Origin of the sequence: Streptomyces sp. NPDC059679 (assembly GCF_042734105.1) — a bacterium.
In the GTDB taxonomy this organism is placed as follows: domain Bacteria; phylum Actinomycetota; class Actinomycetes; order Streptomycetales; family Streptomycetaceae; genus Streptomyces.
Genome location: NZ_JBHWES010000070.1, coordinates 1 through 57,671 on the forward strand (window position 1 = coordinate 1; position 57,671 = coordinate 57,671).

Annotated in this window: 43 protein-coding genes and 1 pseudogene (1 of these 44 running past the window's edge); 26 read left to right on the plus strand and 18 right to left on the minus strand. The window is 68.7% G+C overall.

Going from position 1 to position 57,671, the window contains the following annotated elements; all coding sequences use genetic code 11:
* The 4 genes and pseudogenes from ACFV2X_RS44970 to ACFV2X_RS44985 form a co-directional block, all read right to left on the minus strand.
* Positions 1 to 654: pseudogene (locus tag ACFV2X_RS44970) on the minus strand (hypothetical protein); the annotation flags it as partial.
* A gap of 17 nt (positions 655 to 671) precedes the next feature.
* Entirely contained in the window at positions 672 to 1,679 is a 1,008-nt protein-coding gene (locus tag ACFV2X_RS44975) for a glycosyl hydrolase 53 family protein (RefSeq protein WP_385627633.1), read from the minus strand.
* A gap of 152 nt (positions 1,680 to 1,831) precedes the next feature.
* Positions 1,832 to 2,968 (minus strand): LacI family DNA-binding transcriptional regulator, encoded by a 1,137-nt coding sequence (locus ACFV2X_RS44980; protein WP_385627635.1) that lies wholly within the window; start codon positions 2,966 to 2,968, stop codon positions 1,832 to 1,834.
* Positions 2,969 to 3,006: 38 nt separating this feature from the next.
* Positions 3,007 to 3,666 carry a TetR/AcrR family transcriptional regulator gene (locus ACFV2X_RS44985; RefSeq protein ID WP_385627638.1) on the minus strand — a complete coding sequence of 220 codons (660 nt, stop codon included), beginning with the start codon at positions 3,664 to 3,666 and terminating at the stop codon, positions 3,007 to 3,009.
* A gap of 90 nt (positions 3,667 to 3,756) precedes the next feature.
* On the opposite strand from ACFV2X_RS44985, the gene ACFV2X_RS44990 reads away from it, so the two are divergent.
* The 17 genes from ACFV2X_RS44990 to ACFV2X_RS45070 all read left to right on the plus strand — a co-directional run bounded on the left by ACFV2X_RS44990 (position 3,757) and on the right by ACFV2X_RS45070 (position 25,052).
* A complete protein-coding gene (locus tag ACFV2X_RS44990; protein ID WP_385627640.1) occupies positions 3,757 to 4,170 on the plus strand; it encodes a DUF4345 domain-containing protein in 414 nt (137 codons plus the stop codon).
* 160 nt (positions 4,171 to 4,330) lie between these two features.
* Positions 4,331 to 4,939 (plus strand): hypothetical protein, encoded by a 609-nt coding sequence (locus ACFV2X_RS44995; RefSeq protein WP_385627642.1) that lies wholly within the window; start codon positions 4,331 to 4,333, stop codon positions 4,937 to 4,939.
* 109 nt (positions 4,940 to 5,048) lie between these two features.
* Complete coding sequence (locus tag ACFV2X_RS45000) at positions 5,049 to 8,432, plus strand: CHAT domain-containing protein (protein WP_385627643.1); 3,384 nt, start codon at positions 5,049 to 5,051, stop codon at positions 8,430 to 8,432.
* Complete coding sequence (locus ACFV2X_RS45005; RefSeq protein WP_385627645.1) at positions 8,429 to 9,151, plus strand: hypothetical protein; 723 nt, start codon at positions 8,429 to 8,431, stop codon at positions 9,149 to 9,151. Before ACFV2X_RS45000 ends, ACFV2X_RS45005 begins: the two co-directional genes overlap by 4 nt.
* Positions 9,151 to 9,828, plus strand: coding sequence for an RES family NAD+ phosphorylase (locus ACFV2X_RS45010; RefSeq protein WP_385627648.1), 678 nt, complete (start codon positions 9,151 to 9,153; stop codon positions 9,826 to 9,828). The genes ACFV2X_RS45005 and ACFV2X_RS45010 overlap by 1 nt, the downstream gene beginning before the upstream one ends.
* Positions 9,829 to 9,902: 74 nt before the next feature.
* Positions 9,903 to 11,015 (plus strand): macro domain-containing protein, encoded by a 1,113-nt coding sequence (locus ACFV2X_RS45015; RefSeq protein WP_385627651.1) that lies wholly within the window; start codon positions 9,903 to 9,905, stop codon positions 11,013 to 11,015.
* A 154-nt stretch (positions 11,016 to 11,169) separates the two neighbouring features.
* Positions 11,170 to 11,397: a hypothetical protein gene (locus ACFV2X_RS45020; protein WP_385627653.1), complete on the plus strand. Its 228-nt coding sequence runs from the start codon at positions 11,170 to 11,172 to the stop codon at positions 11,395 to 11,397.
* Positions 11,394 to 12,164, plus strand: a complete 771-nt coding sequence (locus ACFV2X_RS45025) for a hypothetical protein (RefSeq protein ID WP_385627655.1) — start codon at positions 11,394 to 11,396, stop codon at positions 12,162 to 12,164. Before ACFV2X_RS45020 ends, ACFV2X_RS45025 begins: the two co-directional genes overlap by 4 nt.
* Complete coding sequence (locus tag ACFV2X_RS45030) at positions 12,161 to 12,967, plus strand: protein phosphatase 2C domain-containing protein (protein ID WP_385627657.1); 807 nt, start codon at positions 12,161 to 12,163, stop codon at positions 12,965 to 12,967. The genes ACFV2X_RS45025 and ACFV2X_RS45030 overlap by 4 nt, the downstream gene beginning before the upstream one ends.
* A gap of 2 nt (positions 12,968 to 12,969) precedes the next feature.
* Positions 12,970 to 14,094 (plus strand): hypothetical protein, encoded by a 1,125-nt coding sequence (locus ACFV2X_RS45035; RefSeq protein ID WP_385627659.1) that lies wholly within the window; start codon positions 12,970 to 12,972, stop codon positions 14,092 to 14,094.
* Complete coding sequence (locus tag ACFV2X_RS45040; RefSeq protein WP_385627661.1) at positions 14,091 to 14,735, plus strand: 4Fe-4S single cluster domain-containing protein; 645 nt, start codon at positions 14,091 to 14,093, stop codon at positions 14,733 to 14,735. Before ACFV2X_RS45035 ends, ACFV2X_RS45040 begins: the two co-directional genes overlap by 4 nt.
* On the plus strand, positions 14,732 to 16,198 hold the full coding sequence (locus ACFV2X_RS45045) for a hypothetical protein (protein WP_385627664.1): 1,467 nt from the start codon (positions 14,732 to 14,734) through the stop codon (positions 16,196 to 16,198). Before ACFV2X_RS45040 ends, ACFV2X_RS45045 begins: the two co-directional genes overlap by 4 nt.
* Positions 16,195 to 18,195 carry an AAA family ATPase gene (locus ACFV2X_RS45050; RefSeq protein ID WP_385627666.1) on the plus strand — a complete coding sequence of 667 codons (2,001 nt, stop codon included), beginning with the start codon at positions 16,195 to 16,197 and terminating at the stop codon, positions 18,193 to 18,195. The genes ACFV2X_RS45045 and ACFV2X_RS45050 overlap by 4 nt, the downstream gene beginning before the upstream one ends.
* 4 nt (positions 18,196 to 18,199) lie before the next feature.
* Positions 18,200 to 19,858, plus strand: coding sequence for an Hsp70 family protein (locus ACFV2X_RS45055; RefSeq protein ID WP_385627668.1), 1,659 nt, complete (start codon positions 18,200 to 18,202; stop codon positions 19,856 to 19,858).
* Positions 19,859 to 21,049: a hypothetical protein gene (locus tag ACFV2X_RS45060; RefSeq protein ID WP_385627670.1), complete on the plus strand. Its 1,191-nt coding sequence runs from the start codon at positions 19,859 to 19,861 to the stop codon at positions 21,047 to 21,049.
* A complete protein-coding gene (locus ACFV2X_RS45065; RefSeq protein WP_385627672.1) occupies positions 21,046 to 23,499 on the plus strand; it encodes a GTPase-associated protein 1-related protein in 2,454 nt (817 codons plus the stop codon). Before ACFV2X_RS45060 ends, ACFV2X_RS45065 begins: the two co-directional genes overlap by 4 nt.
* An 8-nt stretch (positions 23,500 to 23,507) precedes the next feature.
* Positions 23,508 to 25,052, plus strand: coding sequence for a hypothetical protein (locus tag ACFV2X_RS45070; RefSeq protein ID WP_385627675.1), 1,545 nt, complete (start codon positions 23,508 to 23,510; stop codon positions 25,050 to 25,052).
* A 26-nt stretch (positions 25,053 to 25,078) separates the two neighbouring features.
* Here ACFV2X_RS45070 and ACFV2X_RS45075 read toward each other — a convergent pair whose 3' ends face one another.
* The 10 genes from ACFV2X_RS45075 to ACFV2X_RS45120 all read right to left on the minus strand — a co-directional run bounded on the left by ACFV2X_RS45075 (position 25,079) and on the right by ACFV2X_RS45120 (position 39,164).
* Positions 25,079 to 25,843: an acetoacetate decarboxylase gene (locus ACFV2X_RS45075; RefSeq protein ID WP_385627677.1), complete on the minus strand. Its 765-nt coding sequence runs from the start codon at positions 25,841 to 25,843 to the stop codon at positions 25,079 to 25,081.
* A 67-nt stretch (positions 25,844 to 25,910) separates the two neighbouring features.
* Positions 25,911 to 27,182, minus strand: coding sequence for a cytochrome P450 (locus ACFV2X_RS45080; protein ID WP_385627679.1), 1,272 nt, complete (start codon positions 27,180 to 27,182; stop codon positions 25,911 to 25,913).
* A gap of 29 nt (positions 27,183 to 27,211) precedes the next feature.
* Positions 27,212 to 28,792, minus strand: coding sequence for a long-chain-fatty-acid--CoA ligase (locus ACFV2X_RS45085; protein WP_385627681.1), 1,581 nt, complete (start codon positions 28,790 to 28,792; stop codon positions 27,212 to 27,214).
* A gap of 47 nt (positions 28,793 to 28,839) precedes the next feature.
* The gene (locus ACFV2X_RS45090; protein ID WP_385627682.1) at positions 28,840 to 30,309 is read right to left on the minus strand and encodes a polyketide synthase; all 1,470 of its coding nucleotides are present in this window, start codon (positions 30,307 to 30,309) and stop codon (positions 28,840 to 28,842) included.
* On the minus strand, positions 30,306 to 35,741 hold the full coding sequence (locus ACFV2X_RS45095) for a type I polyketide synthase (protein ID WP_385627684.1): 5,436 nt from the start codon (positions 35,739 to 35,741) through the stop codon (positions 30,306 to 30,308). Before ACFV2X_RS45095 ends, ACFV2X_RS45090 begins: the two co-directional genes overlap by 4 nt.
* Positions 35,742 to 35,780: 39 nt before the next feature.
* The gene (locus tag ACFV2X_RS45100; protein ID WP_385627686.1) at positions 35,781 to 36,188 is read right to left on the minus strand and encodes an acyl carrier protein; all 408 of its coding nucleotides are present in this window, start codon (positions 36,186 to 36,188) and stop codon (positions 35,781 to 35,783) included.
* Positions 36,185 to 36,751, minus strand: coding sequence for an FcoT family thioesterase (locus ACFV2X_RS45105; protein ID WP_385627688.1), 567 nt, complete (start codon positions 36,749 to 36,751; stop codon positions 36,185 to 36,187). The genes ACFV2X_RS45100 and ACFV2X_RS45105 overlap by 4 nt, the downstream gene beginning before the upstream one ends.
* The gene (locus tag ACFV2X_RS45110; RefSeq protein WP_385627690.1) at positions 36,748 to 37,632 is read right to left on the minus strand and encodes a TauD/TfdA dioxygenase family protein; all 885 of its coding nucleotides are present in this window, start codon (positions 37,630 to 37,632) and stop codon (positions 36,748 to 36,750) included. The genes ACFV2X_RS45105 and ACFV2X_RS45110 overlap by 4 nt, the downstream gene beginning before the upstream one ends.
* A 315-nt stretch (positions 37,633 to 37,947) precedes the next feature.
* Positions 37,948 to 38,808 carry a hypothetical protein gene (locus tag ACFV2X_RS45115; RefSeq protein ID WP_385627693.1) on the minus strand — a complete coding sequence of 287 codons (861 nt, stop codon included), beginning with the start codon at positions 38,806 to 38,808 and terminating at the stop codon, positions 37,948 to 37,950.
* A complete protein-coding gene (locus tag ACFV2X_RS45120) occupies positions 38,805 to 39,164 on the minus strand; it encodes a hypothetical protein (protein WP_385627695.1) in 360 nt (119 codons plus the stop codon). Before ACFV2X_RS45120 ends, ACFV2X_RS45115 begins: the two co-directional genes overlap by 4 nt.
* A 94-nt stretch (positions 39,165 to 39,258) precedes the next feature.
* On the opposite strand from ACFV2X_RS45120, the gene ACFV2X_RS45125 reads away from it, so the two are divergent.
* Complete coding sequence (locus ACFV2X_RS45125; RefSeq protein ID WP_385627698.1) at positions 39,259 to 43,560, plus strand: CHAT domain-containing protein; 4,302 nt, start codon at positions 39,259 to 39,261, stop codon at positions 43,558 to 43,560.
* Between the two features lie 49 nt (positions 43,561 to 43,609).
* Here the strand turns inward: ACFV2X_RS45125 and ACFV2X_RS45130 are convergent, their stop codons facing one another.
* The 3 genes from ACFV2X_RS45130 to ACFV2X_RS45140 all read right to left on the minus strand — a co-directional run bounded on the left by ACFV2X_RS45130 (position 43,610) and on the right by ACFV2X_RS45140 (position 48,279).
* The gene (locus ACFV2X_RS45130; protein ID WP_385627699.1) at positions 43,610 to 45,880 is read right to left on the minus strand and encodes an ATP-binding protein; all 2,271 of its coding nucleotides are present in this window, start codon (positions 45,878 to 45,880) and stop codon (positions 43,610 to 43,612) included.
* A gap of 503 nt (positions 45,881 to 46,383) precedes the next feature.
* The gene (locus tag ACFV2X_RS45135; RefSeq protein WP_385627700.1) at positions 46,384 to 46,545 is read right to left on the minus strand and encodes a hypothetical protein; all 162 of its coding nucleotides are present in this window, start codon (positions 46,543 to 46,545) and stop codon (positions 46,384 to 46,386) included.
* A 153-nt stretch (positions 46,546 to 46,698) separates the two neighbouring features.
* The gene (locus ACFV2X_RS45140) at positions 46,699 to 48,279 is read right to left on the minus strand and encodes a class I adenylate-forming enzyme family protein (RefSeq protein WP_385627703.1); all 1,581 of its coding nucleotides are present in this window, start codon (positions 48,277 to 48,279) and stop codon (positions 46,699 to 46,701) included.
* A gap of 352 nt (positions 48,280 to 48,631) precedes the next feature.
* On the opposite strand from ACFV2X_RS45140, the gene ACFV2X_RS45145 reads away from it, so the two are divergent.
* The 4 genes from ACFV2X_RS45145 to ACFV2X_RS45160 are packed head-to-tail and all read left to right on the plus strand — an operon-like array spanning position 48,632 to position 52,828.
* Positions 48,632 to 49,969 (plus strand): SRPBCC family protein, encoded by a 1,338-nt coding sequence (locus ACFV2X_RS45145; RefSeq protein WP_385627705.1) that lies wholly within the window; start codon positions 48,632 to 48,634, stop codon positions 49,967 to 49,969.
* The gene (locus ACFV2X_RS45150) at positions 49,966 to 50,556 is read left to right on the plus strand and encodes a 3-phenylpropionate/cinnamic acid dioxygenase subunit beta (protein WP_385627708.1); all 591 of its coding nucleotides are present in this window, start codon (positions 49,966 to 49,968) and stop codon (positions 50,554 to 50,556) included. Before ACFV2X_RS45145 ends, ACFV2X_RS45150 begins: the two co-directional genes overlap by 4 nt.
* 17 nt (positions 50,557 to 50,573) lie before the next feature.
* Positions 50,574 to 51,602 (plus strand): LLM class F420-dependent oxidoreductase, encoded by a 1,029-nt coding sequence (locus tag ACFV2X_RS45155; protein WP_385627710.1) that lies wholly within the window; start codon positions 50,574 to 50,576, stop codon positions 51,600 to 51,602.
* Complete coding sequence (locus tag ACFV2X_RS45160; RefSeq protein WP_385627712.1) at positions 51,599 to 52,828, plus strand: TetR/AcrR family transcriptional regulator; 1,230 nt, start codon at positions 51,599 to 51,601, stop codon at positions 52,826 to 52,828. Before ACFV2X_RS45155 ends, ACFV2X_RS45160 begins: the two co-directional genes overlap by 4 nt.
* A 529-nt stretch (positions 52,829 to 53,357) precedes the next feature.
* Here ACFV2X_RS45160 and ACFV2X_RS45165 read toward each other — a convergent pair.
* Positions 53,358 to 54,422 (minus strand): pyridoxal-phosphate dependent enzyme, encoded by a 1,065-nt coding sequence (locus tag ACFV2X_RS45165; RefSeq protein WP_385627715.1) that lies wholly within the window; start codon positions 54,420 to 54,422, stop codon positions 53,358 to 53,360.
* A 136-nt stretch (positions 54,423 to 54,558) separates the two neighbouring features.
* Here ACFV2X_RS45165 and ACFV2X_RS45170 point away from each other — a divergent pair, with 136 nt between their 5' ends.
* The 4 genes from ACFV2X_RS45170 to ACFV2X_RS45185 all read left to right on the plus strand — a co-directional run.
* Positions 54,559 to 55,527 carry an ATP-binding cassette domain-containing protein gene (locus ACFV2X_RS45170; RefSeq protein ID WP_385627718.1) on the plus strand — a complete coding sequence of 323 codons (969 nt, stop codon included), beginning with the start codon at positions 54,559 to 54,561 and terminating at the stop codon, positions 55,525 to 55,527.
* On the plus strand, positions 55,524 to 56,297 hold the full coding sequence (locus tag ACFV2X_RS45175) for an ABC transporter permease (protein ID WP_385627721.1): 774 nt from the start codon (positions 55,524 to 55,526) through the stop codon (positions 56,295 to 56,297). Before ACFV2X_RS45170 ends, ACFV2X_RS45175 begins: the two co-directional genes overlap by 4 nt.
* A gap of 61 nt (positions 56,298 to 56,358) precedes the next feature.
* Positions 56,359 to 57,360: an ornithine carbamoyltransferase gene (locus ACFV2X_RS45180; protein WP_385627728.1), complete on the plus strand. Its 1,002-nt coding sequence runs from the start codon at positions 56,359 to 56,361 to the stop codon at positions 57,358 to 57,360.
* Positions 57,357 to 57,671: the beginning of an SDR family NAD(P)-dependent oxidoreductase gene (locus ACFV2X_RS45185; RefSeq protein WP_385627724.1), read on the plus strand. 5,268 nt of this gene lie beyond the right edge of the window; 315 of the gene's 5,583 nt are visible here — the first part of the coding sequence; the start codon lies at positions 57,357 to 57,359; the stop codon falls past the right edge of the window. The genes ACFV2X_RS45180 and ACFV2X_RS45185 overlap by 4 nt, the downstream gene beginning before the upstream one ends.

Below are 57,671 nucleotides of genomic sequence, written 5' to 3' on the forward strand. Positions count from 1 at the left end.
TTCCTCAGGCCGTCCCGCGGCCGGCGCGCGGGCCCCGGGCGCCGGGGGCCCGGGCTCGACGAGGTGATGGGTGTTGATCTGTTCAAAGGTGTTGTTGCTTCCGGAGATCCAGAGCCCCCAGGACTCGTGGTTCAGATTGTTGTTCTGCGGGACGCCGGTGACTTCCAGCCCCTTGATGTGGATCCAACTGCCGGTGACATCGAAGCCCTTGATCCGGCAGTCGTCCGTCATACGCGAGAAATTGAAGACCGGTTTTTCCCCGGGGTAGGCCAAGTAGTGGATCTGATTGCCTGAACTGCCGCTCTTGTTCAGGGTGATCGCATCGACCCGGTCCGTCTGGCTCTTGCAGCTGTTGATCCCATGCGTATAGGAGTACGTGCCGCCCCGGAAATACACCGTGTCGCCCGCCCCGACGACGGACTGCGCATGGGCGATCGAGGCCCAGGGGCCCCCTGAGTTCCCGCGGCGCTGTCGCTGCCATTCGGGGCGACGTAATAGACATTTCCGGCCGCTGCGCTGCTTGTGGCTGCCGAGCTGGGGGCGATGGTGAGGGGGGTCAGGAGAAATGTGACGGCCGAGACCAGGAGGGCAGGCGTCACGCGGGAGGCGGATTTCATCGCTCGCTCCAGATGGTTGAGGAAAATCCTGGCGCAACCAGAACCTTCCACGTGTCAGAGGAAGCCGTCCATGGCCGCCGTCGGGCGTCGGCTGCTGTCGTCCCAGGCCGAGCTGTTGTAGCTGTTGAACGAGGGGTAGCCCTCGGGTTCCCAGAAGAAGGTGCCGAGGCCACCGAAGCCCTGCAGCCCGCTGATGAACGCCCGCAGCGAATCGCGCACCTGGGTGGGTTTGCCCACCGGCCCGCCGTACTCCACCTGCATGACCGGCTTGCCGTAGCCGGACTGGATGGTCTGCATGTTGGCCAGTACGCCGGGCACGTTGCCGCCCTGCGCATACGAGGACAGGCCGGTGATGTCCCATTTCCCGCCGTTGTCCCGGTAGGCGTTCAGAAAGTTCTGGACGCCGCTCAGGTTCTGCGGCTGGGCCAGATGCACCAGCACGGGGGTGCTCGGGAAGACCTTTTTGGACATGTCGTACGCGGCGTTCAGCAGGCCCGTCATCTGAGCCGGGCGGCTGAGACTGCCGACCGGTTTGCAGATTCCGGAGTTGGTTTCGTTGCCGATCTTCACCCAGGCGGGGGTGACGCCGTAGTACTTGATGACGTTGCACGAGTGGTAGACGTAGTCGTACATGGCGTCGAGCATCTGGCTGTAGTCCATGGCCGCCCAGGCGGCCGGCGGATTCTGCACACCGGCCGAGTTCCAGGTGTCGCCGAAGTGGAATCCGATGAGGACCTGCATACCGGCGTTCTCGGCCCGCTGGGCCAGCTGCGCGGTCTCCTCGATGCTGCAGTGCCCGTTGGCCGGATCGCTGGAGGGGTTGACCCAGGTCCGCAGGGAGACCGCGGTGATGCCGTACCCCTTGAGGATGGTGAACAGATCCTGTCGCACTCCGGCGCTGTTGTTCCAGTAGTAGCCGTGTGCCTCCATCTGTGGCATCCAGCTGATGTCAGCGCCCCGGACGAACGCTGCGGCCTGCGCCTGCGCGGGGGCGGCGGCGGCTCCGAGCGCCACCGTTCCGGCGCCGGCCGCGGCGCCCAGCAGTACGGTTCGGCGGCGCACACCACCTGGCCGTCGCTCACGTTCCTGTCCCTTTTCCATCTTCCACGCCCCATCTATCGGCAGGTTCATGACAATTCTCGGGACCGTGAATCACTGTGACGCATTCGAATCACTGAGCTACAGATTGCTGCATAATGCTGCGCTCGGCGGCATCAAGTGTCAAGAGACGGGGGCGGGACAGCGGCCCCGCAGGAGGATCTGACGATCAGGCGGGGCTGGATGAGCAACTGGCGGACGGGTACGGCTGACGGGTCGGGCGCGTCGAGGCGTTCCAGGAGCAGCCGCGCGGCCTGGGCGCCGATCTCGTGTTTGGGCGGCGCCACCGCGGTCAGGGGCACGTCGGCCAGGGAGGCGATCTCGTCGTCGTAGGCGATCAGCGCGATGTCGTCCGGCGTACGCAGGCCCTGGGAGCGCATCCGCCGGATCAGCTCGATCGCGTCGTGATCGGAGTGCACCAGCGCGGCCCGGGCGCCGTTGGCCAGGCACTCCTTGATGAACCGGTCATAGAGGCGGGTGGCCTCCGTGGGGCCCAAAGTGGGGCGTCCGCTGTCCAGGACCGGTGCGCCGGAGGCGAGGCCCAGGTGCCGGACGGCCGCTTCGTACCCCTCGCGGAGCAGGGGTGCGGTGGGACTGCCGTTGGTGAACAGGCCCACCCGCTCGTGCCCCAGGTTCATGAGGTGCCCGACCGCGCCGAACGCGCCCTGCTGGTGATCTGTGGCGACGAACTCGCCCGGCACATAGCGGTCGTACGGCCGTCGTTCCATCAGCACGAATGGCAGCCCGCCGGCCCGAAGCCGTTCGAACGGTTCCTGGGGCAGGACGTGGCCCGTGGCCGAGGCCACCAGCAGCCCGGTGGCGCCGGACGCGATCAGCTCCTCGATCTGCTGGGTGTCATTCGGGTACGTGTAGTTGCTCAGGCCGATGACCACGCGGACGCCGCGCTCGGCGGCCACGGCCTGCACGCCGGCGACGACTCGGGGGTAGTAGTAGTGCGCCGACGGGACCAGCAATCCGAGCGTATGGGCCGAGGCCGGCTTGGCATCGGCGCGAAGAGGGCCGGACGGCGCGCTCGCCGGCCGCGGGTCGGAGGGCTGCCCGGCGGTGTGGGATGTCGCGAGCACGGCACCTCCGCGGACCCGGGTCACCCGCCCTTCGGCCTCCAGTTCGAGCAGATCCCGCCGGACGGTGGCGCGCGACACGTTCAGGCGCGCGGCGAGTTCGGTGACCTTCAGTCCCTCGGCTGCTTCCAGCTCCCTGACCAGTAGCTCATGCCGCTGTGCAACGAGCATGTCGGACACGGCCCCCCTGTGAACAGATTTGAACGATTCTAGCCCGCGGACTTCGTATGCCGTCCAGTGCTGATCTTCGACCCGTCGGCTGGTGGCGGCCAGCCGGGGGCGGGGTCCTCGGTGAGCAGCGGCCGGAGGGCGCCGAGGACGGCGCCGATGCAGACGTCGCGCAGCTGGGTGCGGGTGCAGGTCTCGTGGGTGAGCCAGTCGACGCAGAGGACCTGGACGAAGACCAGCCAGCTCTTCAGGACGCCGGACACGGCCTCACGGGCGCTCGCGTCCGCGAGTGGGAGTACGGCCAGCAGCCGGGCACGGAGCGCGTCCAGCTCGTTCGTCATGATCGTCTGGATCACCGGATCGCCCGCCAGGACCCGGTTCGCGGCGAGGACGGCGTTGCGGTTCGCCACGAAGTAGTCGAGGTGGACTTCCATGCCCTGGATGAGCTGTTCCACCAGGGGGTCGGCAGGGTCGAGCCGCGTCTCGGCGAGCAGTTGGTCGGCCGCCTGCTGGTAGACGGCTGCGAAGAGGGCGTGCTTGCTGGGGAAGTGACGGTAGAGCAGCGCCCGGGACACGCCGGCCTGTTCGGCGACCTCCTCCATCAGCACCTCGGCGTAGGGGTGTGCGGCGAAGAGCCGTGCGCCGACGGCGAGGAGTTGGGCGCGGCGGTCGGCGGGGCTGAGTCGCTGGCGAGGAGGCACGAGCGCAGCTTAGTTGACATGGGTCTACTAGCGCACCCAATCTAGTAGATGTATGTCAACTAAGCTCCGCCAGGACGGCTTGGAGGGAATATGGCCAGGGGTCTGCGCGTACTCGTGCAGCTGATGGGCTGGGCCTGCGTGGCGATCGGCCTGTTCCACGTGGCACTCGGCAACGCGGCGATCCCCGGCGCCGGTTCCGCCGGCGCGACAGTCGACAGCTGGGGCCGGTTCATGGGAGCCGGCTTCGCCGGCTACGGGCTGGCCTGGCTCTGGGTCGCGCGACAGCGTCCGATCCCGGCTCGGGCGGTGCGGTGGCTGGCCGGCGTCTTTCTGCTGGGCGGCGTGGGCCGGCTGCTCTCGCTCGCCGTACACGGCTGGCCGCAGTGGTTCCAGATCGCACTGACGGCGATCGAGCTCGGCCTGCCGCCGGTCTTCTTCTGGCTGGCCGACGCGGAGGAGCGAACCCTGCGCGGCGATGTGGAGGCCGTGCCCGCCGGGCGGTGAAGGTGCCCGAGCTCGCCCGGATCTGTGCCGCGATCCGGGCCCTTGGCCGTTCCTCTGGGCGCGGCCCGGGCGAAGGTCGGGCGGTCCTCGGTCGTGGAGTTCCCCGGAGGCGTCCGGTGCCGGTTCGATGGAGGCACACGGCGATACGGGGGTGAGAGCGTTGGACGTCACGGGTGCGGGTGCGCCGATCGTGGCGGTGGTCGGGGTGGTCGGGACCTTGCTGTCGGCCCTGCTGACCCAGTGCGCGGCCGAGCGGAGCCGGCAGCGCGAGCAGGAGCGGACCGAGCGAGTGCGCGCGCGGGCGCGGGAAGCCGAGGCGCGGCGTACCTGTTACGTCGCACTCAACACCTCTCTCCGGCAGTATCTGGCAGCCCTCACCGACCAGTTGCACGCCCTGATCCGCGCGGAGGATCCGCGCGCGGCACGGCAACGCCTCAGCGAGGCCCGGGACCTGCACCGGGACGTGTACGCGGAGGCGCAGATGCGGCTGCCAGACCCCGTACTCGCCCTGGCCGGCGAGGTCACCCACGCGCTCGGCACCGTCTACGGCCGGCTCCGGCGCCTGGACGACGGCGTCCCCCGCCCGGGCGACTCGCTCGACACCGCCCAGGGGGAGATCGACGCACTGTGGGAACGGCTGCGGGAGCTGCGGCGCGGGATGCGTGCGGATCTGGGAGCTTCGGGAGTGTCCCGCCCGAGCCCGCCCGAGCCCGACACGTACCGTCCCCGAACCGATCCGGATGCGTTCCGGGCGCGTTCGGGGTGTTGACCGGGCGTTGGACGGAAAGGCTCGGTGATCGGGCATCGTTGTGACGGACATCTCGTCATCGTGAAGACCGTGACGGTCTGTTGATGTCCTCGAGAGGTGAGGAGTGCCGGTGGGGGACGAGGGGGAGAGCGGTGGCGTTCAGGCGTTGCGGGCCTGGGCCGGCGAGGCCATCGGGCGGGCGAAGGCGTTGCTGCCGGCGCCGGGCACGGTCGCCAAGACATCGCGCGCCCATGACGACTCGGTCACCGAACTCGACGCGCTCACCCGCCTGTTGGACCACGACCCGGAGCTGCGCAGCTCGGTGACCCTATGGCTCGGCGGTGCCCTCACCCTGCGCCACGGCGTCGGGGGCGGGGCGCCCGAGGACCGGGACCGGGCGCACGGTCTGCTGCGGGACGTACGGGACCCGGCGGCGAGTATCGGGGCCGCGGCCTCCACCGAGGACCGGCGGTGGGCCGCGTTGTTCCTGCTGACGCACGCGATGCCGCTGCAGGAGATGCTGGGCGGGCTCTCGCCGGAGCCGGACGCTACCGCCATGTTCGACATGATCATGCGGGAGGGGCCGAACGGGATCGCCGCCTTCGCGGCCGAGCTGCAGGAGCTGGTGACCGACGCGGCCGAGCTCCCGCTGCCGCCGGAGACCTTGGGGCAGCTGCGGCAGGTGCGCGACCTCTATGCCAGTCCGTCGGCCGACGGGATCGCCGACCTGTTCACGAGTCTCATGCCCGAGGATGGTTCTCCGGGGAACGCTCACCTGCGGCAGATGATGACGGACTTGCTGACGACGATGACTGGGGGCGCGGGCCCGAAGAGCGGTACGGCCCCGGGCCCCGGCCCGGACAACACGGGTGACACGCGCGCCACCCGAAACCCCTCTCACAAGACCGACGCCGACGCCCCGGACCCCTCTGCCGAGGCCGCCGCCCCCGCCTCGGCCATGCCCCGTACCCCCGACGATATCCGTCGGCTCATCGCCGCGTGGCAGGCCGTCAACACCACGTCCGTGGACTTCGTGAACCACGTCGGCGGCGGCGACCCCGCTGCCCTCAATCAGCAGCTCGGGCGGTTGCGCGACGCGCTGGACGGGCTGCCGGACGGCATGGCGGACAAGGACGCTCTCGGCGGGCTGATGGCCCTGCTGCTCAACGTGAGCGACGGCGCCGGCGGCACTCTTCAGGACCAGGCGCTCGGTCTCGCGCACATCCGGACGGTCACCGACTACCTGCGGCGCAAGTCGGAAACCTCGATCCCCATGGCCGACGGCCTCGCGATCATGGCGGATGTGATGGGCCTGATCACCGACGTCCGTACCGCCGCGCAGGCCGAGGACGTGAAGGGGCTCCGCGACCTTCTGCCCAAGGCCGAGGCCCTGGCCGACACCGTCCCCGAGGACCACGACCTCCGCTTCATAGTCCTCATCGCCCGCGCCATGGCCCGCCTCATGCTCGGCAGGCACACCATGGACAGGGATCTGCTGCTGCGCGGCCTCGCGGACTTCGAGGAGGGTAGGACCGCCGCGCGGAACAGCAGCCTCCCGATCGGGTACGAGGAGCTGGAAGCCCTGGTTCCCGACCTCGCGACCCTGCGTTCGTACCTCACCGACGACACGACGACGATCATCCCGGACCGGGACGTACCACCACCGGACGCCCCCGCCGACCAGCTGCACACCGCCGCGAACCGCCTCGGCATGCGCTACGGCCTCACCAAGGACCCGGCGGACCTCAAGGCCACCATCACCACGCTGGAACGGCTCCGCGAGCACGTCCGGCAAGGCCGGGCCCCGCGTGTCGCGGCCGAGTCCCTGTGGTCGCTCGCCGAGTCCTACCGCGCCCGCTGGCACCGGGAGCAGAACGCCTCCGACGCGGACGCCGCCACCGACGCGGCGAACGAGGCCCTGACCGCCCTCGCCGCCGATGTCCTTCTCCAGCACGGCGCCGAACACCGCCTGACGACCGCCCGCAACGGCGCCTCGCTCGGCGTACGGGCCGCCCTGTGGGCCGCCGCGCACGGAAGGGCGGCCGACGCGGTCGCCGCCCTGGAGCTGGGCAGGGCGCTGGTGCTGCAGTCGGCGGCCACCTCCCGGGCCGTACCGGACCTGCTGGAGGAGAGGGGTCATCCGGAACTCGCCGCCGGCTGGCGGGGGTCCGGCGCCGCCGACAGCACGGAGCTGCCCGCTGAGCTCCCCAGCACCCTGCGTCGGCAGGCCCTGGAAGCCCTGGGCTACCGGGAGCGGGGAGGACTGCTCGACACCCCCACCCCGCGCGAGCTGGCGGACGGAGTGGGCGCGGCCGGTGCGGACGCGCTGATCTATCTGGTCCCCGGCAGCGAGGGCGACGGCGAGGCCCCGGGCATGTTGCTGGCCATAGGCCCCGAGATCGGCATCGGCGTGGGCGCGCTGCCCATGCTGTCGGAAGCGGGCAGCGCCCCTCTGGAGCGATACCTGGACGCGGCCGCCGCCCGCTCCCTGGAACACGACGCTGAGACGGAACGGGCCTGGGAGGAGGCCCTGTCCGAGCTGTGCGACTGGGCGTACGAGGTCTTCGTCCATGTCCTCGCCGGGCTGGAGGAACATCTCCCGGGCGGCGCGACCGACGCGGCCGACCGCCGTACGCCCCGGGTCGTCCTGGTCCCCTGCGGCCGTCTCGGGATCGTCCCCTGGCACGCGGCCCGTTTTCCCGCCGACTCCCCGTACGACTATCTCTGCCAGGCGCTGGTGATCAGCTACGCGGCCTCCGGCAGCCAGTTCCTGCGTACGGTGAAACGCGCGCCACGCGATCCGATCGCGGCCCCGGCCATGGTGGCCGACCCGAGCATCACGCTGACGTATGCCGAGCAGGAGGTCCTGGAGCTGCGTAACGCCTTCTATCCGGGGGCGCGGCTGTACGGCGACTTCGGCACCCTCCCGCCCGACTCCGTGCCGACCGGCACCCCCGACCAGTTGCTGGCTCTGCTCGCCCAGGACCACTCGATGGTCCATCTGGCCACACACGGGCTGGCGGGGGTACGGCCGACGGAGTCGGCCCTGCACCTCGCCCCCACCGACCCCGGCGAGGAGATCGGCCGGCTCACCGTGACCCGCCTCCTCGACCGGCCACAGCCCGCCGAAGAGGCGGCGCCGGACGGCCCGCTGATCGTCCTGAGCGCCTGCCAGACCGATCTGAGCACCCGCGACCACGACGAGGCCCTGACCCTCACCACGGCGTTCGTCTCGGGCGGCGCTCGTGATGTGGTGGGGTCGCGGTGGACCGCCCAGGACAGCGCGACGATCCTGCTGATGGCGGTGTTCCACCACGGTCTGCGGGCCGGGCTCAGTCCGGTTGACGCGCTGCGGGCCGCGCAGCTGTGGATGCTCGACCAGGGCCGGAAGGACCCGGGCTGTCTGAGCGACACGTTACGGCACGACATCCGCCGCCCCGACCTCCAGCGGCCCGCCCTCTGGGCCGCGTTCATCCATCAAGGCCACCCCGGCCAGGGAAAGGAGACCGTATGACGCCGGGTGAGGACAGCGGGACGAGGCTGCTCGGCCTCATCGGCGAACACCTCGACAGCATCCGCGCCCAGCTGACCGATGAGCAGTACCAACTCCTGCTCACCCGGCTGCGCGCGCTCGCCGAGACCCCGCCGGACGACTCCAGGGCCGTACGCCGGGCCTTCCAGGCCGTACGCCTCTGCCTGCTGCCGTTGCCGTTCGACCATCCGGTCCGCGAGGCAGTGGACTCCGTCCGGCTCGTCGCCACGGCACCCGTCAGCCTCCCGGTCGTCCTGCGGACGCGGGAACTGCTGGCCCGGCTCACGGCCGGCCTGGCATCGACCCCCGCGCTCCCCGCCGAGCCCCCCGCGCCGCCCGACACCACGGCCATCATCGCCGCCGTCGAGCGCAGACTGCTCCGCACGCCCGCCCTCTCGGCTGCCGAGGTCCGCGGCCGGTACCTCGGTTCGGCGCCGCCACCGGAGCTGATCCGGCTGGCCGACCCCGACCTCGGCGACCGTTACCCGGAGTTCCAGTTCGAGCCCGGGGGCGGAGCACCGTACGAGGTGGTCCTGGAGGTCAACCGGGTGCTGCTCGCCGACGCGGACCCGTGGGGAGCCGCCGACTGGTGGCTGAGCGGCAACGCGTGGCTGGGCGGTGGGCCGCCCGTCGCCCTGCTCGGCATCCGGCCGGACCGTGACCTGGTGGGCGCAGCCGTCGCGTTGGTGGAGGGGGACTGATGCACGAGGAGTCCGTGTCGCCCTCCGCGTACCGCTTCCGGCCGCACTGGAAGGTGCTGCCCGCCGGTACCCAGCTGTGGCGGCTGCACAAGTCCCGGTTTGCGGCCGAGGAGTTCAAGCCGTTCGACCCGAAGGACCGCTCGCCCGGCCGCTTCCACGGCACGCCGGAGGACCCGTACCCCTGTCTGTACGCGGCGACGGACGCGGAAACCGCGCTCGCCGAGACCTTGCTGCGCTCGGTGGACTACGACCCGGAGACCGGTATGCGGCTCATCCTCTGGGCCCAGGTCCGGGGCAGGTCGCTGAACGTGGTGCGGACCCGGTGCGAGCTGAAACTGGTCTCGCTGTGTTCCGGAGCGGCCCTCGCCGCCGTCTGCCAGGACAACCGTCTGCTGGAGAACGAGGGGGACGAGCACTACGAGCTCACGCGCCGCTGGGCGCGGGAGATCCGGGCCCAGGCGCCCGAAGCCATGGGGATGATCTGGGGTTCGAAGCGCAACCCGTCACAGCAGGCCCTCGTGCTCTTCGGGGACCGTTTCACGGACTGCGCGGGCGGGCCGCTCGATCCACTCCCGTACCGCAGCATCCCCGACCTCGGCTCACCGGACGGCATCAAGGAGGCCAACCAGCTGCTGGAACCCCTCCGTTCGGCGATCAGGGAGCCGCTGCACCGCTGAGCCCGGCACCCTGCCCGGCCCCCTGACCTCCACTCGCTTGTCCCCGTGTGACACGTGGTGCCATCGTTGACGGCATGGCACCACCGTCTCTCGACCATGCGTCAATTCTCGGCGAACTACAGGAGGTCCGGCGGGCGGGGCTGCTCAGGCTGCGCGGTCGGGACCTGCCCGCCCTGGAGTCGGCCGCGGTCTCTTTGGCGACCGCGCGCACCCGCGAGGTCGCCGTGGAGGCGCTGCTCCGCCGCGCGGTGGAGCGGCTTGACGCGGGCACGCTGCGGACCGCCGCCGAGTACACGCTGGGCCTGGCCCAGGGCACCCGGGACTGGCCGGCGTCCTCCCGCCGGGCCCGCGCCGCCGAGGTGTACCGGGTGAGCGAGGAGCGCTTCCGCAAGCACCACGAGGTGATGGTGCTCGGGCAGGTGGCCGAGCACATCGTGGAACTGGTGGAATCGCTGAAGGACGGCGGCGACGAGCCGGGCGAGGGCGACTGGGAGGGTGACACCCACCGGTTCGTGGACGTCCTGGCGGGCGATCGGACCGTACGCCTCACCCTCCATATCCACCCCGTCGACCTGCTGCGGGACGTGGACGTGGTGGTCTCCCCGGTCAACACCTACTTCGCGCTGCCCGAGCCGTACAAGTCCTCGGTCTCCGCCTCGTTGCGCCGGGCCGCCTCCGTGCGCGGGGTGACCGGCGACCTGCTGGACGACCCGGTCCACGACGAGCTGCGCACCTGGGCGGCGCGGCACGGCACTTCGGGGCGGCCGGTGGTTCCGGGCACGGTGGCGGCGACCGGTTCGGGGGCCATGGCCGAGTACGGCGTACGGCGGATCTACCACGCGGCGGTGGCCGTACCCCGGGCCGGCACCAACGACTACGACGTGCTGCCCGCCGACGTCACCCGCGCCACCTCGCGCGCGATCGCGCTGCTGGCCGAGGAGCGCGACCGGCACGCCCCGCCGCTGCGCTCGGTGTGCTTCCCGCTGCTCGGCTCGGGGCGCGGCGGGCTTCCGTACCGGGTGAGCGCGGCGGCCGTGTGGAGCGCCGTCGAGGCGGAGCTGGCGCGCGGGGCGCGCTGGGAGGTGCACTTCGTGGTCCGCACGCCGGAGGCGGCCCGCGTGGTGGAGCGCATCCCGGCCAGGACCCGCCCGGGGCGCGACCAGTCGGCGCCCGGCCGATCCGTTTGACTGGAAGGGCGGGTCGCCCCGGTGGGGTGCCACGGGGGAGCCTCCCACCGGGGCGGCCCGCGCCACCGAAGCCACCGAAGCCGTTGATCTCGACGCGGTGTCAATTCACGTAAGGATCACGCATGTGGGTGCCGACGTCACATACCGTGGCCGTATGACCAGGGGGATGGTTGAGTGGGCGCACGGCTGCGCAGGTCGCACGGTGACCTGGCCCGCCCCGGATACGTATGTACTCGTCGACGGTGTCCTGCTGCGCATGGTGCCCGAGCCGCCCGGCCTGCCGCCGGGTACGGCCGTCAGCGTGTGCCACGATCCCGAACGGCAGCGGCTGGTGGCACATGCCGACGGTGCCGCCGACGGCACCGAGGCGGCGGTCGTATGAGCGTCCACAGCATGGAGTTCGGGGCCGGGTTCGAGGAACGGCAGCCCGTCGTCCTGCTCCTCGACACCTCCGCGTCCATGGGCCGCCCCGAGGAGCACCCGCGGATCGACGAGCTGAACGGCGCGCTGACCCGCTGGTTCGACGGGGTCCGCGGGCAGGAGCGGTTGCGCACCCGGGTCGAGGTCTGCCTCATCACCTTCGACTCGGCGGTGCGTGTCCACGACCCCGGCCCGGGCCGCCTGGTCCCGGTCGAGGAAGCCGACGCCGACCGGCTCTTCGTCCCGGTGGACAGCATGCACCCGCCCACGCTGCGCGCCGAGGGCCTGACCCGGCTGACGGAAGCCGTGGAAACGGCCCTCGAACTGGCCCGCGCCCGCTACCGCACCCTGCAACGGCAACGGGTGCCGGTCCGGCGCCCCTTCCTGTGGGTCCTGACGGACGGCGCACCGAGCGACGCCCAGGGCCGCCCCCTGGACGCGACGGCTCTGGCGGGCACGGCGGGGCGGGTGCGCCAGGGCGAGGAGCAAGGGGAGTGGATCTTCCAGGTGATCGGGGTACGCGGCGCCGACCTGCCGATGCTCCGGGTGCTGGCGCCGAAGGCCACGTCCCCGTTGGAGAACCTGGACTTCGGCCGGATCCTCGACCTGCTCTTCCAGAGCACGGACGACAGCAGCCCGGACCAGGCCGCGGATCTCATCCACCAGGACTTCGACGACCGCGCCGCCCGGCTCGCGCGCATGGAGAGGCTGGAGAGGGACCTCCGGTGATCGTCGCGGGCGCCTCCGTCCAGGGCACCGCTCATCTCGCCGCCGGGCAGGGCTGCCAGGACGCGTTCAAGGCGATCGACCTGGGCGATACGGCGGTCCTGGCGGTGTCCGACGGCGCGAGCAGCCGCGACCGCAGCGCCCTGGGCGCCCATATAGCCGTCGACGCGGCCTGCCGCCTGCTGACGGAGGACGTCCCGGACGCGGGGGAGCCGCCGGAGGCGTGGACCCGGTGGATCGCGGGGCGCGGGCAGAGGGTGGTCGAGGAGTATCTGCGGGCGGTGTCCGGGGTGTTGGGCACGGAGCCGGGTGTGTTGGGCGCGGAGCAGGGTTCAGCGGACTCCGGCGCAGCAGAGCCCGGCGCTCTGGCGGCCACCCTCACCGCGGCGGTCGTGGCCCCGCCCTGGGTGGCCTTCGTCTCGATCGGCGACGGCTTCGGCACCCTTCTGACCCGCGACGACCGCTGTCACCTGGTCCTCCCCCCGCCATCTGGTCCACCCGTCTTCCTCTCCTCGCCCGGTGCGGCCCTCCGTATCCGCACCTTCGTCGCGTGGGAGCCGGAACTCGGCGGAGTGGTCCTGGCCACCGACGGCTGCGCCGCCCTCACCCTCGACCACCCCTCCGTCCGCCAACTCGGCCCAGAAGCAGGACCCTTACCGGCCGAGCGCTTCTTCCTCGGCCTCGCCGCCACGCTCCGCCAGAACCACGGAGACGCCGAGCCCCTTCGGCATCGGCTCTCCGGGCCGGAGGCCGGCCGGACCGGTGACGATCTGACCGTCCTGTGCGCTCTCGTCGAAGGGGGGTGACGGTGGGACTGACAGTGGTGTCCGGCAGCGGACACACATGGCGGCTCACCGAGCAGATCGGCAGCGGCGCTGAAGGGTTCGTGTACGGCGTCGACGACGGCCGCCCCCTCGTCGCGAAACTCGTCCCGGACCCGCCCGACCCCGAGGTCTACCGGCGCCGCGTCGCCCGCCTGGTGCGCCAGCGCCGCGAACCCCGCACCGTCGGCCTGCTCTCCGGCACACCCGTCCGGCTGGCCTGGCCACTGGTCCCGGTACGCACGGGCGGCGGCACCGGGTCTGATCGCGTCGACGGTTATGTGATGACCGATATGCGCCACGCCTACCAGCCGTTCAGCCACCTCCTCACCGCCTCCACCCGCACTGCCTTCCTGCCCCGGGCGACCTGGGCGACCGCCCTCCACGCCGCCCTCGCCCTCGCCCGGCTGTTGGGCGAACTGCACGCCGAGGGCTATGTGGTGGGCGACCTCAAGCCCGACAACCTCTGGGTCGACGAGACCGGCCGGGTCGGTATGGCGGACGTCGACTCCTGGCAGTTCACGGACGGCGGCGAGCTCTTCCCAGGCCGCATGCGTACCCCCGGCTACACCGCTCCCGAGCGGATCGGCGCCCCGGCCGGTACGCCACCGGACACCGCGTCCGACGAATTCGCCCTGGCCGTCCTGGTCCACCAGCTCCTCATGGCCGGCCTGCACCCCTTCGCCGGGCACCCGGCGGACGGCGGCGACTATCTGTCGTACGACGACAACGTGGCGCGCGGCCGCTGCCGGATCGTCGACCGTACGTCGGTACTGCTGCCCCGCTCCGTGCCGCCCGCCGATCTGCTGCCGAGACGGCTCGCGGAGCTGTTCCGGACGGCGTTCGGACATGCGCGCCGACGCCCGACGGCGGCCGAGTGGGCCCAGGCGCTCGCGGCCGAGCTGGCCCCCGGCCGGCTGAAGGCGTGCGCGGTGAACGCCCGCCACCTCCACACCGTGGAACGGCCGTGGTGCCCGTGGTGCGACCAGGCCGAGCGGGGCGCCGACAGCTACCCCGGCCGGGTTGCCGACAACTGCCCCGAGCGCGGCGCCGACAGCTACCCCGGCCGGGTTGCCGACAGCTGCCCCGGCCCGTCGCAGGAGGAAGCATGACGACCCACCTCTCCGTCGCCCGGACGCTGGACCGCTGCACGGTCCTCGGCCCCGGCACCCGTGCGGTCATCTGGGTACAGGGCTGCCCGCTGCGCTGCCAGGGCTGTGTCGCCGCGGAGACCCTGCCCTTCGAGGGCGGCACCAGCCGCTCGGTCGCCGAACTCGCCGACTGGCTGAGTCGGCTGGACGGCGTCGAGGGCGTCACGTTCTCCGGCGGTGAGCCGTTCAGCCAGGCCGGGGCGCTGGCCGAACTGCTCGACGCGGTACGGGAGCGGCGCCCGGACTTCGGTGCCATGGCGTACTCCGGCTTCCGCCACGAGGCACTGCGGCGCGGCGACCCGGACCGGATCGCCCTGCTGGACCGGCTGGACCTGCTGGTCGACGGGCCGTACCGGGCGCCGCTCCACGGCAGCCTGCGCTGGCGCGGCTCGGAGAACCAGCGGCTGATCCCGCTCACCGACCGCTACACACGGGCCCTGGCCGAGCCGGACACGACCGCCGGGATCGAACTGTCGGTGGACGCCGACGGATCGCTCTCCTGGGCCGGGGTTCCGCCGACCCCCGGATTCCGGGAAGGGCTTGAGAAGCAGCTCGCGGCGCGGGGGTTCGTGCTGCACACCGAGGCACGGAGGGAACGATGAGCGGATCACCCAAGTACAGCAGCGTGCGCGTCGGCGCGGTGTACGCCCAGCGGGAGGCGGCGGAGCGCCGGCGCCGGGCCGAGCAGCGCCGGGCCAGGGAACGCAGGCGGGCGGCCGAGCGGGCCCGGCTGGCCCAGGAGGCGGCCGTCCGCCGGGAGCGAGCCCGCGCCGAGGCGGAGCGGCGCCGGGCCGAAGTCGCCCGTAAGGAAGCCGAGGTGGCGGCTCGCCGGACAGCCGAGCGCGACGCCCGGCTGGCCCAGGCGCGGGCGGAGCAGTCCCGGGCCGACGAACGCGGTCTCGACGAGGTGCGAGAGCTGATCGCCGAGGCCCAGCGGTCCGGGGCCCGGGCCGAGATCGGTTCCCTGGAACGGGAGTTGGCCGAGCTGCGGGGGCGGGCCGCCCGTGGGGAACAGCTCGGGGACGCGGTGGAGGAACTGCGCGGCCGGGTCGTGAACCTGCGCCCGACCGCGGCCGGGGACCGTACGGATGACAGCGCCGATGTCCTGGCCGGCCTGGAGCGCCGACTCTCCGCCACCGGCCCGGACGGCGCCGCCCTCGACGCGGATGGTCATCGGCGCTGCACCGACCTGCTCGACCAGCTGCGCGCGGCTGCCGGCCCGGAGCGGCAGGTCCGTTTCGAAGCGCTGCTCGGCACGGTCGAACACGCCCTTGCCCGGCATGCGGCGACGGTCTCGGAGGCGCGGGAGGCCACCGTGCGGCAGGCCCGCGAGGCACAGGAGCGCGAGGCGGCCGAGACGGCGCGGCGCGAGCGGGCCGAGGCAGCCGAGGCCGCGGAGCGCGAGCGCGCCGAGGCGGCGGAGGCGGCCCTGGAGCTGGCCCTCGGGGAGGCCGCCGAGCGGTTCGACGTCGTACGCCCGGCGGCCGAGGGCGTGCTGGACACCGCCGCCGAGCTCGGCGACCCCGGCCTCGCCGACGAGATCGAGGACGCCCTGCGCGCCGTCACCGAGGCGCTGACCGCGCGCTCGGCGACCGAGGCCCTGGCGGCGGTCGCCGATCTGGAAGGCCGGCTCCCCGACGCCGAGGACCGGCTGGACGAGCTGGAGCTGGCCTACCAGCGGCGCCGGGACCTGGTGGAGGCGCTGCGGGACGCCATGACCGGCGAGGGGTTCGCCTTCGAGGGCGGTGAGGACCAAGGCGGCTCCTTCCGGCTGCACTTCACGCGGCCGACCGGGGCGACGTACGAGACCACGGTCGCCACCGAGGACGACGGCACCCCCGTCCTCGTCTACCACGTGGACGGCGAGCCGGACGTGAAGCTGTACGCCCCACAGGACGAGGCGGTGTGCGACACCACCGAGGCGCTGCTGGAGCGGGTGCACGAGGCGCTGGGCGGCGACGACGGCTTCGTACCGGGCGAGCTGACCTGGGACGGCAAGCCGCCGCCGGACCAGCGCGGCAAACCGCTGCCCGGCGGCACCTCCTGGACGTGGACGACCCCATGAGCACGGTCGACTTCACCAAGGACGAGGACGGTACGGGGCCTGTCACCGCCGACGGCATGATGCCCCTGTGGGCGGTGTCGCTCGGCTGGGAGCTGCGGCGCGGCCGCCAGGTGATCCTCAACGGGCAGATCCGGGACCGCTGGTGGTTCGATGACCGGCCCGCCACCTTCCGGGAGCTGGTCGCCGGGGTGCTGGAAGTGCGCGGTGCCGATGTGGTGGGCTGGTGGGACCCGGTGGCCGGGCTCACCTTCCCACTGCCGGGCCACGCGGAGCGCTTCGCCCAGCTGGAGGCGGGCCGGCCGCACACGGCCACCAGGAGCGGTGGCCGGGACACCCCCGCGGGCGACCGGCCGGCAGGCGACCGGTCGGCAGGTGACCGACAAGGAGACGCAGGGCAGCAGGACAACCCGCGCAGCCGACGCGGCAGCGAACGCGAGCGGGACCGGTCGAGCCTGCTCTCCCCTCGCCGGGCCGGCCCCCCGCGCGCCTTCGACGACGTCCTCGCCACCGTGCACCGAATCGCCGCCTCCCCCGACGCGGCCACGGCCTTCGTCTTCCAGGACGTCGACCACCACCTCCCGCCCGGCCAGCCGGAATCGAACCCCGGCTACCTCCGGCTGCGCGCCGCGATGACGGACGCCGTGACGCCCCGCCGGACCCTGGCGGGCCGCCGCCCGCACGCCCGTAACGCCGTCCTGTGCGCGGTGGGCGACGTCGGCCGGCTGCCCGGCTGGTTCCATCTGGAGGACCCCCGGATCGCCACCCTGCACATCGGCCCACCGGACCCGAGCGAGCGCCGCCTGTGGCTGACCTGGCTGCGCGGCGACTTCAACGGCGCTCCGGACGCCGCCCGCCACGACATCGAGGCCCTGGTCGGCGCGACCGACGGCATGTCCGGCTGGGACATCGAAGCGCTCGCCCGGACCTCGTGGCTGCGCGACGCGCCCCTGCAGAAACCGGACAAGCTCCTGGAACTGCACCGGCTCAACGTGAGCGTCGACCCGTGGACCCAGCTGGACAGGGAGACCGTCGCCCGCGCGGCCGACGTACTGGGCGCCCGAGTGGTCGGCCAGGCCAAGGCCGTCGACGCGGTGGCCGCCGCGCTCCAGGCGGCCTTCGTGGGCATCGACTTCGGCGGCTCCGGCACCGCCCGCCCCCGTGGCGCGTTCTTCTTCGTCGGCCCGACCGGCGTCGGCAAGACCGAACTCGCGAAGTCCGTCGCCGAGTTGATGTTCGGCGACCAGAGCGCGTACGCCCGCTTCGACATGAGCGAGTACCAGCAGGAACACGCGGCCGAACGGCTCGCGGGCGCGCCGCCCGGCTTCATCGGCCATGAGCAGGGCGGCGAGCTGACCCGTCGAGTCCAGGAACGGCCGTTCAGCGTCCTGCTCTTCGACGAGATCGAGAAGGCGCACCCCCGGGTACTGGACAAGTTCCTCCAGATCCTGGAGGACGGCCGCCTCACCGACGGCCGCGGCCAGACCGCGTACTTCTCCCAGTGCCTGATCATCTTCACCTCCAACACGGGGGCGGAGGCGGTCCAGGATCTCCTGTCCGAAGGCGATGAAGAAGTGCCGTACTCCGCCCTGGAGGCACACTTCACCCGGGCCGTGGAGGAAAAGTTCCGGGCCATAGGCCGGCCGGAGATCTACGGTCGGCTCAAGCCGGGCGTGGTCGTCTTCGACATGCTGCGCCGCGCGCACATCGTGAAGATCGCCGACCGGCTGCTGGGCCAGCTCACCGAGTCCGTCCGCGAACGCCACCAGACCGAGCTGGTCCCCGATACGGACACCCTGCACCCCTGGATCACCGAGCGGATGAGCGACCCGGAGCACCAGGCGTACGGCGGCCGGCAGATCCGCAACGAACTGGAGCGGCTGCGGGCGGCCGTGGTCACCCACTTCCTGGCCCACCGCCCGACCCCGGGCAGCCGGATCCGGCTCGGCATCGACGACGACGGCACACCGTGGGTCAGGACCGAGGAAGGGAACGGCTGAACACATGCTCGGCATCGCCATCGGCCACCGCATCGCCCGCATCGGCCGACTCGACCCGGAAGGCCGCCCGACCGTAACGGCGACGGACCTGGCCGGAACGGACGGAGTCGCCGACCCCACCACCGCACTGACCATGCTCCTCGCCGAAGTCACGGGTGAGGAGGCGGTGGCCACGGGCGAGGAGGCGGTGCTCGGTCTGCCGGCCTCCGCCGGCCGCGAGGCCGAGGCCGACCTCCGCCGCGCCGCCGAGGACGCCGGCCTCCGCGTCAACAGAATCGTCCCGGAACCGGTCGCGGTGGCCCTGCACTACGGCGCGATCGACGAGGGCGTACACCGCACGGTGCTGGTGGTGGACCAGGCCGCGACCACAGTGGATCTGACAGTCCTCGCCATCACCCCGGATCTGACGGTACGCATCGTCACCACGCGCGCCGTACAACTCGCCGACGACCACACCCTCACGGCGATAGCCCAGGAACTGACCGAGGCAGCCCCGGACGCCGTACTCCTCTCCGGCGACCTGTACACAACGCCCGCCCACCGCGCGGACATCGAAAACCTCGCCGATGCCCAGGGCCTGACGATGCGCTGCAGGAACCCCGAACTGGCCGTCGTACGCGGCCTCCTGCTCCTGGAGGACTTCGGCCTCCTCCGCATAGCCACCGGCCCGGCACCGGCGAGGACCCACTTTCCCCCTCCCCTGGAGGACCCGGAACCGCAACCCTGGTCCAATCCCGTGCAGGATCCCGAACCACAGAACGCCCCACCCGACAACGCCCCCAAGGGTCCCGGGGCCGTGCCGACTCCGCCGCGCCAGCGCGAGCAACCCCCACCGCCCGACAGCGAACCACCCACCGCGACCACCCCACCCATCCCAATCCCCACACCCGAACCAGAAGCAGCACCAGAACCAGCACCAGAACCAGAGCCAGAACCAGAGCCAGAACCAGAGCCAGAACCCGAAACGCCGCGACCGGAACCGGCCCAGGCCCAGGTCCAGGCCCCCACCCTCCGCTCCGTCCCGGTGACCCAACTCCAGGCGATCCGCCGAGACGACCACCTCCTCGTCCTCTGGGCCTGGCCCGACTCCGCCCTCACCGCTCGCGTCCGCTGGCGCCGCGAGGACGTAACCACGGCCGGCGACGGCCCTCGCGACGGCGACACCCGCTGTCAGCGCCGGGTCTACGAACACGACGGCGGCCTGGACCTCCCCGTCGGCCGAGGCGCGGTCACGCTCACCGTCGAGGCGCTGGTCCCCGACCCCGCCGTCGACACCGAGGGCGCCGCCTCCCTGCGCATCCCGGCCGAACCTCCCATCGTCGAGTACGAACCCTCCCTGCGCCGCCGCCTCACCGGCACCCGCGTCGCGACCGTCACCTTCACCGCCCGGACCGGCTGCGACCTCCCCGCCCTGCGGATCGTCCACGGCCTCGGCCGCTACCGCCCCACCAGCACGGCCGAGGGCACCGTCCTCCACGAGGTCCCCGCCCAGCGCCTCCCGGCCGGCGCCCCCCTCATCGTGGAGTTCCCCCTCCCCAGCACCAAAGGCCCCTCCTGGCTCGTCTGCTTCCCGGTGGACGGCCCCGACTCCGGCCCCGACTCAGAACAAGACCGCAACATCGACATCCGCCCCACGGCGCTGCACCGGCTGCGAGTGACCTGAATGGCCAAACGACTCACCTGCCCCTACTGCTACGAGACCTTCGCCCCGCGCGAGATCCGCTTCCGCTGCAACAGCAGGCTCAGCCGCACCCGCAAGCAGTGCCAGCGCCGCCGCGACCCGGTCCTCGACGAACGCTTCGGCAGGCGCCCCAGCCACGACGTGGGCCCGGACTTCGCCGCCGACGGCCGCAAGTCGACGGCGGTGTGCCCGGACTGCGACGGCGAGACGACGTACCGCATCTGCCCGGTCTGCCATGTCGAACTGCCGGTGCAGTTCGGGATGGTGGAGAACCGGCTGATCGCGATGGTGGGCGCGCGATCGTCCGGCAAGACGATCTACATGACCGTGCTGCTGCACGAGATGCGCAACAAGATCGGCGAGGCCTTCGGCGCTTCGCTGATGGGCCTGGACGACACCACCATGCGCCGGTACAGCTCGGAGTACGAGGACCGGCTCTACCGCGACCGGCAGATGTTTCCGCCCACGCAGACCGCGACGACCAACGCCAACCGGGTGGAACCGCTGGTGTTCAGGTTCGGGCTGCGCCGCAAGCGGCTGTTCGGGGAGCGGCCGCAGCACAGCGTGCTGTCGTTCTTCGACACGGCGGGCGAGGACTTCAACAGCCGGGAGAGCGTGGAGCTGAACACCCGGTATCTGACCAACGCGGACGGCATCATCCTGCTGCTCGACCCGCTGCAGATGCCGGGCGCCCGGGACAGCGCGGCGCCCGGCACGGCGCTGCCGGGCGAGGACGGCATCGATCCGCCGATCAACGTGCTGAGCCGGGTGAGCGGCATGCTGCTGGCCGCGCAGGGTGGCAAGGCGGCGAAGGTCGACACCCCGATCGCGGTGGTCTTCTCCAAGATGGATGCCTTCTGGCATCTGATGGAGAACGGCAGCCCGCTGCGGTCGCACGCGCCCGCGCTCGGCCGTTTCGACGTCGGCGACAGCCTCAGCGTCCACGAGGAGGTGCGTCAGCTGCTCAGGGAGTGGGACGGGGTGCCCATCGACCAGTCCCTGGAGAACACCTTCGCCCGCTACCGCTACTTCGGCGTCTCCGCACTGGGCCGCAGCGCCACGCCCGAGGCCCGGGTCGCCGACACCGGAATCCAGCCCTACCGGGTCGCGGATCCGCTGCTGTGGCTGCTGAGCGAGTTCGGGTCGGTGCCGAAGGCGGGCCGCGGACGATGAGCCTCCAGCAGCTCTACTACACCTCCTGCGAGCACGGGCTCAGCCATTCCGCGGGCTTCCAGTTCAACGCGGTCAGCGAGCGGGTCTCGGCCGAGACCCGGCTCCGGGTGGAGGGCCTTGCCGGGTACGAACCACCGCGTTCGCTGGTCGAGTCGGACACCCCCGAGCTGCTGGCCCGCTGCCCGGTGAACCTCTGCCACATCCCGGACCCGCAGGGCGGCGCGACCACGCTGTGCGTGCGGTACGTCGGCCGGGACTCGGCACGCCGCTTCGGCAACTACTTCGCCCACGCGCTGTACACCGAGAGCGAGTTCACGCCGGGCAGTGGTGGTCTGCTCGCGATCGAGCTGTGGGACTCCCCGGTGTGGACCGCACGCGTCTCCGATACGACCGAGATTCCGGAGCTGCCCGCGCCCCTGCCACGCGGCCCGCTGTCCCCCCGCGCGGCGCGCGCCTTCCTCCGCGCGCACCCGCACGCCGAGCAGCTGCCGGCCCTGCTGGCTGCGGTGTTCGCGGCGCTCGCGGAGGACGGCTCGGTGGTGGTGATCGACGATACGACAGACCGGATCGCCCACTGGTTCGCGACCGTCTCCTACCTCCTGCCACCCCCGCTGGCCCGCACCCTCTCCTTCGCCACCTACCTCTTCCGCCCCACTCGCAGCCGGCTGCACCTGATCGGCACGGTGCCCGGCGCGCAGCCCGACTTCGGCCCCGACGACGAGGAGTCGTACACCGTCTTCGACTTCTCCGCGGGCCGCTTCCCCGAGGTGGTGCCCACCCACCATCTGGTACGGCTGCTCACCCGGATCGGGGTCGGGGCGATCCGCTCGGTGTGGTCGTGGACGGCCGAGTACACGCACGGCCAGGAGCGGACGCTGGGCGACTGGCACGCCCCGGTGGCGGCGGCCGCGGCGGCGGGCGGCACAGAGCTGACCGACGCCGACCTCCGCGCGGTGATCGACTGGCTGCCCGGGGCCGGTCATCTCGGGCCGCGCCGGGCGGCGGTGGCGGCGGACATCCACCACGCCCACCGGGACCTGGACGACGACCAGCTCGCGGTGTTGAGCGGGGCCGCCGAGAGGGGCGGTGACACGGCGCTCCACCATGAGCTGGAGGGCAAGCTCCACCAGTCCCGGATCCGCGCCTATGTGACCGGCGTGGAGAACGCGCCCGGTCCGGTGCCGATCACGCGCCCCGCCGAGCGGGAGCGGGCCACCGCCCTGTGGCAGCGGATGCTCGGCGAAGCCGCCAACTGCCGCCAGCAGGTACGGCTGCTGCTGTGGGCGGTGGGCGCTCGGCTCGCCCCGCCGCCGAAGCTGCTCACGGACCGGAGCCTGGACCTGGCCCGCGCCCTGCTCGGCGCCTCCGGCGCGGGCCCCGGTCTGCGGGAGGAGGTCGCCCACCTCGTGCACACCCTCCCGGAGTTCAGGGCCCAGCTGGCGACCGCGGTGCAGGAGGTGCTGGACGAGCGGGGCGGGCAGGAGCAGCTGTTCGCCCAGTTCCCGGCCACGTTGCTGAGCGAGCGGGACCTGGGTGAGCGGCCCCGGCTCCTTGAGCACTACTGGCTGGCGCAGGCCGAGCGCCGGCCCACCCGCACGGTCGACCTGCTGTTCAGGATCCTGGAGGTGCGCGGCCAGGTCTCCCCGGACGCGGAGCTGCTGCGGGGGCTGTGGCGGCAGCCGTCGCCGGCCTGGACGTACGAGGAGGCGACCGAGATCGCCCGCCGGCTGCCGTCGGGCCAAGGGGCGGACCATCCGGCGGACGAGGCGGTCGGCGAGTGGTTCGACCGCGCGGTGAAACAGGAGGTCCGGGACGAGGAGGGGCTACGGGCCTGCCTGGTGCTGTGCGACACACTCACCGCCCCCGGACGCGACGCCTGGCTGCGGGCGGTCACCCGGGAGTGCGTACGGACCACACTCCAGCTGGACACGGCCTTGCGCGAGGCCACCGAGGCCACGGCGCTCGCCCGCGCGTTCCGGATTCCGCAGATCGACGCCTGGGCGGCCCCCCGCGCCCTGAAGTACTACCGGCTGCTTCCCGCCATGCTCCGGGTGCCCGCCGACCCGGCCCGGCTGCGCACCGAGATCGGGGAGTTCGGCTTCTCCCTCGCCGACGGATACCTGCGCAGCGTCTACGGGGCCGCGGCGACCTCGGACCGTGTCGACGAGGTGCTGTTCAGCCAGGTCACCGGGGTGATCGCGATCAACTACGAACGGGTCCCTCTGCCGCTGGCACATGTGGAGATCGTCCGTGCGCTGCGCCAGCACGCTGCCCGCTTTTGGCGGTCCGAGGACCTGGACCGCCTGTCCCGCGCGCTCCGCCCCTACAACACACGGCTGGCCGACGACTATGAGCAGTACGCGGAAGACCGTCTGGGCCGCGTGAAGAAGTGGAGACGCAAGCGCAACCATCGGCGGCCCTCGGACGGCCCCCGACCGGAAGAGGGGTGAGCCCGAAGATGAGCGACATCCTGACCTTCATCATCGTCCCCGCCCTCTACCTGGCCCTGCTCCTGCTCTACCTGCTCTTCGTCCCGGCGATCGCGGCCCTGCGCGGCGCCGCCCTGGTGAGTGAACTGCTGTGGCGCTACTGCCAGTTGCTCAATGGCGTGTTGCGCCTGCGCACCCCCGAGTTCGTGACCATCCCGCCGTACCGCCCCGCCGACGAACGGGCCCACCGCAACTACTTCTTCGGACCCGCCACCCGCGATCTTCGGCAACTGCTCATGCAGGGGCGGCGGAGTTACGTCCGTACGGTCACCGACGCCTACCGCCGGGTGACCGCCGACCAGTTCACCGCACCCTCCATGCACCGATCCGCCTCGGTCCCCTACGGTCTGACCCTCTATCTGGGCCTCGGCGTCGGCGCCGCCGCCGCGGTCCCCGTGCTGGGTCTGCTCCTCGGCCTGCACGCGCTCGGGGTCGCCCTGTTGACGGCCGGCGCCCGGCTGACCGCACTCACCCTGCGGGCCGCCGACCGTGCGGTGATGATCCTGCGCGGGCTGCCCCGGGGCATGCTGTGCCCCAGCTGCTTCGAACGCGTCCCCTATCCGGCCTACGACTGCCCCCGCGCGACCTGCCGACGCCGGCACGCCGACATCCGCCCCGGCACCTTCGGCCTCTTCCGGCGCCGGTGCGCCTGCGATGAGCGGATACCGACGCTGCTGATGCTGATGAGCAGGGACGCCCGGCTGAGCGGCTACTGCGTGCACGAACACTGCGGCAAGCCGATGAACCCGGACGCCGGGCACATGCCCGAGCTGATCCTTCCGCTGATCGGCGGCCGGGCCGCGGGCAAGACACAGCTGATGGCGGCGATGGTGAAGTCACTGGAGAACACCGCGGAGAACGGCGGTCCTGCGATCCGGCTCGCGGACCCCGAGTCGACCGCCAACCAGCGGGTGCTGAACGAGGTCCTGGAGATCCAGGGCCACACCCGCCCCACCCAGAAGACACTGCCCCGAGCCCATTCGTTCGTACGGGGCAGCGGCCGCGCCGAGCGGCTGGTGCATGTCTTCGACACGGCCGGCGAGCGGTTCGTCAACCGGGAGGAGACCGACGCGCTGCGCTATATCAGGGAGGCCCGTACCTTCGTGTTCGTCCTCGACCCGATGGCCGTCGACGCGTTCTGGACCCGCCTCGACCCGGCAGGCCCGAAGGTGGACCGCACGCTGGCCTCGACGGTCGACCCGGAGGACGTGTTCTCGCGCTCGGTGCAGACCGTACGCACGATGGGCACCCACCTCGACAAGGCCCGGCTCGCCGTCGCCGTCAGCAAGAGGGACCTGCTGACCGGGCAGCCGGCGCTCCTGCCCGACCGCCCGGACGACAGCGATACGACTCGGGAGTGGCTGTGTGAGCGGCTGGGGTTGCGGAATCTGTTGCAGACGATGGATTTGGAGTTCGGCGAGGTCCGGTTCTTCTGCACGGCGGCGGTGGCGGATGAGGAGGGGCGGGTGGACCCCAGCATGGGGGTATTCGTTGACTGGTGTCTGCGCGAGTAGGAGTGTCTCCTGGTCATCGACCGGAGTCATCGAGTAGGCGCAGCGGGATCCACTCCGGCTTCGAGGTAGTCGTGTACCGGTTTCATCGGACCGAGCGTCAGGTCCGTGACGATGTGGCTCGCGGAGATGATCTCCAGAACGGGCAGGTCGGCCAGGGGAGCGAGGACGTGCTCGAACAGCTGCAGCCTGGCCGGCGCGGTCCACGCCTGCTTGACCTCGATGTCGGTGATCTCCGTACGCACCAGCTCGCAGGCCCGCATCGACGCGTCGTAGTCCGGGGCGAACTTGAGCATGTAGGTGGGGATGCTGATCTGCGCACGGGCGTCGTCGGGATCCATGGCGTGGTGTTTGTAGCCCATGGTCGCGGTGGCCACCCGGATCGTGCCGTAGTCGAGGGTGCCGACGAGCGCGGCGTTGTCCAGGTAGAGCGACGGTGAGCCCAGGACCTTGGGATAGGCGCCGACCTCGCGTCCGCCGGCGGCGGCAGGGAAGCTGTCCAGGTACATCGCGCGCAGATACTCACCGGGTTCACCCTGGTAGCTGACCGAGATGGCCTGTCCGGCCTCGGTGTAGGGGCCGTACCCGGTCACCTCGTTCATCTTCATCACCTCGAACCGCACGATGGGGTCCTCGATCTCCAGCGGCTCCGGTGTCACGGCTCTGACGGCGTCCGGATCCGTTCGGTAGAAGATGTTGAGGTACTCGCGATCGATGTACTTGGGCAGCATCGGCGGGTAGGCGGGGGCGCCGATCGGGGTGGCGTAGTGGCGGCGCACATCTTCGGCACGCATGGTTCTTCCGGCTCCTTTGGTACGGATGTACGGATCGGGCCCGATGGCACGGATCGGGCCCGACGGCCTAGGCGACGCTGATCGGAATGCTCTGGGGGCCTCGTGCGCTGCGGGCGGTCCGCATCGTGACGTCACCGGCGATCCGCATGTCCGGGAAGCGCGCGAACAGCTCGCGCAGGGCGATCTCCGCCTCCAGCCTCGCCAGCCCTGAGCCGACGCAGTGATGGGCACCGGCGGAGAACGCGATGTGCTCCCGGATGTTGCCCCGGGTGACATCGAAGCGATGAGGGTCGGTGAACACCTTCGGGTCGCGGTTGGCGCCCCCCAGCAGCTGCACGAGCCAACCGCCGCGCGGAATCTGCCAGCCGTCGAGTTCGACGTCCTCGAGGGCCATCCGGACGGTGAACATCGCCGGCGGGTCGTAGCGCAGAGCCTCCTCCACCACATCGGGCGCGGTATCGGGGTTGTCGAGGAACAGTTTTTTCTGTTCCGGATGGACCAGCAGAAAGCGCACGCTGTTGGAGATGAGGTTGACGGTGGTCTCGAGACCGGCCGCCAGCAGCAGCCCGATCAGCCCGATCAGCTCCTCGTCGGTGACCGGCCGGCCGTCGACCTCGGCGCCGACCAGGCCGCTGATCGCGTTGTCGCGGGGCGCGCGGCGGTTCTCTTCGATCAGCTGAGTGAAGAACGATGTCATCTCCGCCAGCACCGAGCGCACCATCCGGCGCTCGCCCATGGTGCGTACGCCGTCGATGGTGGTGGCCAGTGCCATGCCCCATCGGCCGAACCGCTCGTAGTTCTCGATCTCGATGCCGAGCATGTCACCGATGACGGCGGTGGGCACCTGCGCGGTGAAGTCACGGACCAGATCGAAGTCCTGGCCGCCGGAGACGCGGTCCAGATGGCTGTGGACGATCTTTTCGACCCTGGCGGCGCGGGTGCGGAGGGCACTGGCGGTGAACCAGGGCGCGACAAGTCTGCGCAGCCGGGTGTGCTCGGGAGGATTCACCGCCAGCAGCGACCGCTCGATGGGGTGGATCAGCGTATCCGCGTCCCCTTGGCGCATCTCCCAGGCCGGGGGCGACGGGGGAACCGGCATACCGAACCGGGGGTCCTTCAGGACCGCTCGACACTGGGCGTGTGAGACGGTGCAGAAGATCCCGAGTTTGCTGCGGTAGACGTCGCCGTGCTCCCGGATCTGTTCGTACAGCGGGAACGGATCGGCGGGCTGCCGTCTCCCCAGCAGTTTCGCGGCGGGATCCCCGGACAGCGCGGCCCCCGCCATCATGGTCCGGAACGTGGCGAGCTTGATCGCCGTACGAGCACCTCGGATGCCCATGCCCATCATCGGATGTCCTCCTCTCAAGGTCAGTTGACCTTGCGGTCGCTGTCCGCCCACAGCTGCTCGCGCAGCTTTCTGCGCAGGATCTTGCCGCTGGGGTTACGCGGGACCACGTCGATGACCTGGTACGTGGCGGGGATCTTGAATCGGGCGAGCTGGCCGCTCAGGAACCGTGTCAGCTCCTGTGCCGCCGGTACGTCATGGCCCTGGCGCAGCACGATGTACCCGCGCACCTCCTCGCCCGACGCGGGGTTGGGGGCGCCCACCACCGCTGCCTCGGCGATGGCCGAGTGGCGGCACAGGGCGTTCTCCACCTCGGCCGGGTATACGTTCTCCCCGCCGACGATGATGGTGTCGGTGATCCGGTCGCGGATGTAGAGGTAGCCGTCCTCGTCCCGGTAGCCGGCGTCCCCGGTGACGATCCAGCCGTCGACGAGGGTGCGTGCCGTCGCATCGGGCAGATTCCAGTATCCGGCCATCCGGGCCGGTGTGTGCAGCCACACCTGGCCGACCTCTCCCGTCGGCACATCGTCGCCCTGGGAGTCCACGATCCTCATCCGTACGCCGGGATAGGGAAGTCCGGCCGCGGCGAGCCGGGGACTGCCCGGCCGGTGCTCCGAGGGAGGCAGACAGACCGCGGTGTTTCCGGTCTCGGTGAGCCCGTAGATCTGGGCCAGTTCGCAGTCGAAGACGTCCAGGCCGCGACGGAGCAGTGTGTCCGAGATCGGGGACCCTCCGTACACCACCTTGCGGAGCGAGGCGAAGTCCGGTTTGCCGACATGCGGCTCGTCCAAGATCATGCGCATCATCGCGGGCACCATGCAGGCGGTGGTGATACCGGCTTCCCTGATGAGATCGACCGCGCGCAGGCTGTCGAACGCGGGGAGCAGGATGTTCGTGACACCGGCGTTGAGTCCCTGCATCGCCCACCACAGGCCGCCGATGTGGAAGCCGGGAACGCACACCAGGCTCCGGTCGTCCGCGCGCCAGTCGATCCACTCAAGACCGTGTTCGGCGAGCATGCCGGCGACGGCGAAGAAGCTGCGCTGGGCCAGCACGACACCCTTGGGCGCCCCCGTCGTACCGCTCGTATAGATCTGTACGAGTTCGGTGTCCGTGTCGGCGTCGGCGGGCGGGGCGAATCCGGTGTCGGCGGGCCGGCCGTCAGCCCATGCCTCGAAACCGGCCGCGTCCAGCGGGACGGTGTGCTGAAGCTTCGGCAGGGCCGGTACGGCCTCCTGCACCAGTGGGGCCAGGGCCGGTCCGAAGAACAACAGCTCGGTACCGGAATCACGCAGGATGTGGGTGACCTCGGCAGTGGTCAGCCGCCAGTCGATCGGGACGAGGACCGCACCGGTCTTGGCGCACGCGAGCACGATCTCGTGAAATCTCTCCGAGTCGGCGGCGAAGTGCGCGACCCGGCTGCCGCGCCGGACGCCGGAGGCGGTCAGCGCCTGAGCGGTCCGGTCGCTCCTTCGGTCCAGTTCCCGGTACGTGACCTGGACCGATCCGCAGACCAGCGCGGGGTGATCGGGCCGTTCGGCCGCGTGCCGGGCCAGGCTGTCCTGAAGTGTTCCGGGCCTTGTGCTGGGCTGAGTTCTGCTCATCCGGTGCCTCGCTCGCCAGGGGTAACGGTCAGTGCCAGGAGTAGCTGTCAGTGCCAGGTGTAGGAGTCGAGCCAGTGGTGGCCGCCGGTCGACGGCGTCGGGCCGGGAAGGGGACCGGGCGGGCGACCGGGCCGTGCGGTGGCGGCGGCTTCGATGAGGACGTGTGCGTTGACCCCGGTGAAACCGAACGCGTTGACGCCTGCCAGCCGGTGTTCCTCCGAGGGCCACGGCAGGGCCTTCGTCGGCACCGTCACCGACGTCGGCCGGCCGAAGACGGCCGGATCGGGATCGGTGAAGTCGGGTTGCGCGGGCACGGTGCGGTGGCGCAGCGCGAGAATCGCCCTGACCAGTCCCACGGCCCCCGAGGCGGTCTCCAGGTAGCCGATGTTGGCCTTTCCACTGCCGACGTAGAGCGGCGGGCCGTCCGTGGAGTTCCGTTCGTACGCGGTGGCTATCGCATCGATCTCGACGGCGTCGGCGACCTTGTCGGCGCTGCCGTGCGCCTCGACGTAGCCGACCTGTGCCGCGTCGACCCCGGCCGCGGTCAGACAGTCCCGGATGGCCCGCTGCTGTCCCGCGGAGGACGGGACGGACATCGTGGACCGTCGGCCGTGCTGATGGATCGCGCTCGACCGGATCAGGGCGTATGGAGTGTCCTCGTCGGCACGGGCGTCCTGCTCGCGCTTCAGCACCAGCACCACGCTCCCCTCGGCGCGGACGTATCCGTCGGCGCGGGCGGTGAAGGGCCGGCAGCGCCCGGTGGCGGACAGCATGCCCGCCTTGGCGAACACCGCGGTGGTGATCGGTGACAGCAGCAGATGACTCACTCCCACGATCGCCACATCGCATTCCTTGCGGCGCAACGCGGCGCCCGCGAGGTGCACCGCGACGAGGGTGGAGGAGCAGGCGGTGTCGACCGTCAGCGCCGGACCGTTCAGCCCGAGGCCGACGGAGATCCGCCCGGCGGCCCCGCTGACCACCGTGCCGGTGGCCATCGGCGCGGACATCCGGTCGGCGGTGACGCCGTTACGGATCCCCGCCAGGCCGTACTCCGGTGTGGTGACGGAGACGAAGACACCCACGCGCAGGCCGCCCGGGTCGGTGAGGCCCGCGTCCTCCAACGCCCGGGATGTCTCGGTGAGCAGCAGCCGCTGCTGCGGGTCGAGGCAGCGGGCCTCCTCCTCGGACATGCCGAAGCGCTCGGCGTCGAAGAGGTCGATATCGGTGAGGTACCCGCCCTGGCGGAGCGCGGCGGCGTACGGCGCGATGTCCGGCGCCGCGAGGTTCCAGCGCGGTCGGCCCAGGCTGTCGGCGGGAACACCGGCCTGCTCGGTGGCCAGCACCCTGCCCTCGTCGACCATCGCCCACAGCTCGGCGGGGGTGTCGATACCACCGGGCAGTCGGCAGCTCATCCCCACGACCGCCAAGCCCTCGGTCTCGGCCTGGTGCTGCCGTGCGAGGAGCAGCATCAACTGGGTTCTGGACAGCTTCTCCAGCGATTCGATGTACGCCCTCATCCGAGGTCCTTCAACGCCGCCAGTTCGGCCTCGGCGTCCAGTGACTCCAGTCCGCCGCTCGGGTCGCCCGGATCACCCGGGTCGCCCGTCCCGCCGTCGTCCGGCCGGATCAGTGCGTCAAGGTGCTCCACCAGCAGGTCCGTTGTCGGGTAGTCCATGGTGATCGACGCCGACAGGGAGGTGTGCAGCGCCGCCTCCAGGCCGTTCTTGACGTCCACCGCGGCCAGTGAGTCCAGCCCCAGGTGGGTGAAGGGCGTGTCGGCCGGGATGTCACCCGTGGCGTCGAAGCGCAGCACTTTGGCCACGGTCCCGCGGACCAGGTCGGCGAGCGCCTGCCGCCGTGCGTCCTCGGGCAGCCCGGCCAGTTGACCGACGTCGAGCGTACGTACGGCGTTGTCCCTCGGACGTGCGAGCCCTTCGTACAGGGCGTTGGACAACGGCCGTGTCGCGGCGTACGCGGTCCAGTCGCATTCGCCGACCACGATCTGCGGAACGGGGGTGTCCAGCAACGTGGCCAAAGCGCGGGCTCCGTCCCGGGGCCGGATGAACACCATTCCCTGCCGCTCGAACGACTGCTTGTGCGCCTCGTCCAGGGCGGCGGCCATGCCGACCTCCGCCCACGGACCCCAGTCGATCGCGGTACCAGGCAGGCCGAGAGCGCAGCGCCAGTGCATGAGCGCGTCCAGAAAGGCGTTGCCCGCGGCGTAGTTGCACTGGCCCGCCTGGCCCAGCACGGCGGAGCTGGATCCGTATCCGATGAAGAACCTGACCTCGGGGAGGTCGGATATCGCCTGGTGCAACAGCCAGCTTCCGTAGACCTTGGCCCGGAAGACCTTGTCGATGTTGTCCCAGTCCTGTGAGTTCACGGGCCGGTCGGAGAGCACACCCGCCGCGTGGACGACACCGCCCAGCGCAGGTCCTTCCTTCGCGAGACTTTTGAACAAGGCGTCGACGGCCGCGGGTTCCGCGATATCCGCGGCGTACACCCGCACACTGACCTGCTCGCCGAGTGTCTGCCTGACCTGTTGGAACTCCTGGTCGTCGGGGGCTCGCCTGCTGACCAGCGCCAGGTGGCGCGCACCGCGGTCCACCAGCGTCCGAGCCGTCAGCAGGCCCAGGCCACCGAGCCCGCCGGTGATGAGGTACGTGTGGTCACCGTCGACCGGCGACTGCCCGGGTTCGGTCGCGATCGGTTCCTCGGTCGCGATCCGCTCCTCGGGGCCGCTCGGGACCAGTCGGCGGACATGGCGCCGACCATCGCGGTAGGCGATCTGGAACTCGTCGGGATCGCTGCTCAGCAACTCCTCGAGCACGGTGGCCGGGTCGCTCTCGCCCACCGGCAGATCCAGGAGAGTCACCCGGTGGTTCGGATACTCGCTCAGCAACACCGCACCGAAGCCCCAGACGCTGGAGGCGGACAGCCGGCTGCCGTCGTCGGCCTCGTCCTGGGGAAACCACTGGCCGCCTCTGGTTACCAGCCACAGCCGCTGATCCGGCCCGAATCCGCAGGTCTCCAGGAGGCCCACCAGCTCCAGCAGCTCGGTGTACTGCCGCTCGCATTCCGCACGCAACCCATCAACACCGAGGCCGGGCACCGCGGCGCACCGCTCGCCCGGCTGCCAGAACCAGCACAGATCGGTCGGCCCCTGCGCGAGCAGATCGGGGAGCTGGGCCAGGTCGGAAGCGAAGGCGAGCGAGGTGCCGGTGCGCTCCGCCTCTTCGGCCAGCGACACGTTCTCTTCCAGACCACTGTGCAGCAGAGCGATACGGCGCCCTGGGACGGGCGCGGCCGAGGCGGGCGCTTCGATCCACCGGGTCTGATAGAACATCCGCCGCCGGGCGACACCGACCGAGGACATCCGCCGCAGTTCCAGGCCGTTCAGTACGCATACGACGCGCCGGCCGTCGTAGAGCACCACATCGGCGACGAAGTCCACATCCGTGGACGGCTGCGCGGGGAGCAGCCGGACCACGCTGCGCAGCCTCGCGCCACGGGGCCGGCTCAGCAACCGGAAGGACCGCAGCCGGACGGGAAGACCGGGCTGGATGATGGTGGCCAGGGTCTGCAGCGCGGAGTCGAGGATCGCCGGGGGGAGGTGTTCGGTGGTCACCCCCGCCGGACCGGTGATCTCTGCCGTCACCAGGTTGTCGCCGCGGCGGGTGAAGGACTCGATGAGACGGAAACGCGGGCCGTAGTCCATACCGGAATCCGCGAAGTCTGCGTACAGCTCGGCGATCCGCTGGTCTCGCTGTTCGTCCCCCGCGTCGGCTCCGGCCAGCTCTTCCAGCAGGTCGGAGCCGTCTTCGAGCGGTACGGCGTCCTGGCCCTCCTTGCCGATGGCCGCGGTGACGTGAAGCCTCTCGATGCCCGCGTCGTCGCTGACGCTGAGGATCTCGATGAGTTCGCCGCCGTCCTCGGTGGTCCTGAGCCGGGTGCGCAGACTGATGGCGTCGTCCGACAGCAGCAGTGGCTCATGAATGCGCATGTCGTCGATCGGAAACCGGGTGTGTCCGTGCACGGCGTCCACCGCGGCGATGAGCAGTTCGATGAACCCCGCTGCCGGGAAGACCACTTGGCCGACGACCATGTGATCCACCAGGTAGTCCGGCCGACCGGCGCTGATCCGATTGGTGAACTCCCTTACGGAGGCGGCGCGTTGCTTCTCGTTCGTGGTCTCGGCGCCCAGCAGAGGGTGATGGGCACTGGCATTGATGTCTTTGCCGAAGTCCGGCAGCCAGTACCGCTTGCGGTCGAAAGAGTAGGTCGGCAGGGTGACCCGCGGCTTCGGCCGGCCCTCGTGGAAACCCCGCCACGACAGGGGCAGTCCCGCCGTGTAGAGCTGGGCGGCGGCTTCGTACGGCGAGCGGTCCTGCTCCGCCGCGGATCCCAAGGACGCCACCCACAGGTGGCGGGAGGCCGTCACACAGGCGCGCCCGGAGTTGATCAGGGCCCGGCCCGGCCCGATCTCCACCATGGCGTGCGGTCCAAGGCCGGCCAGTGTCCGGATGCCACCGGCGAAGTCGACGGGTTCACGGATCAGCCGCGCCCAGTAGGCGGCGGAGCACACCTCGGCCACGTCGGCGATTTCGCCGCTCAGATTGGAAATCAGGGTGATCTCGGGTTCCTGGAACCGCACCTTGGCGATGAGGTCGCGGAACTCCTCCACCACCTCGTCCATCAGCGGTGAGTGAAAGGCATGGGACACCGGGAGCCGCTTGATGCGCAGACCACGCTCGGTCAGCTCGGCGGCCATCGCTTCCAGCGGCTCCGCGCCACCCGACACCACACACTGGTCGGGAGCGTTGAGCGCGGCGAGCGACAGGCCGGGGTACTGGTCGAGCAACGGAGCGATGTCCGCACGCGATGCCCGCACCGCCAGCATCCCGCCCGGTGCCGACACCGACTGCATGAGCCGGGCCCGTGCCGCCACCAGCCCGATCGCGTCCGGAAGCGGGAAGACACCCGCCACGGTGGCCGCGGCCACCTCACCGATGCTGTGCCCGATCACGGTGTCCGGACGGATGCCCCACGACTTCCACAGCTCTGCCAGGGCGTATTCCAGTGTGAACAGCGCGGGCTGGGTGTACCGGGTCTGGTCCAGCAGTTCTGTGGCATGGCCCTCACCGAACATCACATCGCGGACGGGCGGCCCGTCCAGGTGTTCCGAGAAGAGCCGGTCGCATACGTCGACGGTGTCGCGGAAGACCCGGTGGCTCCGGTAGAGCCCGGCCGCCATGCCGGGGTACTGAGAGCCCTGACCGCTGAACAGGAAGGCCACCTTGCGCTGCTGCGGGGTGTCCTCGGTCTCGCGGAGCTGCCGGGCCAGCAGCGCCTCCAGGTCCGCCGGGCCGCCGACGACTCCGGCGATACGCGAGGCGTGATGCGTCCGCAGGACATTGCTCGCGTGGCACAACTCCTCGACGTCGGTGTCCGGATGGTCGGCGAGATAGCGCTGGTACCGCTCCACCTGGAGTCCCAGCGCCTTGCGGGTGCGGGCCGACAGGGTGAACACGGCCGCGCCGGACCGTGGCCGGGCGCTCTCCTCCCGTACCGGGCCGGACGCGGGGGCCTGCTCGATGACCGCGGAGGCGATGGTGCCGGCGAAGCCGAAGGAGTTCACCAGCGCCCTGCGGGTACCGGCCGGCCAGGGTACGGGCTCGCGGGGCACCGCGACGGGAAGCTCATCCCATGCGACATGGGTGGAGGGGATGTCCATGTTCAGATGCGGGTAGATGAACTCCTCGCCCAGTTGCAACACCACCTTGATGATGCCGCTGACACCGGCCGCGGCCTCGGCGTGGCCCAGGTTGGTCTTGCCCGAGGCGACGAAGACCGGGGCGGCGGGGCTGTGCGACTCGGCGAAGACCTTGCCGATCGCCGATAACTCAATGGGATCGCCCAGCGCGGTGCCCGTACCATGCGCCTCGACGTACTGGATGTCCTCAGGCCGCACTGCCGAGTTGAGCAGTGCCGCGCGCATCACCCGCTGCTGGGAGCTTCCGTTGGGCACCGTGAGACCGGCGCCCTCGCCGTCCTGGCGGATCGCCGATCCGCGTACCAGGGCCAGGATCCGGTCGCCGTCCCGCTGGGCGTCGGACAGCCGCTTGAGCGCCAGCGCACCGCACCCTTCGCTGCGGGCGTATCCGTCCGCGCGGTCGTCGAAGGTTTTGCAACGCCCGTCCGGGGCCAGCATGTTGGCATCCGTCGTCACGATGTGCGCCTGCGGGTGGTGGACCAGGTTGACCCCGGCGCACAGGGCGATATCGCACTGCCGCTGCCGCAGGTCCTGCACGGCCGTGTGCAGCGCCACCAGCGACGATGAGCAGGCAGTGTCGAAGCTCGCGCAGGGGCCGTGCCAGCCGAGGACATACGACAGCCGTCCCGAGGCGGCGCTGTGGGCGGTCCCGGTGCCCAGATAGCCGTTGATCGCCTCGTACGGCAGGGTCTCCGCGGCGATCATGTAGTCCGCGGAGCTGATCCCCACATAGACACCGCCGTCGCCGCCGCGCAGCGCGTGCGCGTCGAGCCCCGCGTCCTCCAGCGCCTCCCATGCCGTCTCCAGCAGCAGCCGCTGCTGCGGATCCACGTAGTCGGCCTCTTTCGGCGATATACCGAAGAACGCGGGATCGAACCGGTCGATGCCCTCGAGGAAGCCGCCGCCCCGGGTACGGATCGTGCCCTTCGCGGCCGGGTCGTCGCTCTCGAAGGCGGCGACGTCCCAGCGGTCGGAGGGAATGGGGCCGGTGCCGTCCCGCCCGGAGCGCAGAAACTGCGCCAGTGACTCCCGTGTGTCGTTGCCACCCGGCAGCCGCAGACCGATGCCCACGATGGCGACCGGTTCGTACTTCTCCAGCAGCAGCCGCTGGAGCAGATCTCCGTCAGGGTCGGCGGCCTTCTGCCGACCGCTCTGGCTGCCCATGGGTGTCGTCATGTCGCTCCTGGTATGGGGTGCACGGCCGCTCCGCGGGACTCAGCTGTAGAGGTTCCGCAGAATCTCCTGGACCATCGGCGGCAGCTCCTGAGCGTTCTGTGGTGCGGGCGTGGCGGAGGGCGCGGACGCGGGGACGGTGCCGGGGAACACGTCGGAGAGCACGGTGTCCGCGAGATGATCGGTCAGGCCCTGGGACGTCGGGTGTTCGAACAACGCCTCGATCTCGATCCTCCTGTCCAGCATCCGGGTCAGACGCTGGCGAAGCTCGGTCAGCCGGAGCGAGGTCATGCCCAGGTCGAAGAAGCTGACGTCGGCGCCCGTCTCGGCGTCATCCGGGAGCAGCAGGACCTCTCTGACCTCGGCATCGACCAGGTCCGCCAGCGTCTGCCTGCGGCGCGCCCGGGGGAGCGAGAGCAGCAGATCCACCGCGTTCGCCGGTCCGGTCATCGCGGCGCACCCTGCGGCAGGTTGGTCAGCGCGATCTGGATCTCGCCCGTGCACCGTCCGCCGCCCTCGTCCCAGAACCGGCACTCGCTCTCGATGAGGGCCAACGGCGCCTTGCCCCTCTCGCCGGAGCGCAGCTTGAAGTCGGTGAAGCTCAGCTCGCCGCGGAACTCCTGTCCCCGGATCGCGCGGTGGAATCTGCTGGTGTACCGGGTGATCAGAATGTCGGAGAGCTGGCGCTGCCAGTAGTCGTCGAGTGTCCAGGCGTCGAAGACGGGAGGCAGCCGATTCTGAACGCACTTGGCGATCAAGTAGTAGGCAATCTGGTTGAAGCAGATGTTGAACTCGACCGCGTTGAAGTGGCCGGTGTCGTCGATGTAGCACGACTCGCCGATGCGGAACGCACCGGAGGCGGCGACGGCCTCGTTCTCCAGACGTACCTCCGCGGGGCCGAGATACCGGCAGTTCGTGCGGTAGGGACGCAGCACCCGTTCACGCAGATCCGGGTCGTCGGGGTGTGCCGTGGCGGTTCCGGCGGTCGGCCGAGTGAGGGGGCCGGCCGTCATGTCGTCGTCCCGAAGAAGGGGTGGTCGTCGTGGACGGTCACCCGGTACGAGGTGCTGGGCTCCGGTGTGGGGCTGTGCAGCGCGCGGTGTACGAGGCTGCGGTTGTCCCAGATGAGCAGGTCGCCTTCGGTGAACGTCTGGGTGTGAATGTGCTCGTTGCCGAACGTCGTGTCGAGCTGACCACTGGCCTCGAGCAGCCGGTGCAGCGAGTCGTCCTCGAGCACCCGGCCCTGCTGGTCGTGCAGCTCGCAGGTCAGGGCCTCGCTGACATACAGCACCTCTTCCCCGGTGGCCGGGTGGACGAAGACCGTGGGGTGGATCACTGGCGGGGTCTTCTTCTCGATCTCGTCCACGAGTTCACAGATGGGGCGGTAGACATCGGACGGCCGGATCTTGAAATAGCGCCTCGCGCTGTGCAGTCCCTTGGTCGTCCGTGCCACCGAACGCAGTTCTTCGGGCAGGCCGGCGAACACCTTTCCCATATCGATGTAGTGCGTTCCCCGGTTCGTCTTGGGGACCACTTGTGGGTAGGTCATCGTGATGCCGAACGGCTTGGGCATGAAGGAGTAGTCCGCATGCCAGAACGCACCGGTCTTGGGGACCCCCACCTGCTGTGTCGACTCCGGGGTGCTGGAGGACACGAATATCTCTTCGTGGTCGGGGTGGTGGTACATCGGCTCGTAATAGACCTCGATCGTACCGAGTGCCTTTCCGAGCGCGATGAACTGCTGCGGACTGAGGTGCTGGTCCTTCAGGATGAGTAACTTCTCCTGATAGATCGCATCCTTCAGGTGGAGCACGTCGGATGTCGACAGCGTTTCCACGTCGAACTCGGTGACCGTGGCACCCATTTTCTGGTCGACTTGCGGCGTGATCTGCATAGGAATAATCCGTTCCTCGGCCATTGGGGCCCTGCGACTGGAACCTGTGCCGGTCCGCGAGGTGATGTTTCCATCGCGGTGTCTGCTCGGGCAAGGAGGTCAAGGAAGTTGGCATTTTCATGACGGCGTAGTTCCGGTGCGCTCAGCGCGATAATTACCGGAAGGCAGCATTCTAATATTCCGCGGGTTCCGGATCGACCCGAAGAAGTGGGAATGCCCGATATTCCGTGCATGAATGCGGTTACGGGCAATCGAAAATCCGTACGCGGTCGCCCCTGCTTGGCCCTGGCCGGCGCGTACTGAGCCGCTGGCCCTTCACGCTCCCTTGCGCACCGCGCGGGTGACCTCGCGGCCGATCTCCGGTGTGACGCGACTGTCCGGGACCGGAATGCCCAGCGAAGTGGCGAGGTCCGCGCCATGGAGGTCGACCGCGGACTCCATCAGTTGGGCCAGGTTCGTGATGGCCGAACGGCCTCGGACAACGGCCGCGAGGATCGTTCCGAGTCCTGCCAACCCCAGTGGCCACCAAACGGCTCCCGCGAGGGTATAGAGAGTGCCCCAACCGGCCAGTGACGCAGCCCTGTTGAGCGCGGTCCTTCTCTCCTCCAGCACCGCTCGGGTCTCCTCCGGCAGCACCAACCACAGCCGCGGCCAGCCGAATTCGAGGTCGAGGCCGTACTCGAGCCGGACGCGGATGCTGAGCGCCGCTATGTTGTCGCCCATGTGAGTCGGTCTCGTCGGAGGCGCCAGCGCGATGCGATTGCGCCGGTACGCCAGGTGGGCCAGGACCTCGTCCGGCTGCCCCTGGCGGTACGCCTGTTCATAGCGGTCTTGGGCACCTTCCCAGCGGCGACGGCGCCGACCGGTCAGTGCCTCGCCGGTACGTCCGGGCCATTGGCCGAGCCACAGCCAGTGGACGGCCCTCCCCGCGCCATGTGCCAGCAGCCCCGCACAGACCGACAGCAGCAGGGCACCCAGCAGGGTGGCCGCCAGTTGCTCGCCCGAGGCAGTGCCCTGCTGGAGTTCGGCCACGAACCGCTCGTCGCCGGGCCACGCCCCGAAACGTATCCGCCAGCCCACGGTGACGGCGGCGACAAGGAGGGCCCCGGGGACGACGAGAAGGGAAACCCACTTGCCGGCCAGCTGCTTGGCCAGCTCGTTGAGGAAGGGGGTCACCGGGTGCGCCGCTCCTGCGTCGCCCGCGTCAACGGCTCCTCGAAAATGTGGCATTCGGGCGTCGCCACACCCGGCGCCCGTACCCAGTCGCGGTCGCACCGACCCGCGGGACAGCCGAACAACCCGTCGACTGGGACCCCCGGAGCCACACCGGGCACCCCGACCATCGACCTGGGCCCGACGGCGGGGATACCGAATTGCCGCCCCAACTCGTCGAGTTGTGTCACCGCGCCGATGTCCGTCCGCATCCGGCGTACCAGCTCCGCGACCTCGTCCGCGCGGCCCTGCGCCGCGGCGAGACGACGCAGGAGGGGGAGTGCTTCACACCAGGCCGCGACATCTCCCCGACGTTCCATGCTGCTCCTTGTCGCTGCTGGAGAAGACGCGTCAGCGTCCCGCATGATGGTACGCGCCGCGCTGGGTCGCCACCGTGGGGGATGGATGGGGAAGATGAGGATTTCACCGCTCACGGCGCTGCAGGCACGGGTCGAACGGTTCGTGTCCACCGCCGATCCGCGGCAGGTGCTCGGGCCGGAGGCAGAGGCGGCTGCGGGGCTCCTCGCCGAGTCCCTGCCTACGTCATGGAGCGATGAGGCCGCCCGCGCCCTGGGCTGGTTCCACTGGTTCCGCTGTGTGGCCCAGCAGACCTACGACGGCCCGGACTTCCGCCACGCCCTGGGGCTCTTCCGTCCCCTTTGGGGGCGGATGCCGGACGCGGTGCCGGATGCGATCGGTGCCGTACTCGCTCGGGAATCCGCCACACCGCGGCCGCTCGAAGAGGCCCTGCGGCTCGGCAACGAGGCGGCCGAGCGGGCCACCGCCTTTCGGACCACGGGCGATCCGGCGCAGTTGAGCGAGGCAACCGTGCTGCTCCGGCGCGGTATCGACATGCTGCGGGAGGCCGGAGCCCTGCCGGAGATGCTGCAGATCAACCTGGTGGAAGTCCTCCTGCAGTGGCATGCGGGGGACGAGGATCCCGGCACGCTGGAGGAGGCCGTCAGCTGGGCCTCGCGCACGATCCACTCCCTCGCCCCGGTCGCCGACGAACAGGCCGTACCGCTGCTCGGCCCGTTGGGGGGAAACCTGCTGAACGCCTACCACAGCGGTGCGGGCAGCCGTACGGGAAGAGATCCGCGGCTGCTCTCCCTGGCCGCGGCGGCGTGGGACCGAGTCCAGGAGAAGGCCGCGGACCCGGAGACACGGGTACAGGTCCGGCTCCGATTGGCGGCGGCTCTCATCGAGGGCCATCTGCGCACCCCGTCCGTCGAGTGGGTCCAGCAGGCCGCCGGGTGTGTCGAGCGCGCGACCGAGGAATGCGATCGCGCCGACGCCCGCGCCCACGGCACCCTCAAGACCCTCACCAGCGTCGTACCGCAGCACATCGCCCAGGACCAGCCCGCCCTGCTCCGCGCACGGGCCGGCGTGCTGCGGGCGCTCATCGGACACCACGGATCGAGTGACGGTGAGCGGCGCGCGTACCGGACGGACCTCGGGCTGTGTCTGCGGATGACACACTCCGCCACGGGTGATGTTGCCGCGCTGGACGAGGCAGTGGAGGTCCTGCGGGCCGCGCTCGGCGGTACGGACGGGACGGGGCCCGATGCCGTGAGCCGGATGGTCAGTCTCGCCAACGCCCTCAAGGCGCGGGTACACAACCACGTGACAGGCGGACACGACGCCCGCGGCAGGGACGACGAGGGCGCGCGCGACGACATCGCGGAGGCCGAACGGTGGGCGCGCGGGGCACATCAGGCGGTCCCGGAGGAAGTCGTCCCCTTGTCCTGTCTCGGCAACGTGCTTCGGGAGAAAGCGCTCCTGCTGCGCGATGTGGAGGCCATGCGGGAATCGGCACGCCTCAACCACGCGGCCGTACGGACGCTGGATCCGAGCGATCCGGCCTATATGACGCTGCTGCTGAACACCGGGCTGTCCTACAAGGAGTCGGCAACGGTCACGGGCGATGTCTCCGACGCCGACCATGCGGTGGCCGTGCTGCGGACGGCGGCCGAGCACGTCGAAGCTCACCGCCCCGAGCACATCCCTGTTCGCGTCGAACTGGGGCACGCGCTGATGCTGCGGGCCGAACTGGGCGAGGACCGCGAGGCCCTGGCGCAGGGCAGACAGCTCCTCGAATCGGTGTCCGCGGAACTCCCGGACGGCCATGCCGAGGCGCGCCGCGCACAGCTCAACCTCATGGACTCCTACCGCGTTGAGTTCCAACTCACCCTGGACAGCGCGGCGGTGGAGGAGGCGCTGAGGCTGGCCCGACACCATCTGGAAGACCCCGCACTCGACGATGGCGAGCGGGGCCTGCGACTGGGCAGATGCGCGGGAGCCCTCACCGCCGCGTACAACAACACACAGGACAGAAGGCTCCTCGACGAACTCCTTCCCGTCTGCCGCTCCGCCGTGCGATTCGCCCGGGAAGGCTCCTTCGACCGGTCCCAGTCCCTGTTGGAGCTGGGCGCCTGTCTGGTCTCGGTCTACGAGGTCTCGCGGGACGGCACGGCCCTGCTGGAGGCCATCGACGTACTGGAGGAGGCGGCGTCCGGCCCCGAGACGTGGCGCACGACCCCGGAGGCCATGGCGCGGCTGGCGGAAGCGAGACTGCACCACGCCCGGCAGCTCGCCCCCTTCATGGACCTGGCCCGCAGGGCGCGCGAGAGCAGTCCCCGCATCTTCACCGACCTCTTCGCCGAGCCCTTCACGGCACACGAACGCGAACTTGACGCGATCGTGGACCTCTGCCGTAAGTCTCTGGCGCTGCGCGCCCCAGGCAGCCAAGACCGCTCCGTCTCGCTGTCCTACCTGGCGGTGGCGCTGCTGGGCCGGGCACGGGACCGCGCGTCCGCGGAGGACGCCAGAGAAGCCGCCGAGCTGCTGCGCGAGGCGATCCGGACCGGACGTGCCGATCACCCGGACAGGCCGCTCTGGGGCACCAACCTGGTCGGCGCGCTGCTGGACGTCCACGGGTACGACGGGGAATCGCCGCTTCTGGACGAGGCCGAAGCCGCGGCGCGCGAGTCCATGGCCGCGACGAGCGCGGACGACGTACTGCACGTGCGCGCACTGTTGATGCTCTCCCATGTTCTGGCACGGCGCGACGACGGGGCGGGGGATTCGACCGCGGAGGTGCTCGAACTGAGGCGCCGGGTCTACCGGACCACGCACTTCTCCCTTCCGGAACGTATCGATGCCGCCAAGACGGCGGGTGGTCTCGCCGCGACCATCGGCGACTGGGCAGGCGCGGCGGCAGATTACGAGGCAGCGGTGGACCTCCTGCCACGCCTGGCCGGGCACCGGCTCGACCGATCCGACCGCGAGCTGCTCATCGCCGACGAGTTCCTGCTCGCGTCGCAGGCCGCGGCCTGTGCCCTGCAATTGGGCGATCCCCACCGGGCATTGGACCCCCTTGAGCGGGGGCGGTGCATTCTGCTCGGACAGCTCACCGAGACCCGTAGCGACCTGTCGGATCTGCGTCGGCAAGCACCGGAGCTGGCCGAGGAGTTGAGCTCGCTCGGCGAGGCCATGACGTCCCTCGGTGCGAGCACCGACCATGCTCCGACCCATGCGGCCGGCCCCACGAGGGACGAGCACCGGCTCACAGTCCGCTCCTGGGAGCGCGTACGCGACGAGATCCGCGGACTGCCCGGCTTCGAGAGCTTTCTCCGGCCGGGCGTGCCCGACCTCGGCACCCTGACCGAGCAGGGCCCGGTGGTGGTTGTCAACGTCGCGACCATACGCAGCGACGCGATCGTCCTCTCCGAGGGCACGGCGACATGCGTGCCGTTGCCCCGGGCCGATCTGATGTCCGTAGCCGACCGGTTCACGGCCTTCAGCTCGGCGGTCGGCGTGCTGCACAACCCGCACGAGCCCGCCGAGAAGCGGTGGGAGGCGGGCACGGTCGCCCTGGACACACTCACCTGGCTGTGGGAAGCGGTCGTCGAACCCGTCGTCCGGGCACTGGATCTCACACCTGGCGGTGCCTCCCTTCCCCGGCTGTGGTGGTGCCCCACCGGCCTCCTGAGCCTTCTGCCCCTGCACGCGGCCGGGCAGTACAGCGGCGGTGCCGCACATGGAATCGCCGACTACGTGATGTCGTCGTACACCACCACACTGAACGCACTGCGCCCGAAGGATGCCGCGCACAACAAGTCCAGCCGCTCCCACATCTCCCGTGATCCGCGCCTGCTGGTGGTCGCCACACCGGAAGCGCCCGGGGCAGCGCCGCTGCGACACGCGGCGGCGGATGCGCAGGCGCTCGCCGGGCTGTTCCCCCGGAGTACCGTCCTGACCGGCGAGAACGCCACCAAGCAAGCCGTGCTCCGCGAACTCCCGGAACACACCTGGGCGCACTTCGCCTGCCACACGCGGCCCGGCTTCCTCGGCAGAACGGCCAACGAGCTCGTGCTGCGGGACGGTTCACTGTCGCTGCCGGACATCTCGACACTGTCCCTCGACGCCGAACTCGTCTTCCTTGCCTCGTGCGGATCCGCTGCCGGCTCCTACCAACTTGCCGATGAAGCCCACCATGTCGCCTCGTCGTTCCAGCTCGCGGGCTTCACCCATGTGATCGGCACCCTGTGGGAGGTCGCCGACGGCGACGCCACTGAGTTCACCACGACCTTGTACGGCCTCTTGGCGGAGGGTGTTCCGCCCGCTGAGGCGCTGCACCGCGTGACCCACGACCTGCGCGAGCGCTATCCGCGCAGCCCATGGCTGTGGGCCCCTTATGTGCACATGGGGTCCTGACCGGGCAAGGGGTGGACCGGGGTGAGGAGGTGCGTCCAGCGGGCCCTGCTCACCTCCGAAGCGGGCCGGTGACCGACGGCTCTCCGCCCTGAGTCCATATGGTCAGCAAGTCTCGCAGCCGTGTGGCTCGGGGATCGCCAAGCCGGTCGTAGAGCTGCCACGCCCGCTCGTACGCCTGCCGCGCCTCCTCCCACCGGGACAGCTTCCCAAGGAGCTGAGCGCGGAGGTCGTGCGCGGCGGCTCGCCCCCAGTCGTTGCCTCCCCGGGAATGGCACTCGGCGCTTCGAACCAGGCATTGCACTGCCTGCACCAGGTCACCCTGCTGCTGATGCAGCTGAGCGCGCCGATCCCAGCACAGCCCCTCCCCGACGAGGTCGCCCATCCGGCGATGCAGGGCCAACCCCTCCTTGAACCCGACCTGCGACGCCGTCATGTTCCCCAGCAGACCGTCGGCTTCAGCGAGACTGCATCGCGCCACGGCCTCCCCGTGCGCGTCCCCGGTCTGCCGGAAGGCCTCCAGAGCCCGGCTGAAGTACAAATGTGCCAGCGGGGTGTCCTTTCGGTCGGCGGCGATGAACCCCAAGGCCTCCAGGCACCATGCCTGACCTTGCCGGTCGCCGATGCGGCGGCGCAGCGTCAGGGCCTGGGTGACGTGCTGTTCCGCACGGTCGTAGTAGCCGGACTGACGATATGCCTCCCCCAGATTCATCTCGACCCAGGCCTGATCGCCGGGGCCACCGTACGTCGTGGCCGCCTCCAGCCCGATTGTGTGGCTGGAGATCCACATGCCCCACGGCTTGCGCAGGAGCACCCAGTTCCACAGCCGCCCCGGGATGTGCCACGCCCCCGGAAGCCGGTACCGGGCGGCAAGCCGGCCCATCGGGACAGCGGAGTCCTTCGCCTCTTCATCCAGCCAGGCCCGTGCTTCTTCCGCCGCGGTATCGCTGGTGAAGGTCAGCGGGGTGACTCCGGTGGGAGGCGGATCAAGCGGCGGAACCTCCCGCTGCGGAGCCAATGCCATGTTGGCGGCATCCACACTGAGCGTGTACCAGGACGTCAGCCGGTGGGCTGCCGCGAGCCGCTCGGCGTACGACTCCTGAGCCGCGGCCCGGTCGGCGGCGTACTCCCGCAGCAGATCATGCATCCAGTATCGGTCCAGCCCGGTCTCCTCTACCAAGTGGACGCTTACCAGTCCGTCGAGCAGATCCCGGGTGCGGGCCAGCGAATGCCCGGTCAAGGCGGCCGCGGCGGCCGCGCTGATGGGCGGCCCAGGGTACAGGCCAAGCAGCCGGAACATCCGCGCTGTCTCCCCGTCCAGCGCCTTGTAGGACAGGTCGAACACCTTGCGCACGGCCAGGTCGTCGTTGTCGCGGTCAACCAGGACCTCGAGCCGGTCCTTACCGGACAACTCGTCGGCTACATGGGACAGCGGCCAGCGGGGGTGGGTCGCCAGACGCTCCGCTGTGATCCGCAGAGCCAACGGGAGATACGCACACCGGAACGCCACCGCCCGGGCCACGTCCTCCTCGGCGTTCACTCGCTTCTCTCCGATGACGCCGCGAAGCAGCTCGATCGACTCCTGGGGACCCATCGGCGCCAGGGACAGACGCCGGGCTCCAGCGGTGATGCCCAGCCCGGTCAGGCGCCGCCGACTGGTCACGATCACAGCACAGGAGGCGGAGCCCACCAGCAGTGGCTTCACCTGCTGGGAGTCGAGGGCGTTGTCCAGCACGACCAGGACGTGCCGGTTGGACACCACCGTGCGGAACAGGGCCGACCGCGCTTCAAGATCGTCCGGAACGGACTCCGTTCCCAGGGCGGTCAGAAAGTCCTCAAGCACCTGCAACGGCTCAGCCGGGCGCCCTTGGTGAGAGTGCCCTTGGAGATCGGCGAACAGCACCCCTCCGGGGAACCGGTCGGCTACACGGTGCGCCCACTGGATGGTCAGCGCTGTTTTGCCCGCGCCGGGAGGGCCGTCGATCGCCACCGCCAGCGCCGTACCAGTGCGCTCGGCCTTCGCAATGGCGGCGTCGAGCTCGCTTAACGCATGTGTGCGGCCGACGAAGCCGGCGACCGCAGAAGGTAACTGGGCCGGGCGCAAATGGCTTTGGGCCTCCAGCCGAGCGAGCTTCAGCAGTTTGCCCTCCGCGGCCAGGGCGTCGTCGCAACTGCGGGCCAAGGCCAGAGTGGGCGCGGCCTGCCCTCGTTCAATCCTGCTGAGCCACCCCGGGCTGTAGTGCACTATCTGCGCAAACTGGCGCAGCGACAGCCCCCGCTGGGACCGAAGACGCCGCAAGGCGGAGCTGAACTGCCCGGGCACTGACAAACCATTCCTCTCTGGGAGAATTCTCTGCTCCCATTACCTTTACTCCTGTTCTGAAAATGGGGCCCGTGGCGGGGACGCCGGCCCCAGATGGCGAGGAGTGCCGGAGAACATAGTGAGCCTTTCGCCCCATGATGAACCGATGATCCGCGCACCTGCTCTGTACATTCTGGATCGCTCGATCCTCGCGCATCCGATGGAAAGACCGTGCGATGAGCCTGCCCCCGCCGCCCCCCAGCGTGAGGCGCCTGAGCGAAGCTGCGCGCCTCCACGTTTGCCCTCATCCCTTGCGTGGCGCCAGCACACATCCGAGGTTCCAAGGTGATGCCGCAGTGGCCCCCAGCGAACAACCCGCACGGCAGCGGCATCGTCAACGTCACTGTCACCGGGCTCAATTGGTCAATCGACCGACGAACCTACCAGTAGCCCCATGATGGGTAAACCCCCAGCAGTAAGCAGTCGGAGCGAGCTCGGGGGCGCCGGAATACTCGATTGACCAATCAGTCATGAAGGTGGACCCGCGACAGGGGCGCGGCGGCGCGCGGTCCCGCGGTGTCGGGGTTGCCCCGGGACCGTGCGCCGCTCGCAGGTGGCGGCAGCAGCCGGGGGTGGTGGGGGAACGGGGCGATGGCCAGGTGGCGGCGGCCGGTGGAGTCGGTCATAGCGGCTCGGTGGAAGTCGGTGCGACTGTCCACGTCGCTGACCACCGCTCTCCCAGGAGGTTGCGGCTCCTGCGGGAGGCCAACGCCGAGGTACTTGCGAGCCATGCGCCTGTCGGCATTGACCGGCCCGCAAGTCCTGCCCTGCTTGCGCGGTTAGGGTTTCGATTGGTGAATGAACAGGGAACGCAAGGCCGTACGGTCCACTTTTCTAGCGGGGGTGTACGGAATCTCGTCCAATTGAATGATGCTAGTGGGTCGTTTGTACTTGGCAAGGCGTTGGGCGCAATGCTGATGAATATTCTTCACGTCAAGAGACTTTCCCGCAGCGGGCACGATGAATGATATCGGTTGCTCACCCTTCCGTTGATCAGGTACCCCAATGGTGACGGAGTATGCAACGTGGGGATGCGAGGCTATGACCTCGTCTATCTCGCGCGGGAAGACGTTAAATCCGCCTACCAGGATCATATCCTTCGCGCGGTCGACGATGTACAGATATCCCTCCTCGTCCAGTCGACCGATGTCACCTGTGCGCAACCAGCCGTCGGCAAGTGCCTTTGCTGTATCTTCCGGTCGCCTGTGATAGCCACGGAACATGCGCTGCGGGCTGCGCACCAAGATTTCTCCCAAAGTGTTTACGGGCTGTGGATCTTGGCTTCCTTCCGCAGCGATGCGAACTTCAACATGGGGTGCAGGCCGGCCCACGGAGCCAGCCAGCGCTTCTTCCCCAGGTACCTGGCCTGTGATAGGTGCTACCTCAGTCATGCCATATGCCTCACGAATCTCCACGCCAGTGGCATCTTTCCATTGGCGGAGTACTGAGGGTGGGAAAGGAGCGCCGCCGCCCGGGCAGACACGCAGTTGCCGAAGATCTGCCGAGGCCAGATTCGGGGCAGCCAATAGTCCGCTGTAGATTGCTGCGGGGCCTCCAGAAAATACGCTGACCTTGTATTCTTCCATCGCATCGATCACGGCGCCGGGTTGGAAGCGGGGGAAACTCACGACGCTAGCGCGGCCGTAGACGGGGTTGAGCACGCCCATGAGCAGGCCCCATATGTGGGTCATCGGTGCGACGGTGGCCCATACCTCGGTGTCAACCCGCGTAGGCCAACAGGCTTCCATCGCCTGGACGGTGGCCATGAGCGAGGCGTGGTCGTGGATCACGCCTTTGGGAACTCCTGTCGTTCCTCCTGTGTACATGAGAGTCGCCAAGTCGTTGGCACGAGGACGGTGGCGGTTGTCGATATCCAGTGATGGATCGCTGCGCCAGCAATCAAGCGACAGGTCTGCCGAACCAAGAGTGAACAAGGCAGGCGGTTCACTGGACTCCAGCGCGGCTGTGATGTTGTCCGCACCGGGGCTCGCCACGACAGCGGCCGGGGCGGCGTCAGCCAGCAGCAGCCGCAACTCGGCAGCTGTGTACGCAGGATTGAACAGTGCTACTTGGGTCCGGGCGGTCAGGGCAGCGAAGATGGATACGGCCATTTCAATGCTGTTGGGCAGTACGAGTGCCACAGGCCGGCCGGCCGTGCCTGCCTTGTCCAGGCATGCCGCCAAGCCGGCCACGCACCGCCCATACTCTCGGTAAGTGAGCTGTCCCTCGCCTTGGCGTAGAGCGATGCGATCTGGCACGGTATTGACCGCATCTCGGAAGGCGTCGACGACGGTGGTGTGATCACGCCGTCCGACTCCTACCGCAGACGGTGTTCCCCTGGTGGGCTTCGGTAAGGACATGAGTCCTCCTCCTCCTCCTTGGTATGGGCAGCCCATCAGACTACCGATTCCGCAATCGACTGACACGGATACTGTCAGGACCCTGCCACTGTCGAGCTGACCTGGCCACTTGTGCCCACACCTTGGGGTTTACCGCTCTCGACGGCAGTGGTTAGCTTGTATCAATCGATCGACCTATCGACTCTTTGGGAGGGGGCTTGCGAACAGGGAATCTGATGGGGTGTCCGTTGCGCAAGGTGCGACCGGCGCGGGCTGGAGTGTTTGTCCATGTGGGTCCATGAGCGGCAGGGGTGGGCGCTTGCGCCCGAGCGCGATGGCTTCCTGCTGATCCCTCCAATAGATAGAAGGCATCATGACTGATTTACCTGCCCGTCTCCGTGAGGTTCTGGCTTTGAAAGAGCTGGACCAAGGCCGGCTCGACCCTCGAATATTTCAGGACCCTGAGATTTATGAGCTCGAGTTGGAGAGGATATTCGGGCGGTGTTGGCTCTTCCTCGCACATGAGTCTCAACTCCCCGAGTACGGATCATTTCTCACCACCTGGATGGGGAAGGATAACGTACTGGTTGTTCGGCGGCGGGATAACACGATCGGTGCATACCTGAATAGTTGTCCGCATCGAGCAAACCCTGTAGTCAGAGCTGCGGTCGGAAATGCAAAGACGTTCGTCTGCAACTATCATTGCTGGTCGTTCGATGCCGACGGCAAGTTGAGATCTCTACACGAGGAGAGTGCCTTCGAGCGTACGCCTGGATTCGACCGTTCCGAGCTGGGGCTGCGCCCTGTCGCACAAGTAGACAGTTATAAAGGACTAGTTTTCGGGACACTCGACCCCGCGGCACCCTCGCTGGCTGATTACTTGGGTCCGTTCAGCTATATGATGGACACCGTCCTGGACAACGATCCAGGAGGGACGGAGTTCCTTCCCGGGTCCATCCGCTCTGAAATATCCTGCAACTATAAAATTCCCGCCGAGAACTTCGCGAGCGACGCTCTTCACGCCCGATATACCCATGCGTCCGCTGCGCAAGTGATGCTGGGCCGCCAAGTTCCTCTTCTCGGGGGTCCTGATGCCGAAAGCTTTCAAGTCAATGCCAATGGGCATTGCTGGGAATTCAACCTTGATAAACGAGGTAATGCTGCCACCCTTGGGCAGCCGCTGATCAAGGATTATCTGCGGGGGCATGAGGAGCAGTTCATCGAGCGACTTGGATGGCCTCGCGCTTGGGCGGTCGGCTCCACCAGCTCAGTGACGATCTTCCCGAATTTCTCGTTCCTTCCGGGGCAGAACACCTTTCGTGTCTGGCGGCCGGTGGCTCCCAACCAGACCGTTCTCCACACCTTTGTCCTGGTGAACAAGAACGCTCCCGAGGAAGTCAAGCGCGCATGGCGCATAGGGGCAATGCATACGTTTTCGCCGACCGGTTTGTTCGAGAGTGATGACGTGCCACCCTGGCAGGGTGCGACCGGGTCCCACCAGGGCACCGCCACCAGAAAACACCATTTGTACAGCGCGCTGGGCGGGGGAAGCCGCGTATCACTTCCTGGAGCACCGGAAGGGCTCAACGTTTTTAAGGGGCAGATAAGCGAGGAGAATGCGCGAGCTTACTATAAACGCTGGCGTGCGCTAATGCTCGCCCCCACGTGGGGTGATGTCAGTAGCGACTCAACAACTGCGGAGATGCCGTGAACGAATCTCCTGATATTTCGCAGCGATCCCCTTCGGGTTTCCTGCGATCTCAATTGCCGCAGTCGCCCATGGAAGTACTTGAAATGCTGGCTCTGCAACGAGAGGTGGAGCAATTCCTCTACAAGGAGGCTCGGCTCCTCGACACCGGGAAGTATTTCCAATGGGTGGAGCTGTGTACCGATGATATCCATTATTGGATGCCCGGAATCGAAGACCGCCAGTGCCGGGACCCGGCAGGAGCGTATGGGCCTGAGCGGATGGCCTACTTCGACCATGACAAGAGATTACTCAAGGAGCGCGCACGACACCTTGAACATCCGGCCGCGTGGTCCCAGGACCCTCCGATCCGTCATCTGCACGTCGTCAGTAACGTCGAGGTCATATCTGCCGACGCGCCAAGGAACCTGGAGGTTCACTCCGTTCTGATCCTGTACTCGAGCAGATTCGAGGACGAGCGGCACACCTTGTATACGCGTCGCGAAGATAGGCTGCGACGCGCAAAAGACGGGTCTCTCCGTATTGCTCGCCGCACCATCCTGCTCCAAGACAGCACGTTGCCGGCACCTTCTATCAACACCTTTCTATAGCCGAGTGGAGGAACCGCATGATCAGTAATTCCCCTGCTGCCGGCGGGACGGAGAATCTCCCGCGGATCACCGTGGGTTTAGGGCTCTGGAAAGACCGGCCTGCGCACGAGGCGCTGCATACGGCGGAACTAGCTGATGAGTACGACTTTCCCGAACTGTGGATTGGCGAGAGAGAAACCTATGACACCTTCGCTCTGGCCACAGCGATCGGAAGTTGCACGCAGAGAATCCCACTGACTCTGGGGCCGCTGCCCGTCGCGGTTCGGGACCCGGCAATGATCGCAAGAGGTGCGGCCAGCGTTGCCGCCCTTTCAGGTGGCAGGAAGGTGCGCATCGCGGTGGGGTCCTCCAGCCCCATCATCGTCACGGGGTGGCATGGGCGTGATCACCGGCGACCAGCCAGGGCCATGGGTGAATCCGTGCAGGCCCTCAGGCAGTTTCTTGCCCAAGAGAGGGCGATGGTCGACGGCCAGGTGATCCGGACGCGTGGATATCGATTGCGCCTTCCCGCACCCTCTGGACATCTGACAATGGCTGCTTTCGGGACGCACACCATCCGCGCGGCAGCCCGCCAGGCCGACCGAATGGCAGTGGCTCTCGTCACTGCTGAGACCGCGGCGGAATTGGCCAAGCAACTTGCCAAGGAGTCGGAGGAAGCCCAGCGCCCCCGACCGCAGGTCGCCGCTTGGGTGCCGGTGGCCGCTACCTCGGGAACGGCGGCGCTGCGGCAAGTACGACATATGCTGGCCGATTATCTCAATGCGCCTGGATATAGCGAGATGTTCGCACGTGCTGGATACGGTGACGTGGTTGACTTCGCTCGGAGTACACCACGGCCTCATCGCTCTCAATTGATTGAGGCGGTGCCCTTCGAACTCGTCAAGAAAATCGGGATATTCGGCGATAAGGAGACTGTCCGGCAAGGTCTGCGGGCCTATGGGGCGGCGGTTGACGAAGTCGTTGCGCTGCCTTGTTCTATCCCGGATGACCCAGCTGGTGCGTACACTCTGCAGGTTCTCCAAGCGATTCGGCAGGGAAGGCAATGAGCGGCACCACTCCTGTCGGCCCTTCGCGGGCACGGCCGGCACGTACTTCGAGAGGCGGAAGCCGTGCACGGTCGGAAAAACATCGTCGCGATCTGCTTGACAGTGCGGCAAAGGTTTTCTCTCGACGCGGCTTCCAGGCCGGCACGACGAAAGAGATCGCAGAACTGGCGGGCCTTAGGCAATCAAGCCTTTACTGGTACTTCCGGTCCAAGAAAGATCTGATGAGTGAGATCGCCCATCAGGTATCGACCGATTTCAGCGAGGCTCTGGACGTCGCTTTAGCGGGTGATTGCGCCCCTGAACGGCAGTTGAAGCACATAATAGATGCGTTCGTAGGCTCATTGGTCGTCAATCAGATGACCTTCGGTGTGTACTGGCAAGAGTATTCCTCGATCCCTCCTGAATCTGCGCGGAAGGCTCGTGCTCTGGAACTGGCCTACATCCGTCGAGTTGAGCGTGTCGTCGCGGCGGCTCAACGAGGGGGAGCCCTGCCGGCGCGCCATGATAAACGGATCCTGGCCATGGGAATCCTGGGAATGATGAGCTGGATGCATCGATGGTACCTCCCCGACCGGCACACACCACAACAGGTAGCCGCAGCCTTTTGTGACCTCTTGGGGGTCGGGGCTGGGCGCCGCTACTCATTGAGTGACAAAGAAGATGGTGAGCATCGCGAAAAGCGCCGCAAGCTGCTGGACAGTGCTGCCCAAGTTTTTTTCAGTCGCGGCTTTCAAGCCGGGACGACGGAGGAAATAGCAAGCCGAGCGGGTATGAGTCAGTCGAATTTCTACCACTACTACGACAGCAAAGAACAAATAATGGGAGAGATTGCTGACCGTATGTCGACGGAGTTCACTCAGGCTCTCGACAAAGTGCTCCCTCCTTCGGCCGGGCAGAAACTCAGAAACATTATTGAAGCATTCGTTAATTCTTTGGTCAATAGCCAGGTGGATTTCGCCGTGTATTGGCAGGAATATCGATCGATCCCTCCTGAGTCTGCACGCAAGGCTCGTGCTCTGGAACTGACATTCATTGAGCGCGTTGAGCGTGTTGTCGTAGAAGGACAACGAGAAGGAGTCCTTCCGGCGCAGCATGACGAAAACATTCTGTGCGAGGCCATCTTGGGCATGATGAGTTGGATGCCGCGGTGGTATCGGCGTGACCAGTACACACCGCCGCAAGTTGTTGAAGCTTTCTGTGACCTGATCGGTCTTGAGTCGGTCTGAGGGCCGGGGTCGGCCGCCGCTCTGCTGACATTGTGGAGGCCGGAGGTGTAGTCGGCGGGACGAGGCGGGTAGGGCACCCAGCCGTCGTACGTCCGGAACCGACACGGGCTGATCCGGCAGGGCCGTCCCCGGCTGATGCTTCCGTACGGCTCCTCACCAAGGATTCTTCAAGCTTTCGCCCTTGTGCCAAGTGACACCGTTGAGGTCGTTGACCGTCTGTTCACCCCTGGCACTGCGGATGTGGAGGCTTCCGAATGCACCTCACGAACCGGTTCAGCGACAGTCAGGAGAGGGAACGCTGTGTGCCCTCCTTGCCTGCGCATCTCTGGCCGGTGCTGGAGCAGTTGTTGATAGGAGCGCCCGACGTGACGGCGTGTCGACGGCTGAACATGTCACCGCGTACATTCAGCAGGCGGGTGGCCGAATTGCTCGAATGTCTCGGCGTGCAGACGCGTTTTCAGGGTGGGGCGGAGGCTGTGCGCCGTGGCTTGGTGCCGGCCGGACAGCAGCAGTTGGCAGCCTTCGACCCTTACTCGAGGCTGAACGACACACCGTCAAGCCGGAACTGATCCACCGCGCTCCTGACCCCGTCGAGCGCCCCGATACGGGTGAGCCAGCCGTCTTCGTAGATCGTGGACAGGTACGCGTCGTCGCTGTCAGCCGCCAGGCAGAGAGACAGCCTGGGCGGAGAGATTTCGCCCAGCTCACGGACACACGCGCTCACCACGGCGCCGCTCGATCCGCCCAAACCGATTCCGGTATCCGAGCGGAAGATGCGGCACATGGCGATCGTCGTCGTGTCGGCGACGCGCATGCTCCGGTCATACGAGCTCGGCTTGAGGAACGAGGAGGGCCGGCTGGCACCGATGCCCGGGACCAGCCTGGAGCCGGGCTCGACGGCGGCCGACTGGTCCCGTCCAATGTTGTGGGAGGTGGCGACGGAGGTGGCGGCGTCGACCGCCACCAAGCGGATCGGCAGTCGGAGCAGGCGCATATGAGCAGCGATCCCCGCCAGTGTCCCGCCCGTTGAGACGGCGGCATAGACGGCATCCAGATCCGGGCCGCCCTGGGCCACGATCTCCGGTCCTGTGGTCTGCTGATGCACCATTGGATTGGCGGGGTTTTCGTACTGGTTGGTCCATCGGTAGGCGGGGTTCTTCCGGCACAACTCGGCCACGGCGGCCAGCCGATTGAGCAGGTACCCGCCGTGCCCGTCCGGCTCATTCACCATGTGCAGTCGGGCGCCCGCGGCGTTCAAGCGGCGCAGGGTGGCATCCGGCGTCTTGGGATCGACGACCGCGATCAGGTGGCAGCCCAGTCTGCCCAGCAGTTGAGCCAGCGCGATCCCCAGGTTGCCAGAGGTCGATTCCACCACAACGGATCCGGGTCGCAGCGAACGGCGGGCGTCCAAGGCGCGCAGCAGCCCGAGTGCGGTGCGGTCTTTGACCGATCCAGTGGCATTGCGGGACTCGTGCTTGAGCAACATCCGGTGGAAGCGGCCTCGGTAGGCCACCCTTACCGCGGAAACCGGTGTACGCCTGATCGAGTCCAGCGACATCAGCGGGTTCGTTGTGTTCGACGGGGTCAGTACCACATTAACAAGAATGCTCTCCCGGTGCCTCGACCCAAAGTCTTTGGCGACTTCTGGTCACGAAGGGCACTCCCGCTTGCCTTGTGGGGAGTTCGCAGCCACCATCCAGTTATTTGCGCAGTCAGGCAGGGGGTCGCGGGTGAACGCTTTTTCTATCGAAGTGCAGGACCTGGTCAAGACGTATCCGAAGGGCATCCGGGCGCTGAACGAGCTGACGTTCGCGGTGCCCCAGGGAATTCTTTTCGGTCTGCTCGGCCCGAACGGTGCCGGAAAATCCACGACCGTGAAGATCCTGACGACTCTCTCGCGCGCCGACTCCGGTATCGCGAGGATCGTCGGCCTGGATGTACGCCGCAACCCGGAGCAGGTCCGGCGTGTGATCGGTGTCGTCGGTCAGAAGGCCAGCGCGGATCCGGAGGCGACCGGACGGGAGAACATCGCACTGCAGGGCAAAGTATTCGGCCTAAGCGGCCGTGTGCTTGCCGACCGTGTCACCGAGATGCTGGAGCGGCTTGACCTTGTCGCCGCCGCCGGACGGACGGTGCGCACGTATTCCGGGGGGATGAAACGCCGACTGGACATCGCGATGGGACTTGTGCATCGCCCGCAGGTTTTGTTCCTCGACGAACCGACAACGGGCTTGGATCCCGAGATACGGGCACAGATATGGGACTACCTGTCCCGGCTGGTGCGAGAGGACGGCATCACCATCTTGCTGACCACCCACTACCTGGAGGAGGCGGATCAGCTCGCCGGTCTCCTCGCCATCGTGGACCGGGGAAGGGTCGTCGCTACCGGTACCCCGAGTGAGCTCAAGGAGCGTATGCGAGCGGATACGCTGCACGTCAAAATGGGAGCATTACCGCTCAACGGCGAGATCGACCGAGCGCTCACCGGCCTGCCCGATATCAGTGAGTACAGCGTTACTGGCGACCGGCTGAAACTGCGCATCGAGAATGGCGCCGTGGCTATCACATCCGTGCTTGCCTCGCTCGAGGGGCACGGGGTAGAGGTGGCCTCCGCCACGGTCAGCCGTCCCTCGCTCGACGACGTATATCTCAGGTACACCGGCCGGTTGTTCGACGCGGACAGCGAGGTGTCCCAGTGATCGACGCAGTGGTCCACATGGGTTATATGACGCAGCGGCATATGATGTCCCTGCTCCGACAGCCGGTGCTTGTCGTGACGAAAGTGGTGGAGCCTTTCCTCTGGTTTGCGCTCTTCGCAGCTGTGTTCCACCGTGTGGTGGACATTCCGGGTTTCGGCGGCGACTACGTGGACTTCCTGACCCCGGGTGTAGTGGTAACAAGCGCCTTCTTTCCCAGTTGCTGGAATGGCATGTTGATCCTCCAGGACATCGAACGGGGCACCCTCGACCGGCTGCTGGTCACGCCGGTGCGCCGCAGCGCACTGGTGACAGGACCCGTGATGCGTCAGGTGATCAGTGGTTTCGTCCCCGCATTGGTGATCATGGGAGTGGGCCTGCTCCTCGGCGCGCGCTACGAGGGCGGCGTGGTCGGAGTCGCGGTCTTCCTCCTCGCGGTCGCGGCGTTCGGGTTCGCGATCTCGATGTTCTCGAACTTCGTGGCGCTTCTGGTGCGCAAGGAAGAGACGCTGGTCGGGCTGGTCAACTTCAGCATGATGCCGCTGACATTCCTGTCCACGACATTCATGCCGGACCATCTCGTTCCCGGCTGGGTCTCGGCCGTCGCTCGATGCAACCCCGTCAACTGGGCAGTCGAGGTGGGGAGGCAGACATTGGGAGACGGTCCGGACTGGGGTCTCGTGTTCATTCGCCTCGGTCTGCTGACCGGACTGGGAATGTTGCTGATGTCGGCGGCCGTCCGGGCCCTGGGGGCCTATCAGCGAGACGCATGATTTCGACCGTTACGGCCCACCGTCTGCGCTCGATTGACAATTACTCGCCAGGTTGCTTGAAATGTGTTGTCCGTGCACCCGCCCTGCCTCCATATTCATTCCTGTGCATCAACCTCTTCTTTCGATCAGAGATCTGAGCGACGCTGAACTCCGCTACCTGATCCGCAGGGGCGCCTGGTTCGCCGGACGATCGGGCCCCGCGCATCGACCGCTCGCCGGAAAGGTGATCGGCTCGTTCTTCACGAAAACCTCGACCCGTACCCGGACGGCCTTCGCAAGCGCGGCGTTCAGACTGGGTGCGGGCCATATTTCCTATGGGCCCGATGAACTGCAGCTGGCCACCGGCGAATCGATAGAGGATACGTTGCGCGTCTTCGCCGGCATGCTGGACGGACTGGTGGTGCGTACTGCCGGAGATCCCGGCGAGCTGCGGGCGTTGGCGGACCAGCGGCGCATGGCGGTCATCAACGCGATGACCGCGGACGAACACCCCACTCAGGCCATCGCCGATCTCACCACCCTCCAGCTGCGATTCGGAAGGATCAGCGGACTGCGCATCCTCTACGTCGGGGAGGGGAACAACACCGCTGCCGCGCTTGCGCTAGCGCTGACGCGCTTCCCCGACGTCGAACTCTGCTGTGCCACGCCGCCCGGTTACGGGATTGACCAGAAAATCTTCAGAGAAGCGCAGGCGCAGGCTGCCGGTCACGGCAGCAGCATCACGGAATGCCACGATCTTACTGCGGCGATGACCGAGGCTGACGTCGTCTATGCCACGCGCTGGCAGACCACCGGCACGTCGAAGGCGGACCCGAACTGGCGATCGCTGTTCGCGCCGTTTCAGGTGAATGCGGAGCTGATGGCCCGTCGTCCTGATGCGGTATTCATGCACGATTTACCGGCTCACCGAGGCGAAGACGTGACTGATGCGGTCCTCGAGGGGCCGTCGAGCATCGCCTTCCAGCAGGCCGAGAACAAACTTTACAGCGCCATGGCGGTGCTGGAGTGGTGCGTCCTCGGCGAGTCTTTTGCAGAGATGAATCACGAGGGAGAGCGGAATTGATTTATGAGCTGCGCGACGATCACATCGCGATTATCGGTCTGGCCGGACGGTTTCCGGGCGCCCGGGACGTTCGGGAGTACTGGCAGAATCTGATGAACGGCGTCGATTCCATCAGTACGCTGACGGACGACGAACTCCGTGCCAGGGGCGTGGCCGAGCGGGAAATCAACCATCCCAACTACATCAAGGCCGCCGCGCTCATCGAGGGCATGGCCGACTTCGACGCCGCATTCTTCGGCTTCACCCCCCTTGAAGCGAAGATACGTGACCCGCAGGCCCGCCTCTTCCTGGAGACGTGCCACGCCGCGCTG

What these genes read in the sequence shown, in the direction of transcription:
- ACFV2X_RS44980 (WP_385627635.1), bottom strand. Translation starts at nt 2,968, where the DNA reads ATGCTCGTTGCACAGCGGCATGAGCTACTGGTCAGGGAGCTGGAAGCA.
- ACFV2X_RS44990 (WP_385627640.1), top strand. Translation starts at nt 3,757, where the DNA reads ATGGCCAGGGGTCTGCGCGTACTCGTGCAGCTGATGGGCTGGGCCTGC.
- ACFV2X_RS45005 (WP_385627645.1), top strand. Translation starts at nt 8,429, where the DNA reads ATGACGCCGGGTGAGGACAGCGGGACGAGGCTGCTCGGCCTCATCGGC.
- ACFV2X_RS45010 (WP_385627648.1), top strand. Translation starts at nt 9,151, where the DNA reads ATGCACGAGGAGTCCGTGTCGCCCTCCGCGTACCGCTTCCGGCCGCAC.
- ACFV2X_RS45015 (WP_385627651.1), top strand. Translation starts at nt 9,903, where the DNA reads ATGGCACCACCGTCTCTCGACCATGCGTCAATTCTCGGCGAACTACAG.
- ACFV2X_RS45020 (WP_385627653.1), top strand. Translation starts at nt 11,170, where the DNA reads ATGACCAGGGGGATGGTTGAGTGGGCGCACGGCTGCGCAGGTCGCACG.
- ACFV2X_RS45025 (WP_385627655.1), top strand. Translation starts at nt 11,394, where the DNA reads ATGAGCGTCCACAGCATGGAGTTCGGGGCCGGGTTCGAGGAACGGCAG.
- ACFV2X_RS45040 (WP_385627661.1), top strand. Translation starts at nt 14,091, where the DNA reads ATGACGACCCACCTCTCCGTCGCCCGGACGCTGGACCGCTGCACGGTC.
- ACFV2X_RS45045 (WP_385627664.1), top strand. Translation starts at nt 14,732, where the DNA reads ATGAGCGGATCACCCAAGTACAGCAGCGTGCGCGTCGGCGCGGTGTAC.
- ACFV2X_RS45050 (WP_385627666.1), top strand. Translation starts at nt 16,195, where the DNA reads ATGAGCACGGTCGACTTCACCAAGGACGAGGACGGTACGGGGCCTGTC.
- ACFV2X_RS45055 (WP_385627668.1), top strand. Translation starts at nt 18,200, where the DNA reads ATGCTCGGCATCGCCATCGGCCACCGCATCGCCCGCATCGGCCGACTC.
- ACFV2X_RS45060 (WP_385627670.1), top strand. Translation starts at nt 19,859, where the DNA reads ATGGCCAAACGACTCACCTGCCCCTACTGCTACGAGACCTTCGCCCCG.
- ACFV2X_RS45065 (WP_385627672.1), top strand. Translation starts at nt 21,046, where the DNA reads ATGAGCCTCCAGCAGCTCTACTACACCTCCTGCGAGCACGGGCTCAGC.
- ACFV2X_RS45070 (WP_385627675.1), top strand. Translation starts at nt 23,508, where the DNA reads ATGAGCGACATCCTGACCTTCATCATCGTCCCCGCCCTCTACCTGGCC.
- ACFV2X_RS45075 (WP_385627677.1), bottom strand. Translation starts at nt 25,843, where the DNA reads ATGCGTGCCGAAGATGTGCGCCGCCACTACGCCACCCCGATCGGCGCC.
- ACFV2X_RS45080 (WP_385627679.1), bottom strand. Translation starts at nt 27,182, where the DNA reads ATGGGCATCCGAGGTGCTCGTACGGCGATCAAGCTCGCCACGTTCCGG.
- ACFV2X_RS45085 (WP_385627681.1), bottom strand. Translation starts at nt 28,792, where the DNA reads ATGAGCAGAACTCAGCCCAGCACAAGGCCCGGAACACTTCAGGACAGC.
- ACFV2X_RS45090 (WP_385627682.1), bottom strand. Translation starts at nt 30,309, where the DNA reads ATGAGGGCGTACATCGAATCGCTGGAGAAGCTGTCCAGAACCCAGTTG.
- ACFV2X_RS45095 (WP_385627684.1), bottom strand. Translation starts at nt 35,741, where the DNA reads ATGACGACACCCATGGGCAGCCAGAGCGGTCGGCAGAAGGCCGCCGAC.
- ACFV2X_RS45100 (WP_385627686.1), bottom strand. Translation starts at nt 36,188, where the DNA reads ATGACCGGACCGGCGAACGCGGTGGATCTGCTGCTCTCGCTCCCCCGG.
- ACFV2X_RS45105 (WP_385627688.1), bottom strand. Translation starts at nt 36,751, where the DNA reads ATGACGGCCGGCCCCCTCACTCGGCCGACCGCCGGAACCGCCACGGCA.
- ACFV2X_RS45110 (WP_385627690.1), bottom strand. Translation starts at nt 37,632, where the DNA reads ATGCAGATCACGCCGCAAGTCGACCAGAAAATGGGTGCCACGGTCACC.
- ACFV2X_RS45120 (WP_385627695.1), bottom strand. Translation starts at nt 39,164, where the DNA reads ATGGAACGTCGGGGAGATGTCGCGGCCTGGTGTGAAGCACTCCCCCTC.
- ACFV2X_RS45125 (WP_385627698.1), top strand. Translation starts at nt 39,259, where the DNA reads ATGAGGATTTCACCGCTCACGGCGCTGCAGGCACGGGTCGAACGGTTC.
- ACFV2X_RS45135 (WP_385627700.1), bottom strand. Translation starts at nt 46,545, where the DNA reads ATGACCGACTCCACCGGCCGCCGCCACCTGGCCATCGCCCCGTTCCCC.
- ACFV2X_RS45140 (WP_385627703.1), bottom strand. Translation starts at nt 48,279, where the DNA reads ATGTCCTTACCGAAGCCCACCAGGGGAACACCGTCTGCGGTAGGAGTC.
- ACFV2X_RS45145 (WP_385627705.1), top strand. Translation starts at nt 48,632, where the DNA reads ATGACTGATTTACCTGCCCGTCTCCGTGAGGTTCTGGCTTTGAAAGAG.
- ACFV2X_RS45155 (WP_385627710.1), top strand. Translation starts at nt 50,574, where the DNA reads ATGATCAGTAATTCCCCTGCTGCCGGCGGGACGGAGAATCTCCCGCGG.
- ACFV2X_RS45160 (WP_385627712.1), top strand. Translation starts at nt 51,599, where the DNA reads ATGAGCGGCACCACTCCTGTCGGCCCTTCGCGGGCACGGCCGGCACGT.
- ACFV2X_RS45180 (WP_385627728.1), top strand. Translation starts at nt 56,359, where the DNA reads ATGTGTTGTCCGTGCACCCGCCCTGCCTCCATATTCATTCCTGTGCAT.